Annotated in this window: 55 protein-coding genes and 1 pseudogene (1 of these 56 only partly in view); 26 read left to right on the forward strand and 30 right to left on the reverse strand. The window is 65.8% G+C overall.

The annotated features are described in order from the left end of the window. Both ACFHNC_RS20835 and ACFHNC_RS20840 read left to right on the forward strand, forming a co-directional pair. A partial coding sequence (locus tag ACFHNC_RS20835) for a calcium-binding protein (RefSeq protein ID WP_437171165.1) occupies positions 1-1,417 on the forward strand: 1,417 nt, incomplete at its 5' end. Between the two features lie 406 nt (positions 1,418-1,823). Beyond that, positions 1,824-2,117, forward strand: a pseudogene (locus ACFHNC_RS20840) (hypothetical protein); the annotation flags it as partial. 524 nt (positions 2,118-2,641) lie between these two features. Here ACFHNC_RS20840 and ACFHNC_RS20845 read toward each other — a convergent pair. The 5 genes from ACFHNC_RS20845 to ACFHNC_RS20865 all read right to left on the reverse strand — a co-directional run bounded on the left by ACFHNC_RS20845 (position 2,642) and on the right by ACFHNC_RS20865 (position 7,062). Further along, complete coding sequence (locus tag ACFHNC_RS20845) at positions 2,642-2,782, reverse strand: hypothetical protein (protein WP_437171166.1); 141 nt, start codon at positions 2,780-2,782, stop codon at positions 2,642-2,644. Positions 2,783-3,330: 548 nt separating this feature from the next. Further along, positions 3,331-4,830 (reverse strand): tripartite tricarboxylate transporter permease, encoded by a 1,500-nt coding sequence (locus tag ACFHNC_RS20850; RefSeq protein WP_437171167.1) that lies wholly within the window; start codon positions 4,828-4,830, stop codon positions 3,331-3,333. Between the two features lie 5 nt (positions 4,831-4,835). After that, positions 4,836-5,300, reverse strand: coding sequence for a tripartite tricarboxylate transporter TctB family protein (locus ACFHNC_RS20855; protein ID WP_437171168.1), 465 nt, complete (start codon positions 5,298-5,300; stop codon positions 4,836-4,838). Then, complete coding sequence (locus tag ACFHNC_RS20860) at positions 5,297-6,253, reverse strand: tripartite tricarboxylate transporter substrate binding protein (protein WP_437171169.1); 957 nt, start codon at positions 6,251-6,253, stop codon at positions 5,297-5,299. Before ACFHNC_RS20860 ends, ACFHNC_RS20855 begins: the two co-directional genes overlap by 4 nt. Positions 6,254-6,285: 32 nt before the next feature. Further along, positions 6,286-7,062, reverse strand: a complete 777-nt coding sequence (locus ACFHNC_RS20865; protein WP_437171170.1) for a class II aldolase/adducin family protein — start codon at positions 7,060-7,062, stop codon at positions 6,286-6,288. A 140-nt stretch (positions 7,063-7,202) separates the two neighbouring features. On the opposite strand from ACFHNC_RS20865, the gene ACFHNC_RS20870 reads away from it, so the two are divergent. Further along, positions 7,203-8,243, forward strand: a complete 1,041-nt coding sequence (locus ACFHNC_RS20870) for a LacI family DNA-binding transcriptional regulator (protein WP_437171171.1) — start codon at positions 7,203-7,205, stop codon at positions 8,241-8,243. Between the two features lie 694 nt (positions 8,244-8,937). Here the strand turns inward: ACFHNC_RS20870 and ACFHNC_RS20875 are convergent. The 7 genes from ACFHNC_RS20875 to ACFHNC_RS20905 form a co-directional block, all read right to left on the reverse strand. Continuing rightward, positions 8,938-11,598: a PriCT-2 domain-containing protein gene (locus ACFHNC_RS20875; protein ID WP_437171172.1), complete on the reverse strand. Its 2,661-nt coding sequence runs from the start codon at positions 11,596-11,598 to the stop codon at positions 8,938-8,940. 5 nt (positions 11,599-11,603) lie between these two features. Then, on the reverse strand, positions 11,604-11,858 hold the full coding sequence (locus ACFHNC_RS20880) for a helix-turn-helix domain-containing protein (RefSeq protein ID WP_437171173.1): 255 nt from the start codon (positions 11,856-11,858) through the stop codon (positions 11,604-11,606). 92 nt (positions 11,859-11,950) lie between these two features. Next, positions 11,951-12,676, reverse strand: a complete 726-nt coding sequence (locus ACFHNC_RS20885; RefSeq protein WP_437171174.1) for a hypothetical protein — start codon at positions 12,674-12,676, stop codon at positions 11,951-11,953. Positions 12,677-12,769: 93 nt separating this feature from the next. Then, positions 12,770-14,104, reverse strand: a complete 1,335-nt coding sequence (locus ACFHNC_RS20890) for a tyrosine-type recombinase/integrase (RefSeq protein ID WP_437171175.1) — start codon at positions 14,102-14,104, stop codon at positions 12,770-12,772. Positions 14,105-14,875: 771 nt separating this feature from the next. After that, positions 14,876-18,481, reverse strand: coding sequence for a beta strand repeat-containing protein (locus ACFHNC_RS20895; protein ID WP_437171176.1), 3,606 nt, complete (start codon positions 18,479-18,481; stop codon positions 14,876-14,878). A gap of 1,050 nt (positions 18,482-19,531) precedes the next feature. Beyond that, positions 19,532-20,272, reverse strand: a complete 741-nt coding sequence (locus tag ACFHNC_RS20900; RefSeq protein WP_437171177.1) for a LuxR C-terminal-related transcriptional regulator — start codon at positions 20,270-20,272, stop codon at positions 19,532-19,534. Between the two features lie 56 nt (positions 20,273-20,328). Continuing rightward, complete coding sequence (locus ACFHNC_RS20905; protein ID WP_437171225.1) at positions 20,329-20,559, reverse strand: hypothetical protein; 231 nt, start codon at positions 20,557-20,559, stop codon at positions 20,329-20,331. On the opposite strand from ACFHNC_RS20905, the gene ACFHNC_RS20910 reads away from it, so the two are divergent. Then, on the forward strand, positions 20,523-20,804 hold the full coding sequence (locus tag ACFHNC_RS20910) for an integrase core domain-containing protein (RefSeq protein ID WP_437171178.1): 282 nt from the start codon (positions 20,523-20,525) through the stop codon (positions 20,802-20,804). The genes ACFHNC_RS20905 and ACFHNC_RS20910 overlap by 37 nt on opposite strands. 152 nt (positions 20,805-20,956) lie before the next feature. Here ACFHNC_RS20910 and ACFHNC_RS20915 read toward each other — a convergent pair whose 3' ends face one another. From ACFHNC_RS20915 to ACFHNC_RS20940, 6 genes are all read right to left on the reverse strand, one after another. Next, the gene (locus ACFHNC_RS20915) at positions 20,957-21,439 is read right to left on the reverse strand and encodes a hypothetical protein (RefSeq protein ID WP_437171179.1); all 483 of its coding nucleotides are present in this window, start codon (positions 21,437-21,439) and stop codon (positions 20,957-20,959) included. Next, complete coding sequence (locus ACFHNC_RS20920) at positions 21,436-22,788, reverse strand: recombinase family protein (protein ID WP_437171180.1); 1,353 nt, start codon at positions 22,786-22,788, stop codon at positions 21,436-21,438. Before ACFHNC_RS20920 ends, ACFHNC_RS20915 begins: the two co-directional genes overlap by 4 nt. After that, entirely contained in the window at positions 22,785-23,282 is a 498-nt protein-coding gene (locus ACFHNC_RS20925; protein ID WP_437171181.1) for a DUF2924 domain-containing protein, read from the reverse strand. The genes ACFHNC_RS20920 and ACFHNC_RS20925 overlap by 4 nt, the downstream gene beginning before the upstream one ends. A gap of 232 nt (positions 23,283-23,514) precedes the next feature. Next, positions 23,515-24,273 (reverse strand): hypothetical protein, encoded by a 759-nt coding sequence (locus tag ACFHNC_RS20930; protein WP_437171182.1) that lies wholly within the window; start codon positions 24,271-24,273, stop codon positions 23,515-23,517. 4 nt (positions 24,274-24,277) lie between these two features. After that, positions 24,278-24,559 carry a helix-turn-helix domain-containing protein gene (locus ACFHNC_RS20935; protein ID WP_437171183.1) on the reverse strand — a complete coding sequence of 94 codons (282 nt, stop codon included), beginning with the start codon at positions 24,557-24,559 and terminating at the stop codon, positions 24,278-24,280. Then, positions 24,556-25,287 (reverse strand): ImmA/IrrE family metallo-endopeptidase, encoded by a 732-nt coding sequence (locus ACFHNC_RS20940; RefSeq protein ID WP_437171184.1) that lies wholly within the window; start codon positions 25,285-25,287, stop codon positions 24,556-24,558. Before ACFHNC_RS20940 ends, ACFHNC_RS20935 begins: the two co-directional genes overlap by 4 nt. Before the next feature lie 291 nt (positions 25,288-25,578). Between ACFHNC_RS20940 and ACFHNC_RS20945 the strand changes: the two genes are divergently transcribed. The 21 genes from ACFHNC_RS20945 to ACFHNC_RS21045 all read left to right on the forward strand — a co-directional run bounded on the left by ACFHNC_RS20945 (position 25,579) and on the right by ACFHNC_RS21045 (position 42,608). Continuing rightward, a complete protein-coding gene (locus ACFHNC_RS20945) occupies positions 25,579-26,166 on the forward strand; it encodes a hypothetical protein (RefSeq protein ID WP_437171185.1) in 588 nt (195 codons plus the stop codon). Between the two features lie 66 nt (positions 26,167-26,232). Continuing rightward, positions 26,233-26,607 carry a hypothetical protein gene (locus tag ACFHNC_RS20950; protein WP_437171186.1) on the forward strand — a complete coding sequence of 125 codons (375 nt, stop codon included), beginning with the start codon at positions 26,233-26,235 and terminating at the stop codon, positions 26,605-26,607. A gap of 5 nt (positions 26,608-26,612) precedes the next feature. Next, complete coding sequence (locus tag ACFHNC_RS20955; RefSeq protein WP_437171187.1) at positions 26,613-27,149, forward strand: hypothetical protein; 537 nt, start codon at positions 26,613-26,615, stop codon at positions 27,147-27,149. After that, positions 27,149-28,024: an ATP-binding protein gene (locus tag ACFHNC_RS20960; protein WP_437171188.1), complete on the forward strand. Its 876-nt coding sequence runs from the start codon at positions 27,149-27,151 to the stop codon at positions 28,022-28,024. The genes ACFHNC_RS20955 and ACFHNC_RS20960 overlap by 1 nt, the downstream gene beginning before the upstream one ends. Before the next feature lie 16 nt (positions 28,025-28,040). Then, positions 28,041-28,709 carry a hypothetical protein gene (locus ACFHNC_RS20965; RefSeq protein ID WP_437171189.1) on the forward strand — a complete coding sequence of 223 codons (669 nt, stop codon included), beginning with the start codon at positions 28,041-28,043 and terminating at the stop codon, positions 28,707-28,709. 17 nt (positions 28,710-28,726) lie between these two features. Further along, positions 28,727-30,424: a DEAD/DEAH box helicase gene (locus ACFHNC_RS20970; RefSeq protein WP_437171190.1), complete on the forward strand. Its 1,698-nt coding sequence runs from the start codon at positions 28,727-28,729 to the stop codon at positions 30,422-30,424. Positions 30,425-30,430: 6 nt separating this feature from the next. Further along, positions 30,431-30,823 carry a DUF6511 domain-containing protein gene (locus ACFHNC_RS20975; protein WP_437171191.1) on the forward strand — a complete coding sequence of 131 codons (393 nt, stop codon included), beginning with the start codon at positions 30,431-30,433 and terminating at the stop codon, positions 30,821-30,823. Continuing rightward, the gene (locus ACFHNC_RS20980) at positions 30,823-31,332 is read left to right on the forward strand and encodes a hypothetical protein (protein ID WP_437171192.1); all 510 of its coding nucleotides are present in this window, start codon (positions 30,823-30,825) and stop codon (positions 31,330-31,332) included. Before ACFHNC_RS20975 ends, ACFHNC_RS20980 begins: the two co-directional genes overlap by 1 nt. Positions 31,333-31,338: 6 nt before the next feature. Then, entirely contained in the window at positions 31,339-31,590 is a 252-nt protein-coding gene (locus ACFHNC_RS20985) for a hypothetical protein (RefSeq protein WP_437171193.1), read from the forward strand. Further along, on the forward strand, positions 31,587-33,866 hold the full coding sequence (locus ACFHNC_RS20990) for an AAA family ATPase (RefSeq protein WP_437171194.1): 2,280 nt from the start codon (positions 31,587-31,589) through the stop codon (positions 33,864-33,866). Before ACFHNC_RS20985 ends, ACFHNC_RS20990 begins: the two co-directional genes overlap by 4 nt. Before the next feature lie 418 nt (positions 33,867-34,284). Continuing rightward, on the forward strand, positions 34,285-34,830 hold the full coding sequence (locus ACFHNC_RS20995) for a hypothetical protein (protein WP_437171195.1): 546 nt from the start codon (positions 34,285-34,287) through the stop codon (positions 34,828-34,830). Beyond that, positions 34,827-35,057, forward strand: coding sequence for a hypothetical protein (locus ACFHNC_RS21000; protein WP_437171196.1), 231 nt, complete (start codon positions 34,827-34,829; stop codon positions 35,055-35,057). The genes ACFHNC_RS20995 and ACFHNC_RS21000 overlap by 4 nt, the downstream gene beginning before the upstream one ends. Further along, positions 35,047-35,592 carry a hypothetical protein gene (locus tag ACFHNC_RS21005; protein WP_437171197.1) on the forward strand — a complete coding sequence of 182 codons (546 nt, stop codon included), beginning with the start codon at positions 35,047-35,049 and terminating at the stop codon, positions 35,590-35,592. The genes ACFHNC_RS21000 and ACFHNC_RS21005 overlap by 11 nt, the downstream gene beginning before the upstream one ends. Before the next feature lie 299 nt (positions 35,593-35,891). Further along, a complete protein-coding gene (locus tag ACFHNC_RS21010; protein WP_437171198.1) occupies positions 35,892-36,227 on the forward strand; it encodes a hypothetical protein in 336 nt (111 codons plus the stop codon). A gap of 336 nt (positions 36,228-36,563) precedes the next feature. Beyond that, positions 36,564-38,033: a site-specific DNA-methyltransferase gene (locus ACFHNC_RS21015; protein ID WP_437171199.1), complete on the forward strand. Its 1,470-nt coding sequence runs from the start codon at positions 36,564-36,566 to the stop codon at positions 38,031-38,033. Then, a complete protein-coding gene (locus ACFHNC_RS21020; protein WP_437171200.1) occupies positions 38,023-39,285 on the forward strand; it encodes a site-specific DNA-methyltransferase in 1,263 nt (420 codons plus the stop codon). Before ACFHNC_RS21015 ends, ACFHNC_RS21020 begins: the two co-directional genes overlap by 11 nt. Before the next feature lie 86 nt (positions 39,286-39,371). Continuing rightward, positions 39,372-40,103, forward strand: a complete 732-nt coding sequence (locus ACFHNC_RS21025; RefSeq protein ID WP_437171201.1) for a hypothetical protein — start codon at positions 39,372-39,374, stop codon at positions 40,101-40,103. A 356-nt stretch (positions 40,104-40,459) separates the two neighbouring features. Continuing rightward, on the forward strand, positions 40,460-40,696 hold the full coding sequence (locus ACFHNC_RS21030; protein ID WP_437171202.1) for a hypothetical protein: 237 nt from the start codon (positions 40,460-40,462) through the stop codon (positions 40,694-40,696). 95 nt (positions 40,697-40,791) lie between these two features. After that, positions 40,792-41,649: a DUF3489 domain-containing protein gene (locus ACFHNC_RS21035; RefSeq protein ID WP_437171203.1), complete on the forward strand. Its 858-nt coding sequence runs from the start codon at positions 40,792-40,794 to the stop codon at positions 41,647-41,649. 87 nt (positions 41,650-41,736) lie between these two features. Continuing rightward, on the forward strand, positions 41,737-42,060 hold the full coding sequence (locus ACFHNC_RS21040) for a c-type cytochrome (RefSeq protein WP_437171204.1): 324 nt from the start codon (positions 41,737-41,739) through the stop codon (positions 42,058-42,060). A gap of 83 nt (positions 42,061-42,143) precedes the next feature. Then, complete coding sequence (locus ACFHNC_RS21045) at positions 42,144-42,608, forward strand: hypothetical protein (RefSeq protein ID WP_437171205.1); 465 nt, start codon at positions 42,144-42,146, stop codon at positions 42,606-42,608. Between the two features lie 341 nt (positions 42,609-42,949). On the opposite strand, the gene ACFHNC_RS21050 is transcribed toward ACFHNC_RS21045, so the two are convergent. From ACFHNC_RS21050 to ACFHNC_RS21060, 3 genes are read right to left on the reverse strand one after another with little or no spacing between them, the layout of a single operon-like run. Next, the gene (locus ACFHNC_RS21050; protein ID WP_437171206.1) at positions 42,950-43,927 is read right to left on the reverse strand and encodes a Bug family tripartite tricarboxylate transporter substrate binding protein; all 978 of its coding nucleotides are present in this window, start codon (positions 43,925-43,927) and stop codon (positions 42,950-42,952) included. Between the two features lie 16 nt (positions 43,928-43,943). After that, positions 43,944-44,228 (reverse strand): UxaA family hydrolase, encoded by a 285-nt coding sequence (locus tag ACFHNC_RS21055; protein WP_437171207.1) that lies wholly within the window; start codon positions 44,226-44,228, stop codon positions 43,944-43,946. After that, positions 44,228-45,388 carry a UxaA family hydrolase gene (locus ACFHNC_RS21060; protein ID WP_437171208.1) on the reverse strand — a complete coding sequence of 387 codons (1,161 nt, stop codon included), beginning with the start codon at positions 45,386-45,388 and terminating at the stop codon, positions 44,228-44,230. The genes ACFHNC_RS21055 and ACFHNC_RS21060 overlap by 1 nt, the downstream gene beginning before the upstream one ends. 206 nt (positions 45,389-45,594) lie before the next feature. Between ACFHNC_RS21060 and ACFHNC_RS21065 the strand changes: the two genes are divergently transcribed. After that, positions 45,595-46,491 carry a hypothetical protein gene (locus ACFHNC_RS21065; protein WP_437171209.1) on the forward strand — a complete coding sequence of 299 codons (897 nt, stop codon included), beginning with the start codon at positions 45,595-45,597 and terminating at the stop codon, positions 46,489-46,491. 52 nt (positions 46,492-46,543) lie between these two features. Here ACFHNC_RS21065 and ACFHNC_RS21070 read toward each other — a convergent pair whose 3' ends face one another. The 9 genes from ACFHNC_RS21070 to ACFHNC_RS21110 all read right to left on the reverse strand — a co-directional run. Next, positions 46,544-47,383, reverse strand: a complete 840-nt coding sequence (locus tag ACFHNC_RS21070) for a formylglycine-generating enzyme family protein (RefSeq protein WP_437171210.1) — start codon at positions 47,381-47,383, stop codon at positions 46,544-46,546. 100 nt (positions 47,384-47,483) lie between these two features. Beyond that, on the reverse strand, positions 47,484-48,965 hold the full coding sequence (locus tag ACFHNC_RS21075; protein WP_437171211.1) for a sulfatase-like hydrolase/transferase: 1,482 nt from the start codon (positions 48,963-48,965) through the stop codon (positions 47,484-47,486). An 8-nt stretch (positions 48,966-48,973) separates the two neighbouring features. Continuing rightward, positions 48,974-49,957, reverse strand: a complete 984-nt coding sequence (locus ACFHNC_RS21080; protein ID WP_437171212.1) for a Bug family tripartite tricarboxylate transporter substrate binding protein — start codon at positions 49,955-49,957, stop codon at positions 48,974-48,976. A 15-nt stretch (positions 49,958-49,972) separates the two neighbouring features. Further along, a complete protein-coding gene (locus ACFHNC_RS21085; protein WP_437171213.1) occupies positions 49,973-51,439 on the reverse strand; it encodes a sulfatase family protein in 1,467 nt (488 codons plus the stop codon). Then, positions 51,436-52,428 (reverse strand): Bug family tripartite tricarboxylate transporter substrate binding protein, encoded by a 993-nt coding sequence (locus ACFHNC_RS21090; RefSeq protein ID WP_437171214.1) that lies wholly within the window; start codon positions 52,426-52,428, stop codon positions 51,436-51,438. The genes ACFHNC_RS21085 and ACFHNC_RS21090 overlap by 4 nt, the downstream gene beginning before the upstream one ends. A 47-nt stretch (positions 52,429-52,475) precedes the next feature. After that, positions 52,476-53,930 (reverse strand): sulfatase-like hydrolase/transferase, encoded by a 1,455-nt coding sequence (locus ACFHNC_RS21095; protein WP_437171215.1) that lies wholly within the window; start codon positions 53,928-53,930, stop codon positions 52,476-52,478. Then, a complete protein-coding gene (locus ACFHNC_RS21100; RefSeq protein ID WP_437171216.1) occupies positions 53,927-55,435 on the reverse strand; it encodes a tripartite tricarboxylate transporter permease in 1,509 nt (502 codons plus the stop codon). Before ACFHNC_RS21100 ends, ACFHNC_RS21095 begins: the two co-directional genes overlap by 4 nt. A gap of 13 nt (positions 55,436-55,448) precedes the next feature. After that, positions 55,449-55,946 (reverse strand): tripartite tricarboxylate transporter TctB family protein, encoded by a 498-nt coding sequence (locus ACFHNC_RS21105; RefSeq protein ID WP_437171217.1) that lies wholly within the window; start codon positions 55,944-55,946, stop codon positions 55,449-55,451. Further along, positions 55,946-56,511 carry the 3' portion of a Bug family tripartite tricarboxylate transporter substrate binding protein gene (locus ACFHNC_RS21110; RefSeq protein ID WP_437171218.1) on the reverse strand. 412 nt of this gene lie beyond the right edge of the window, so 566 of the gene's 978 nt are visible here — the last part of the coding sequence; the start codon falls outside the window, past its right edge — the gene reads right to left on this strand; the stop codon is at positions 55,946-55,948. Before ACFHNC_RS21110 ends, ACFHNC_RS21105 begins: the two co-directional genes overlap by 1 nt.

Raw genomic sequence — 56,511 nt, forward strand, 5'->3', positions numbered from 1 at the left:
TCGGCTTTATCTCGAAGCGGGCGACGACACAGCCGAAGGCGGTGCAGGAGCGGACCTGATCCTCGGCGAGGGCGGCAACGACCTGCTTCGCGGCGGCCTGGGCGACGACATCCTCGATGGTGGCGCAGGTGACGACACCATCGATGGTGGCGACGGCGATGACCAGGCCTTCGGTGGCGCGGGCGACGACTACCTCATCGGCGGTGCGGGACAGGATGTCCTCAATGGTGGCGCAGGCAGCGACACGATCGATGGCGGCGCCGGAGCGGATCTTCTGATCGCAGGCGAGGAGGACGATTCAGGCACCAGGAATCTGCTTCGCGGCGGGGCGGGTGAGGACATCCTGGTCGGCTTCGCCGGCGCCGACACCCTGGACGGAGGCAGCGACAACGATACGCTGTACGCCGGTGGCGGCAATGACTTGCTGATCGGCGGGTCCGGCAACGATCTGATGAATGGTGAGGCCGGCAACGACACATTGATCGGCGGTGCCGGGGCGGACACGATGATTGGCGGGGACGGAATCGATACGGCCGATTATTCCGCCTCCACTGGAGTCGTCGTGGCGCTGGACGGTTCGGTGGCCGGCACCTCGGACGCGGCAGGGGATCTTTTCGCGTCCGTCGAAAATCTGGTCGGCTCCGCCACTGGCGCAGACCACTTGATTGGCGATGCTGGAAACAACCGCCTGGACGGCCTTGCTGGCAACGATACGCTGAATGGGGGGCTCGGTTCCGACACCATGGTGGGCGGCACTGGCAACGACCTGTATATTGTCGATCAGTCCGATGATGTCGTGATTGAGGCGGCCGGCCAAGGGATCGACACGGTACGCACTTCCATCAGCTACAGGCTGGGGGCGAATCTGGAGAATTTGATGGCCGCGGATGGTGCCACCGCCGGACTGACGTTGACCGGCAACGCGCTCGGCAACCTCATCACCGGAGGCAGGGGCCACGAGGTGATCAGGGGCGGCGGCGGAAATGACTGGCTCTCCGGCTCCGATGGCAATGACAACCTGGTCGGCGGTGCTGGCGACGACACCCTGGCCGGGGGGAGGGGGCACGATCGCCTTACAGGCAACCAGGGCAGGGATTCCTTCCTCTTCGATACCATGCCGAGCAGCAGCGCCAATCTCGACCGGGTCGTCGATTTTTCTGCGGCGGAGGACATGGTGCTCCTGAAGAATGCGATCTACCTCGGCCTCGGTGCGGCCGACGGCGCCTTGGCCGCGCACGCCTTCCATGCGGCGGGAGGCGCAACAACGGGCGCGGACGCCAGCCACCGGATCGTCTATGATAACAGCACCGGCCGGCTCTTCTACGATGCGGATGGGCTGGGCGGCACGCCCTCCGTCAACTTCGCCTTGATTGAGAACAAGGCAATCATCACAGCCGAAAATTTTGCTATAATTTAGTTACGAAGTGGGCGCGCAAGACGCCATTTCTGCAGCATGGCTTGTCACGAGAGATGGAACTCATCTCCCGCCAAATTCCTGAAAAATTAGTATGGTAGTCCCAGGCGGCTGCCACGCAGGCCACGGAACGCATGCGCATTGTAAAGCTGGTAAAAACGCACTTTGCAGAGGCTGTTTTCATGTCAGTCCCATAATGGGGCGATACATTTGAGTCTCTGTCCTAGATCATGTTGAGTCCGGGGAAGTGTTTTTGATTCCATGTCCGAATTCCCGATTCGCTGGAGCGTCTGATGTGGACCGCTGAAAACCGCGCCCGCTATGACCGCAATAAGGTGCGCTATCCCCGCGATCTGACGGAGGCCGAGTGGGAACTCGCCCGGTGTGAGATTCCGCACGCAAGCGGGGCGGGAACAAGCGCACGATGGATGAGCGCGAGGTGCTAAACCGATTGATGTATGTGCCGGGCACCGGCTGTCCGTGGCGGGCGATCCCGAAGGACTTCCGCCGGACAGAACGCTCAACTTCTTCTTCCGGCGTTGGCAGCACGACGGCCGAGAGGATGAATCGTGATCGCCTTGTTGAACCGCTGCCAACGGTTCAACAAGGACTGGGAGTGCATCAACCCGAAACGCCCTGGCATTCCTCCGCTGGGCGCCAGTTCGCTCGATGCTGCCAAGGCTCTGACAAAACTACAGCATGATCTTGAACGGACTTCGAGGCGCAGGATGATTTTGCTTTTCCGAAAGCTCGCTCGACCATGGAAGCGTATTGATTGGGATAAGCCCTGGCGGCACTCTGGGTATTTTTCACGCCGCACAATCATACTGATTTTGATTGGAGGGCCAGCGGCGGCCTGGATCGCAGTTGTTCTCGGAGCGATATGGATTCATCAGTAGATTTTTTGGCAGGCGCTGGTCAGGACACACTGCCCGAACCAGAAGGTGACAGTTGCGATGAGGGTGATCGCGCTATAGAAGGATGCCCGGCTCGACCTCGTCGCCCAGCGGGTGGATCTTGCGTTGTGCAGGGCGCCTCGGATCGAGGGCGACGCAGAATGGTCTTCTGGGGTTTGGCGGCGGTGGTTTGGAGGTCGGAGAACGCAACGAGCCTGGAAATCGCGCTCCAGAGGCCGAAAGTCTCCGAAGCTCGGGGTAGCGTGATTTTTTCCTAAAGCCTAACATTGCCTAATTTGAACGAATTCGTTCGGGCCCGGGTCAAGGCTTTTCAGCAGTACGACCCCATACCGGCCGGGTCAAAACCGCCGTCGAGGCCGAGCGCGATGGCGACGCTTTCCTTCACGTTCGGCATTTTCTCGCGCGACAGGCCGATCAGTTCCGCCACACCCGTCAAGCGTTCCTTCAGCACCGCCGCACCTGCGGTCTTCAGCGCTGCGTCAGCACCACCGCACTCGCCACGCCAACGTTGGCCGCCGCTCGCGCTGGGATATCGATGATGCTACCCAAATGCGAAAACGCTGCTGCCCTAACGAAGGTTGCCGATCTCCCGCAGCTTGTGGTCCGGTAGCAGCTCCGCCTTGACGCGAGCTGCCGACGGTCAGGGCGACAACCTCCACCGTGCCGGCCACTGCACGGCCGGGGATGTCGCTGGCGGCGCGCATCACGCGGACGCGGGGCGCGCCGTCGGCGTTGATCGAGCCGGCCGTCACGGGCTAGCCGGGTCACGAGTAACGGAGATGCTCACCCCGCTCGCCGGGCTTTCGTCGAGCGTCGAGCTACCTTCCTCAATTGTGCCGTCGCAGGGCACGCGGCCGCCGAGGCTTATCAGCACCAGGTTGCCGACGAAAAGACGGTCGACAGGGATCAGCGACCGCTTGTACCGAGTCGCACGTCCTCCGCCAGGGCGACCCGCGGAAATCCGCGGGAGGGAATGCGCCGACATCCGGCATGCGCGCCTCAGCGCGCGTCGCGCCGCCTCCGGCGTAGGAGGGTTGGAGCGACCAGGACCACCGCGGCAAGCGCGAGGAAGCTCGCGGAAATAGGCTCCGTGATGAAGATCGTCGGGCTGCCGTACCCGATGAGCAGCGCCTGGCGCACCGCGCGCTCGAACATTGGCCCGAGCACATAGGCCAGAAGCAGCGGCGCGGGTTCGAAGCCCGCCTTGTGCAGCACCCAGCCCAGCACACCGAAGGCCGCCATCATCAGGACGTCGATCGCGTTGTTGTTCAGGCTGAAGGCGCCGACCACGCAGAACATCAGGATCAGCGGCAGCAGCACCCGCTGCGGCACGCGCAGCATGGCGACGAACAATGGCAGCAGCGGCACGTTCAGGATCACCAGCATCGCATTGCCCACCAGCATGCTGGCCACCACACCCCAGAACAGGTCGGGACGCGTGGCGATCAGCCCGGGGCCGACCGGTATGCCATGGATCAGCAGCGCCCCCAGGATCACGCCGAGCACCACGTTGGAAGGAATGCCAAGCGAGAGCAGCGGCACGAAGGTGGATTGCGCGGCGGCGTTGTTCGCTGTCTCCGGCCCGGCGACGCCCTCGATCGCGCCATGTCCGAAGCGCTCCGGTGTGCGCGAGATACGCTTCTCCATCACGTAGGAGGCGAAGGAGGCAAGCATGGCACCGCCGCCCGGCAGCAGGCCCAGGAAGAAGCCCAGCACCGTGCCGCGCCCGATCGGGCCGGCGCTGGCGCGCCAATCGGCGCGCGACGGCAGCAGGTCGCGGATGCCGCGCGGCTGGGCACGGAAGCTGCCGCCACGAACCTCGCGCTCGACAAGAACAAGGACCTGGCCGACGCCGAACAGGCCCATCGCCAGCGTCACGATGGACACGCCATCCTCCAGGTACATCAAGCCGAAAGTGTAGCGCTCCGACCCGCCCATCATGTCGCGCCCGACGGTGCTGGCAAGGAAGCCGAGGCCGATCATCACCAGCGCACGCGGCAGCGACTGCTCGGTGGAGACCTGCGTGATCAGCACGATGCCCAGCAGCATCAGCGCCGCATACTCCGCCGGCCCGAAGCGGTTCGCGATGTCCGCCACGGCGGGGCCCACGGCGGCGATGCCGAAGGCCGTCGCGATGCCGGCGATGAAGGATCCGAAGGCGGAAATGCCCAGGGCCGGGCCCGCCCGCCCGAGCCGCGCCATCGCGTGGCCATCCATGCAGGTGACGATGGAGGCGGCCTCGCCCGGGATGCGGAACAGGATCGCGGTGATCGAGCCGCCATACATTGCGCCGTAGTAGATTCCCGCTAGCATGATGATCGAGCCGGTGGGATCGAGCCGGAAGGTTACCGGCAGCAACAGCGAGATCGTCGCCGTTGGGCCGAGGCCCGGCAGCACGCCGACCGCGGTGCCGACAAACACCCCGATCAGGCAGTAGATCAGGTTCGCGGGCTCGGTCGCGACCACCAGCCCCTGGAGCAAGCCGCTGAACATCTCCATGCCGGTCAGAACCAGGACGGGCCGGGCAGGGGAACCTCCAACATGCGGACGAACAGCAGTTCGGTCGCCGCCACCGCGCCCGCGGCGACGGCCAGGGAACCCGGCACCCCGACGCCGCCCACCAGGGTCAGCGCGAACAGCGCGAGGCCGCTGGCGGCGGCATAGCCGATCGGCTGGAACAGCAGGCCCCACGCCACGACGATCACCATCGTCGCGGCGAGCCGCAGCGGCGTCGGCCTGCCTTCCTCATCCGCGTCCCTCAAGGCCGGCGCGGAAATTGGCGCCGGTTGGCGGAGCTCCGCTACGACCGCGACGGCGGCGACGCCGATCAGGCAGCACGCCATAAGCGGGAATAGACCGGGCCCCGGCTCGCCATCGCTCCACAGCCCGTACTGCCCCGACCGGATGGCCGCGGCGGCGGTGACCACCACCGTCACCGTGAGAACGGCCCAGCCCGCCGCGCGGCTCAAGGCATCTGCCGCAGCGCGTCACCAATGGCGGCATAGTCGCGCAGCGCGTCGGCGCGGAAGGTCTCGCCGGGCGCGAAGCTCGGGATCATTTTGAGGCGTGCGATCAGGTCGCGCATGCGCTGGGCCTCAGTCGCCTCGCGCACCAGGGTCTCCCAGCGCTGGGCGATCGCCGGGGGCAGGTTCGGCGGTCCGCCGACGCCGTAGAAGATGGCCGGGCTGACCGGATAGCCGAGTTCGCGGAAGGTCGGCGCATCCGGGGCGACCGGCAGGCGCTGCGGCCCGGTTTCGGCGAGGATGCGAATCTCGCCCGCGTCGTACAGAACCGCGTAGTCACTCTGCGCAACCATGTCGATGTGGCGGCCGCGGAAGGCGGTGATCGCTTCCGGCCCGCTGTTGAAGGGCACATGCACGGCGCGCACGCCCTCCTGGCGGAACGCCATCTCGATCACGACGTGGGCGCCACCGCGCGCGGCGACGGCAGTGTAGCGTAGCCGGCCGGGATTGGCGCGCGCCCAGGCGATCATGTCCTGGTAGGTGCGCCAAGGACTGTCTGTGGCGACCGCAATCGGCTGCGGCGCGAGCAGGTAGCGCGCGATGAAGGTCAGGTCGCGCGTCGGGTCGTAGCCTGCATTGCTGACCGCGTGCGGGCGCACGAGCACCGGGCTCGCCGTCAGCGCGCCAAGCGTATAACCATCGGGCGTCGCCCGCGCGAGTTGCAGCGTCATCAGTCCGCCGCCCGCACCGGGCCGGTTCTCCACCAGAACGCGCTGGCCGAGCTTCTCACTCGCGAGGTCGGCGATCAGCCGCATCGTGACATCGGTCGCGCCGCCTGCGGCGAAGGGGACGAGGATGCTCACCGGCCGGGATGGGTAGGTTTGCGCGTAGGCAGGCGCGGCGAGGGCGGCCGTGGCGACGCCGAGCAGGGTGCGGCGCGGTAAGGATGGTCCGGTCATTGCGGTCTCTCCCTTGGCGGCATGGCCGCGGATCAGCTGCGAAACCCAGGGTCGAGGTGGTCGGCGAGGCGGAGGAAGGCCGGCCATTCATGGGCCGAGAGCGGGTAGGCGTGGTTCTTCCAGGTAGTCGTCATCAGATCCGTCACCTGCGCTGTCGGAGGCCGCAGCACCTGGCCCATGGAGCGGACATCGATCTGCACGCGGCACAGGAATTCCAGGTAGTACATGCGGCTGAACGCGGCGCCGACGGTTTCGCCAAGGGTGACGAGGCCGTGGTTGCGCAGCACCAGCACGTTCTTCGGGCCGAGCGCCGCGGTCAGGCGTTCGCCCTCGTCGCGGTCACGAAAGTCGCCCTCGTAGTCGTGATAGGCGACGTCACCATGGAAGCGCATGCCGGTGTGGTTGGCAGTGAGGAAGCCCTCCTCCAGCATGGACACCGCGAGCCCGGCACGGGTGTGCATGTGGATGCTGGATTGCACCTCGGGCCGCGCCCGATACAGCGCGCTGTGCAGCAAAACTGCGAAGCGGCTGATCGGCAGCTCCGGATGCGAGCCGTGCTCCACGACATTCCCGTCGAAATCCACGCGGGCGAGGCTCGATGCGGTGACCTCGTGGAACCAGAGGCCGTGCGGCGCTATGAGGAACTGGTCGGTCGTACCCGGCGCACGCGCGGTGACATGGGAATAGATCAGGTCGTCGAGCCCGTAATGCGCGCAAAGACGGTAGGCGGCGGCGAGATCGGTGCGCACGTCGCCTTCCTGCGCGGGCGTGGCCTCCGGCTGCCGCGCCACCCGGAATTCCTTGTTCATTTGACGCCTCCACCACATCGCGCTGCCTTGCAGTGCCGCAGCGCATACGTATGTGAGAGAGGCTAGAAGTTGGACTTTCACCGCGTCAAGCTTTATCGAGGCAATCGTGCTGCGCCCGATTGCGCCGGCAGGATGTATGCATGGCAGATCGAAAACGGATCCGCGCCGTCACTTCGGTAGACGTCGCCCGCGCCGCCGGCGTATCGCAGTCGGTGGTGTCCCGCGCTTTCTCCCAGGCACCCGGCGTTTCCCCGGCGACGCGGGAGCGCATCGAACAGGCCGCCGCCGAACTCGGTTACCGCCACAACCAATTGGCGCGGGGGCTCATCACGCGGCGCTCCAACCTGCTCGCGCTCGTGGCCGGGGTGCTGTCGAACCCGTTGCACCTGAGCCTAATCCAGACCCTGAGCCGTCTGGCGCAGGCGCGCGGCTACCGCGTGCTGCTGGCGACCGCGCCGGACGGGCACGATATGGATGCGGCAATCGGCGATGTGCTGGCCTACATGCCGGTCGGCATCGTCGCCATGGCCGGCACACCGAGCGCCGCGCAGGTCGGTGAATGCGCGCGGCTTAAGCTACCGCTGATCCTGGTGGGGCGCGATCCGGGGGCGAGCCTGGTCTCATCCGTCTGCTGCGATAATGAAGCCGCGGCGCGGCAGGTTGCGTTCTGCCTGCTCGCCGCCGGCCATCGACGGTTCGCCTTTTTATCGAGCCGCGTGGCCGATACCGCCTTCAGCATGGCGCGCGAGCGCGGCTTCTGTGCCACGGTCGTCTCGGCGGGTTGCCCGGCGCCGATCGTCGTCAATGGCGGCAGCAGCTATGCCGGCGGCTACGCCGCGGCGGACGCGCTGCTGAACGTTGGTAGCCTGCCAGATGCGGTGTTCTGCGCCGGTGACGCGATCGCCTTTGGATTCATGGATGCTGTTCGCCGCGATTTAGGACTTTCCATTCCGGATCGGATCTCGGTTGTCGGCTTCGACGACATGCCGATGGCCTCTTGGGCAAGCTATGAACTCACCAGCGTGCGGCAGCAGGTCGAGGCCATGGCGGACGCGGTCATTGACCTCCTGCTGTCAACGGACGTTCCTGATCTTGGCCGACCAACGAAGCGCCTCGTCCCCGGAGACCTCATCATCCGCCGCTCAGCGCGGCTTGCCCCTCCAGGCGCAGTGGGAGTTTGAACAGGCGAGAATAGAGGCCCTAGCAAATGGGTCCCTCTGTGGATCCGCAGAGCGCGAGGGGGGCGCTGAGCCCCGGAATCAGGTTTCGCCGGAGAGTGGTCCTAGGCACATTTCGGCAATTTGAATGGTTTACATCGGGAAATGACGCATGACTGATGTGCAGAGCACTCAGGCAGCCCCACTTGTGAGGAGCGTTGACACAGCTCAGTGCGTAATATCGCCCCCAAAAGCTCCGATTTTGGATGTTTGTCCTGTTGGCTTGTTCTTACCCCGCGCTTCTACTCTTTATACCCCCACTCGATTTTCTCCCATCTACCCAATCAGTTCATTCTTAATAAGCTAATGAGTTGATAAGACAAAGTAGCGAAATATTAAGATATGCCAGTAGGATAAGCGGTTCGGGGCTGCCCGTTAGATCGCCCCGGGGACCCCCTCTGACGAGACAAGCGCCTTTACGAGACAAAATCTGACCCCTCTCGCGGGAGGAAACAGTTTCTTGTGTCACCAAACTCCTTTCCCGACGCGGGCGGGTCGAAACGCAAAACCCCCGCGACCGGCGGCGGTCACGCCGGCCGAGCAGCGTCGCTCTACCCACTACTGGTCGGGAACAGAGACGAACCGCAAGGTGCGCTCGCGCAAATGCAGCCGCACCGGTTCATCGCAGTCGGTGACCGCGCCGCGCAGATCGAAGCGCTCAGAGCCCGTCACTGGCGATCCACGCCTCTAGCCTCTCGGGGCTGAGCTTCCCCTGGTCGAGCGGGCCGACGCCGCTGGTGTAAATGCGTGTCCGGTTGTCGGGTGGCCCTTCGTCCAGGCTGTCAGGATCGGCGGCGACCAGCGTGCCGAGGCGGAACTGCCCGCGCGCCTGGAAGTCGAGCCTGCGGAGGGCGTGGGAGAGGAGTTTCTCAAGCCGCCCCTTTTCGCCGCCCTCAGCGATTTGGATGCCGCGCATCACCAGCGTCTTGTGCAACGTGCGCAGGCAGATCACGTCGCGTGTCACCAGCGGGTGCGGCGCTTGGTCGAGGAGATCGAGAATGTCCCGGTCAAGCGGATCACGCATCTCCTCGATCACCTGTTGCTTCGTCTCGCTGTCGGGCGCGCGGCCGTTGGCGGCGAGGAAGGCAGGGTGCGGCTCGAACTTCGTCTCAAGCCAACCCTTGAACGCCGGTAGGCTGCGCTCGATGGCCTCGTGGACCTCCGCATAGAACTTCGGATCGTGGGTCAGGAGCCTGTCCACCTGGGCCTTCGTCTGGATGCCTTCGGGCTGCACCAAGAAGAACCGAGTGTCCTTGATGGTGAGCGCGAGCACGTCGGGATGGTTCGTCAGGCCGATGTAGCTCGCGGTGTTGATGACGTTGCGCGTGCCCTCGAACATGAACCTAGGCGACACCATGTCATTCGTTATCATCGGCTTCATACGCTCGATCACCGCCGCCTTCGCGTAGCTGGGCACCCACAACTCTTCGATCACCTTGAGCAGATGCCCGTCCATCCATGAGCCGTCTGTCTTGTCCATCAACACGTTCGGCTGATAGACGCCAACGTTTTCCTGGCCGATGAGCCGCGACGGAATGGTGAAGATCGCCGTCGTTTTGCCGGTGCCTTCCGCCGAGCAGAGGATGATGCAGAAGCTCACGCGCTGCCGCAGGATCACCGTCTTGTGGATGAACGTCAGCACGATGCCAGTGTCCCGCTCCGTGCCGCAGACGCGGCGATAGAGCTTGAGGATCGTGCGAATGTCCTTCTTCTCCTGCTCAGTCCAGGGACCGTGCTTGGAGGGCACGGCGCCGCGTGTGTGGAAGCGGTTGACGTAGCGGATGCCGTTGAGCGAGTAGAGGCGCGGCTTGCGGATACGCGACGGACCTTCACCGTCGCCACCGGCCTCATCGTCTAGCTCGTCGTCGCCTTCGACGCGGTCCTTCTCGGGCTTGTATCCGAGCGCGGCGGCGACGGGCACCTTGTAGCGGTTGATCGCGGTCTGCGATGGTGAGACGGAGGGAATGTCCGCACCCTGCGCAAGTTCTTCCGGCGACATGAAGCGCGAGCCGAACGTCACGTCGAAGTTCTGCAAGTCGTAGAGCAGACCGGTGTGCGCGTCGTAGAACCGCTTGATGTTCGTCACCCACACGAAGGACCGCAGCCACCTTGGCATGGTGGCGATATCGGGATCGCGATATGCGATTTCTTTCGTAGCCGTTCCTTCGCCTAGCGACATACCGGTGATGCGCTTGAAGGCGATGCGATACTGCGACCTTAGCTCGGCACGCGCCGTCGCCGTGTCCACCTGTAGCGAGCGCGCGTCCTCCGCACAGTCCTCCAACTCCGAGCGGTTCTGCCCACGTGCCATGCGCGCGAGCAGCTTCTCGAAGCGGTCCTCGCGCTGCGGCTTCGTCCAGTCTTTCGCCCATTTGATAACGGTGCGGATGGACGTGCGGCTCTCACCGACATTGCTGCCGCGCGCGCTTTCCCAGCGCTCACGCAAGCCTTCTGGATCGTAATGCGGCGTGGAGGCGCACCACTCATCCACCAGTGAGTAGCCGTCCTCGCTGCCGTCCGTATCGTCGTGGACAGCGAAGATGACCTGTAGCCACTTGTCGCGGTCCCACCAGCCGTTGCCGGCCTCGTCCTTTGCCTCTGCCGGCGGCAGCGCGGCGAGGTATCGCTTGATCTGCTCAAGCGACAGGTTAAGCGCGGGGCGCGTGTCAATGTCGAGAACCGGATCGTCGTCGCCCGGCACCGGGATCGTGTCAGTGCCTTCGTTGACACCTTCACCGTCCTTGATGCTCACGGCTTCGCGAAGAATCAGAGAAACAATTTCGTCCAGTGGGTTGAGGTCGTCGGGCGTGCCTTCATAACGCTGGCCGGTGATCGTGACGTAGCGCGTGGCGCGATAGAATATCTCGCCCTTGGCGCCGCCGCTCATCTTGTAGGGCTTGTGGATAGGCTTGTCGGCAAGCCGTGTCGTGAACCTACCAACGATCCGAACACCCTCACCGGAAGGCGTGATCTCGGTATAGCTGTTCGCACGCGTGACGATCCGCTCAGCCCAATCAGCGAGCGTTCCCGTATCCTTGTGGCGACAGTCGTCCAGATCAATCCAGACTTCTTCGCGCGAGGCTGACACCACGAAGCCGACGCCATCTGCGCGGTCTGCGCGCTTTGCGGCAATGGCGGTGGTGAAGTCCGACCAATGACGCGGGTTCTTGTTGCTCGCCTTGCGCTCAGGAAAGCGCGGCTGGAACGGCGGCTTGGTCAGCTTGCCGGTGTTGGTTTTGACCCAACGCCAGATCAGCCAGCCGGGCTTACCCTTGAGGTGGGCAAGCGCCTGCGGAAACGGCGTGCGTTCCTTTACCATTGCGCTCACCGGTCAAGCAATGTGCGGGTGGACTGCAGGCTCTCAACGAAGTGCTGCAGGCTTTCGACCGTGATCAGCGACTTCGCTCCGATCTTCACCAGCGTGAGGTGCCGCTCCGCAATCAGCTGATAGATCTTCGTGCGGCCAACCCCGATCAGGCGGCACGCGGCGTCTATCGGCACGAGAAGTACGTGGTACGGCATGTGTTCGCCGCCACTGGCCAGTCGCTGTCCTGCGTATTGCTTCGGGTGCATATCCATCCTCTTACGTTCGTACTCGCCTACGCAAGGACGGATGTACGCGGACAGCATGGCCCTCCTACAGGTGAAATAAGTATTGCCCCGACCGAGAGTTATTTACCGGGGCGAGTCCGGCAAGCTGCGGGTTCTCTACACCTGGGCCTGACCTTGGCCACGCTGAGCTTGAAAAGCCGGCTGACCTCGAGCTCTGCCGGCTCCCTGTAGACGTCTGACAGGTAGTTACTCAGCTGCTTCTTGAGCGCCTCGAAGCTCGGCACCACCCACACCCGCCTTGCCTCATGATCCTGGAGGCTATCCCGCACCGCCGAGATGCACTCGCTCAGGAACCGGTGCGTAGGACCGCCCGATGCCGAGGGCTCGCGACCGAAAGCGAGGCGGAAATATGCAAGCAGCGGAGGATAGACGAAGAGTTGAAAGTCGCTCATCGGCCGACCGAGCCCGAGGAACGGCTTGGCGTAAGCGTCAATCCACCGCTCCATCTCCTCAACATACTTCGGCGACATCAGAGGCGGTGGATGCCGAGTCTGCGCGCAGTCTGCGATCGTCTCGCGAAAGGCACTGAAGGCCTTTCCAACGCTCCTACCCTGCTCAAGACTGGCCTCAGGCGGCCGCGCGAGCTTCCGGGTCGCCTTGCGCAGCACCCGCGATAGGGTGTCATAGAGGGCACCTTGATGAGGCGCCAGCTCGCGGGGTACATCAAATTGCCTGTTCTTGGTCTTCTCGAAGATGCGGCGCGCTGCGTCACGGCTGATCAACCGCGCACCCGTAGCCGCACCTGCTTCTGGCGGGCCGGCGGCGCCCTCTTGTGCTGGAATCAAGTCTTGCTCCTCGTACGCGCTGCACACTGTGGCTGCATTGGATTGGACGGTATTATCGCTCGGAACTTTTGGAAGGACAGGTGAGGGGACTCATCACGTGACGAGGCGCGCCTCGTTGACCTTCGTCAGCACTCCGCTTATGCCCGCAGCGGCGGGAGAACTCGCCGCCGCGGAGGACAGCGGTGCGGGCGGGCTTGCGTCAGGCTTCTCCTCGGGACGACAGTACTTGGCCCAATCCTCCATGAGCTTGCGCCGTTTGGCGAACAGGTCCCCACGCGCGTAGGCCTGCTCGACACGGTCACCAAGCCGGTGCGCCAATGCCGCTTCCACGACCTCACGGGCATGCGACGTGGTCTCGCCGCACCAATCGCGGAACGTCGAGCGGAAGCCATGTGGCGTGAACGCCCCCTGCCCCATCCGCCGCAGCAGCATTGCCATCGCCATCTCCGACAGCGGTCGCCCCGCTCTTTGGCCCGGGAACACCAACGGATCCCGTTCCTCCGCAGACCGGGTCGCCCAGAGGTCGCTCAGCAACTCAATCGCCGCCAGGGAGAGCGCTACACGGTGTTCCCGCCCGGCCTTCATACGTGTCGCTGGCACTGTCCAGACCGCACCCTGGAGATCGAGTTCCGACCACTTCGCGCCCAGCACTTCGCCCGATCGGGACGCTGTCAGCACGCAAAGCTCGAGCGCTCGAGCCGCTGTTCCGTCTCTAGCACGCAGCGCAACCATGAACGCAGGGAGGTCCTCCCAGGGAAGCGCAGCATGGTGACGTACGGGCCTCACCTTGCTCCGGCTTGGAAACAGCTTGTCGAGGTGGCCTCGCCAGCGGCCCGGGTTCGCCCCCTCACGCCAGCCGTGGGCCGTAGCGAAGTCGAGCACGGCCTCAATTCGGCCCCGCAGTCGGGACGCGGTCTCCGGCTTTTGTAGCCAAAGTGGGCGGAGTGCCGCGACGACGTGGGAGGTCTCTACCGTCGCAACCGGCAGCATGCCGAGATGGGGACCGGCGTACTCCCGGAGCGTCATTGTCCACTGCGCGCGATGCTTGGTGTTCTTCCAGCCGGCTTCGTGGGCGGCGAGGTAGCGTTCCGCGGTCTGGCTAAAGGTGAGTGCCTTGCGCGCTGCCTCCGCAGCGGCGGCCCTCGCCGTCGCCTCGACCGCGCGGTGGTCAAGAGGGTCAGCGCCCGCCGCGATCAGGCGCCGTATGTCGGCAGCCTTGTCCCGGGCCGCGGCAAGGGAGACCGCGTCCGGCCCGCGCGCGGGACCGAGGCCCATATCGCGGCGACGGCCAGCGAAGGTGTAGCGCAGCATCCAGGTCGCGGTGCCAGCGGGCTTGACCACGAGCATCAGCCCTGCACCGTCGACGTGAATGCCCGGCTTGGAAGCCTTCACACCGGCCGCTGTTAGCCCCGCTGCGCGCTTGGGCATCGCTCACACTCCGCTCAAGTAGGGACTACGGATCCGATCCCCACTTCCATCCCCACATAATCGTTGCGAACGACCGCGGATGCAAGCAAGCAGTGGCGAGCCAGAACTCCAATAAATCAATGCACTGGATTGATTGAATGGCTCACGCAGAGGCCTTCGCGGTCACCAAAGGACAGCCACGGATGGGGGTTCGGCGGCCACCCCGTCCGCCAGTTCCCATACGAGCCGTACTCTCCGCCTGACCTAGCACCGCGCTGAGTGGCAGGTTTCCTGGGGTTTTCGGGGCAGACCTGTTGACTGGCCAGACGCGGAGAAGGCCGAAAATCGCTCTCCGCAGGCCAATTCTCTCCAGACCTCCTGACTTGGCCGTTTTAGTACGGAACTCAAAAACCTACGTAAAAGGCCGCTTTCAGCGCGGTCGGCACTTGCCGTGGTTCGAACCCCACTTGCCCGAAATCCGTAGCGAGGCAAGAAGGCGCCCCATCGGGCGTTCAGTCGATCAGGCAGTCAATCAGGCCGACGATGCGTCCCACCCGACGATTGGAGCCCGTCCCCGCTACCAGCAGGGCTTTCGCCAGGCTGGCCTGTCCGATCCAACGTTGACCCATCTTCGCCTCGCCACCCCCTTCACCAGGCTCTCCGAATCAGCCCATCGCTCGCTCAGTAAGGCGTTTCTCATAGGTCGCCAGGGGTGCCCACGAAGGGGGTCTACTACGCATAGCCAAAGAACAGGAAGGTGGGTTTTACCCCGCCTCCCCTCTGGTTCAGCACTTACGAGAAAATGAAGTCGTTACTGACGTTGACGCTCAGCAACTGCTGCAACGTCGTATCTCCGTCCGCGTCCGCTAGCGCGAAGCTGAAGTCAAGGGTGGCGTCGATGGTCCCACTGGTCTGCTGCACAAACCCAATGTCCACGATCTTCACCACATCGGTATCGGTCGGGTCGAAAGCCGTCAGGTTGCTGGTGGCACTGCTGCCGCCACTGGCCCCAATAGCCCCGTTCAGGTTGATGGCTAAGCCTGTCAATCCGTTGCCACTCTGCATAATCTGCATGCCCTGGATCTGGTAGGTCTCGCCAGCGACCGTGTAGTCGTTCTGCTCAATGATGAGCAGGGCATCGTTGTTATCGAGCGTGAACTGGGTGCTGTACGGGAAGGGAATATTGGCGGTCCCTTTGATCAGGTCGGAGTTCTCCACGTTGATCGCCCGCGTTGTCTCGTTCCCGCTGGCGTCCTTCATGTCGAGAATTACCACCAAGTCTTCACTGTTTCCGATTAGATCGAACTTGATGACAATACCGCTGGCCGACGCCGTTGGATCAAGCCTCTCGGTTCCGCCACCCGGAGCAGCCGGATTGACATCGTTGAGGATGTTTTCTTTGAAGAACCGCAGCGTCAGCAGTTCACCTTTTTGTATTGTATCGCCCGCGACGCCATTCGTTGCCTGCGTTGCACTGACCCAGACCTCGTTTCGGTTGGTGACCAAATCGCCGGCGTTGAACGTGGTGTCATTAGCTACGGGGTCTCCCTCGCCTATCGTATTGAACCCGAAGCCGATCTGCCGGGTGACTGCGTTTGCGGTGAATTGAACGAAGAACGGATTGGCATCGCCGTCCTGCGTCAGTTGCTGGGCAACAATCAGCGGCTGGCCCGTGTTACCCGTCGGTCGCTTCGCCACCAACTCACTGGTCTGCAGCACTTCGAAGCTGAACCCCTCGATCACGTCCGTGAGGGTGAACGTGTAGGTGTCCAAATCCTTGTCAAAGACGAGATTGCCGGCCGCCATAGCGTCCTGCACGCCAGCAGTGATCGGGTCTTTGTCGTAATGGAACGAAAAGTTGAAGGTTGCAGAGGTCAGACTCTCTGACATGAGCGTCGCCACGGCGTTGGTGATGCTCGGGTTCTGGGCGTTGTCAACCGTACCCGTCAGAGAGATCTGCACACCTGCAAGGGAACTGTCGACATCGACGAAGTCTGAGCCCCCAGTCAAATATTCCGCGGCCGCACGCTTGTCTGTCATGTCGTAGCCAAATGCGCCACTGGCTGTCTGGCCCACTGCGTTGCCTAGCTGCTCGGGCGTTTGAATGCCCTGAGTAACAGGGTCAGCGTCGAAGGGCGCCGTGATCACCGGATCGGTGTCGTTGAAGGTCAGCGACAGGCCCGCGTTCGTGCTTTCCGACGAGACAACGTCCTCGTCGCCGTCCGTCACCGTTACCGTCGACACCACGTTGATCAGACCATCGAGGTCGAGCGTGTTGTCCTCGCCCACGCCCTGCGGCGCGTTCGAATGCTCGAGCGCCACCAGCGAGGTCAGCGTCACCGTCGTGCCGGACAGCGTCACCGTGAACGCCGTCGCGTCAAGCGTGGCGTCGCCGTTGCTGTCGTACTGGCCCGAGATCTGCGTGGCCGAGTCGGCCACCAGCGTGATCGCGTGGTTGCCCGTCGTGGTCTGCAGCCCGGTCGCCGTCGCGCCCGCCAGGGCCAGCGCGTGGGTCACGTTCGTCGTGTAGCCGTCGACCGCGCTCGCCGTGTAGGCCGGCGGCGTGATCGTCGCCTGGGCCTCGCCGAGAGCCCCGCTCGCCTCGACCACCTCGGCCGCGCCAACCACCGTTGCCGCCGTGATCGAGAGCGTCGGATCGGTGTCGTTGAAGGTCAGCGACAGGCCTGAGCTCGTGCTTTCCGACGAGACAACGTCCTCGTCGCCGTCCGTCGCCGTTACCGTCGACACCACGTTGACCAGACCATCGAGGTCGAGCGTGTTGTCCTCGCCCACGCCCTGCGGCGCGTTCGAATGCTCGAGCGCCACCAGCGAGGTCAGCGTCACCGTCGTGCCGGACAGCGTCACCGTGAACGCCGTCGCGTCAAGCGTGGCGTCGCCGTTGCTGTCGTACTGGCCCGAGATCTGCGTGGCCGAGTCGGCCACCAGCGTGATCGCGTGGTTGCCCGTCGTGGTCTGCAGCCCGGTCGCCGTCGCGCCCGCCAGGGCCAGCGCGTGGGTCACGTTCGTCGTGTAGCCATCGACCGCGCTCGCCGTGTAGGCCGGCGGCGTGATCGTCGCCTGGGCCTGGCCGAGAGCCCCGCTCGCCTCGACCACCTCGGCCGCGCCAACCACCGGTGCCGCCGTGATCGCGAGCGTCGGACCGTCGTCGTCAAAGTTGATGAAGGAGCCGACCTGTTCCGTGTAGGCGCTGGGGGTCGTCGTCGAGAAATGGAACTCGGTGATGTCGAGCCCTTCGTTTGAATCGACACCCGTAACCTGCAGCCGATCCATTGGGCTGGCGGTCGTCAGATCGACGATGCTGACGTTATCGAGCCCTCGAATGGTGACGGTGTTCCCGCTCCCGCTGAGCCCCGAGACGACAACGTTGCCGCTCCCGGTAGCATAGGTACCGTCCGTGGTGATGGTGGAAGCAAATCCCGATGCACCGGAGAGCTTGATGCTGGTGATGTCGACGCCGGCGGCCGTGGTGCCGTCAAAGAAGTCAGTGCCTTGCTCGTTGCCCGAATTGTTGAAGGCGCTGATGCTGATGTCTACCCGTAAATTCGGATTGGAAGGCGTGATCTGGTTGATCGTGAATCCCGCCGCCGTGATCGTTTCGATATGGCTGGCGTACTGGATCTCCGAGGCACTGCCTGCGGGGTCGTTGCCGCCGGTTACGAAATCAACCTGGAGCGTTTCGTTTGGATTGATGCTTTGGTTGTCGACACCGAAGCCCTGTGTACTGACGTTGGCGGCGCCACCGTTCAAACCAATAACCAATAGCTGGTTGGAAGGGTCGTTTGTCGAATTGATGAGGTAGAACTCATTGTTTCCGGGCGCGGCGTTCGAGCCCAGGAAGCTGGCTGTGGTGGTTGCCGAGACCGAGGCGAAAACCATGTCCGAAAGGTCGATTCTGTCGTCCGGGTTGGTCTCATCCGGATGCAGCAGCGGCACATACTGGACCGTAACGAGGTCCGCATTGGTGTTGCTGGTGTTGACCAGGGCAAAGGAGAAGGCGAGCGGTCCGGTTTCAACGGGCTCGGCCAATGGGTCGGAGGTACCGATGACGCCGATCACGACGTTTGCATTGGCCGCATCCCGGAACAGCCAGACGTAATTGCCATCGACCGTCTGGATGTTGCTGTTCACGCCGACGGTCGTGGAGAACGGAGTTCCATTCGCGTTCTGAGAGAGAACGACCGTGCTGATGGTTTCCCCCGCGCTCGCCGAGGCCACTACGAAGTTGGTCTTGTATGCGACTTCCGGTGGGGTGATCCCGCCCGCACCATCAAGACCCAGGAGATAGGTTACGGTCGGGTTGACGACATTGCTGTCATCGTCCTGATTTCCAAGGGTCTCGTCGATGACGAGGTCCTGTGTCGTGATGTCGAGTGCCATGTCTGGTGCTTCCCTCGGATTGAAGTCAATCAATCGCGCGCCGGGTCACCGATGATCGCCCTTCCGCTGAACCGCTGGCGCCCGGCGATCGCCGCTTCGTCGCAAGGGCAGACTGAACCGAGCCATCGTTGACAACCATGGACCAGAGTATCCGTATCCAGGGATACAGTGGCCTGAACCTCTCGGTTGCCCGCAGCGCGGTATCCCTGCTGTTCGCCGGTTTATTCAACGCGGCGCGCGCCGACGCTCATCAGGCTTCGGCACCTGCCGGCGTGACTTCCCGCGCACAGCGCGGAGCAACTGAGCGGCGGAGGGACGATGCCGCAGGACGCGCCGCTCTCCCAGCAGGTAGAGCGCGCCGCCTTGAACGGTCAGGGTCAGCACACGCACCCGGCGCCCAGTGGCCAGCACGAATCCAGGGTCGCGAACATCGGTTAGGAACGACTCGTGCAGTAGCACGGCGTCCGCCTCCTAATGGCGAGCGGCCGCAGCGGTATCAGCGTCGCCGGTCATGAAAACGACAACAAGGTCGGAATCAGCCGCAAGGATCGCGGAGACCGCATCCCTTAGCAGGCGAGGCAGGCCGCAGACGAGAAGTCGCATGGGCATGCGCAGACGCTTAACACTGCTGCACGATGTCGCCGATGGACCGGATCGCGCCCGAAAGGGGTAATGGACCATGCCTGATCACGTTTGTGCAGGCTGTTCCCCTGGCAGGATGCTGAAATTCAGGCTGGCCGCTCGGCGCAGACTTGATTCGCTATCTTCGCTAAGCGGCAGTTGCGGCGATCGGAGGCGATCGGCCTAGCGCGCCGCACATTTGACGGGAGTGTCGGGAATTCCGTGTACGGCCGGTCGGTTGAACGACACGGTCAGGGCATGGCGCGTGTGAAGCGGTCCAGGGAGCTTCAGACGCTGCAACCCGCCAGCCTCGCGATAGCACCATTAAGCCGCCCGCAGCGCCGACAGACATCGAACGCGACTGTGCCTCAAGTTCAACGAAGGCTACCCGCCGTCCGCGCGCTCCATTCGCCCTCATGAAGTTTTCCGCTATGGAGCGGGCGCGATGGTGTCGGATGCGGCACTCCGACGCATGCGCGCCGCCGCTTCGCCGCGACCCTGTGCGTTCATCTTCTCCAGGATGTGGTGAACGTGATTTTTCACGGTCGGATGCCCGATCTCAAGCCGGCGCGCGATCTGCTTGTTGGAGAGGCCTTGGTCGACCAACAGGAGGATTTCGCGCTCACGCGGCGTTAGTCCCGATAAGGGTGCCGACGGCGTCGTCCTGTACGAGAGCTGAGCGATACGGGCGAACAGCAAGGCGGCGAGCTTCGGTGAACAGAACGCCTCGCCGCGCATCGCCCCATCGACGGCCGCGGTCAGCTCGGCAATGCCGCCTTCACGCCCAACATAGCCGCTCACGCCAGATTCTGCCCACCTAACGACATCAACCTGTTCGTTGGCGACAGCGAACACGATGATCCGCAACTCCGGCATGACCTTCAGGAGGATGCTTGGCAGATCGAGGCTTGCGTCGACGCTTGCATCCAGCAGCAGGACATCTGGGGCCAGGCTCTCGATCACGGTGGGCAAGTCCGCGGGATCAACCGTACCACTGACGTCGATCAGTCCCCCTTGCGCCAGTGCTAGGGCGACGCCCTCGCGCAGCAGTCGGGTGTGACTGCACACCGCCACCCGCGTGCGTGACTGGGGAACGTTGCGCAACAACGCTGCACGCACAGATGCGGAGCATTCATGCGCAGTCTGATGACCAACAGTCGCGTGGACCATTTTCCGTTCCGTGGAATGTCACTGCGTGTCCATTGCCGCGCAGTTAGGTTGTAAAGCTAGCTCGTTCGCATCGGCGGAGCAATGAGATATTGCTGCGCGTTTTGCTGTGGCAAAATTTCATAAACTTGATTGCGGCGTGATTGGAGGAGATACTGTTGTTCGCCAATAGGGCGTAAACTTAACCTGATCATGGCGCTGCGCGGCCGTCCGGCGATGATCGTGAGTAAAACCGGCACCGGGCTGGACTCCCATGCAATGCTGCGCAGGAAGCAGGAGCGTGGCGTCACCTGACATTGCACCACGTCGCGCCGGACAAGTTGCAGCAGAACGTGTTCGTCGAGCGTTGCAACGGCCGGTTCCGCAGGAGTGCCTGAACGAGCACCTGTTCAGCAGCCTGCATGCGGCGCGCCAGATTTTCGAAACGTGGAGGGGCAACTACAACACGGCACGCCTACACCCATGCCTGAAGGCGGGCACCCCGGCCGCCTTGCCAATCCGTCCCGGCTCGGGGCAGATAATCAACAGGCTCTAATCAGGAATGAGGGCACTCAGGGGGCAGGGTCACGCGCATACCGTGGCAGAGCAAACCCGCGGATGCCTCGGACGAACTTGATCGACAGGACCTTCCGTTTGCACCGACGCGCTTTGGCAGGCGTACGGAAGTGAGTATCAATACCTGCGCTGTTACCGAGAGGGGCAATGGAAGGGCTCAGGGATTCCGCTGCTATCCGCATTGATCTCCTTGTGCGTATAGCGCCTCATTGCTCGGCTGGGTGGTAGCGACCACGAGGGGCCGTCTTGCTGCCGGTCCCACTCCACTGGAAACGGCTCCATGAGCCCCGGCAGTGTCATCCCCTCTGGCTGCTGCCCGTCGAGAATCGCCCCGACGATATCGGGGGACAACAGCGTCAGGCGCAGCAGGCGTGAGACATAGGACGAGTTGATCTTCTCCGCCGCCGCCAGTTCGTCGATCGTGCCGTAGCGGCCCACCTCCATCATCCGCCGCCACCGGAACGCTCGGGCTACCGCCTTTACCAACGTGGTGTCCCCAGCCCACGCCGCCCGGTTCGTGGGGCCGGCAGGCGCGACCATCAGCTTCCGCCCGCCCCGCGGCTTCCGAACCGCCAGCGACACCCGCACGGTCAGCATCTGTGCGGCGCCGGTCACGCTGCCGCCCTCGCCGAATCGGCTGGCGGCGCAGCCAGGTCCCGCGCCAGGCTAGCCAACCCCTCCAGCGTCAGCCGCACGTCAGCGCCGCCCGGCCCGATGTCCACCCGGTCGACCAGGAGGCGGATGATCCGCGCTTGCTCCGCAGGGAAAAGCTCCTCCCACAGCGGGTCCAGCCGCTCCAGCGCCAGCCGCGCCTCGTCCTCGGTCATGTCGGGCGCCGAGGCCCGTGCCGCGCGCCAAGCCCCAAGCACCACCTCCGGCTGGCGCAGCAGCCCCCGAACCTGCGCGATGACCGCACCCTCGATCTCCGCGGCGGAAATGCGCGCGATGGCCGGCCCGTCCGCGGCACTGCCCTTCAGCACCGACTGGCTCACATAGTAGCGGTACTGCTGACCGCGCCGGCCCCGCGCGTGGGTGGGCGACATCGCGCGGCCGTCGCTGCCGAAGATCAGCCCGCGCAGCAGCGACGGCGTCTGGCAACGCGTGCGGTTGGCGCGCGTCCGCGGGCTGATCGTCAGCAGGGCGTGCGCGGCGTCCCACATCGCCTGCGGCACGATGGCGGCATGCTCCCCGGGGTGGGACTTCCCCTTGTGCATCGCCTCGCCGAGATAGGTCCGATTGCTCAGCACGCGATAGACATCGCTCTTGGTGAAGGCGCGGCCGCGCTTCGTTGTCGCGCCCTCGGCGCGCAAGGCCTGTACCAGCCTCGTGCCAGATTCCGTCTCGACGAAGCCCTCGAAGATCCGGCGCACCAGCGCGGCCTCGGCTTCGTTCACCAGCAACTTCCGATCCCGCGCGTCGTAGCCGAGCGGCACGAAACCACCCATCCAGATCCCGCGTGCCCGCGAGGCCGCAACCTTGTCGCGGATGCGCTCGCCAATTAATTCACGCTCATACTGTGCAAAGCTGAGCAGGATGTTCAGCGTCAGCCGCCCCATGCTGGTCGTCGTATTGAACGACTGCGTCACCGAGACGAAGGTCACGCTGTTCGCGTCAAACACCTCCACCAGCTTGGCGAAGTCCATCAACGCGCGCGACAGCCGATCGATCTTGTAGACCACCACCACGTCGATGAGGCCGCGCTCGATATCGCCCAGGAGCCGCCGCAGCGCCGGCCGTTCCAGCGTGCCGCCAGACACGCCGCCGTCGTCGTAGCGATCGCGCACCAGCACCCAGCCCTCCGACCGTTGGCTGGTGATGTAGGCCTCACACGCCTCGCGCTGGGCGTCGAGCGAGTTGAACTCCATGTCGAGCCCCTCCTCGCTCGACTTGCGCGTATACACGGCGGCGCGGATCTTCCTGACCGTGGCTGGCATCGCGGCCTCGGCAGTTTGCTTGCGCTTCATGCCGTGCCCCTCCGGTTCTTGAGGCCAAAGAACAGCCAGCCATTCCAGCGCGTGCCGGTGATGGCGCGCGCGATGGAGGACAGCGACTGGTAGGGGCGGCCCTGATACTCATAGCCGTCGTGCAGCACGGTGACGCTGTGCTCGACGCCCTGGTACTCGCGGATCAACCGCGTCCCCGCGATCGGCTTGTCGTCGCCGCGGATGCGCCGCAGGATGGGATTGCCGCCGTCGAGTTGTTCCCCCAACGCTTCGAGGCGCTGGATGGTCTCTGGCTTCAGGCCGCCATAGGCCAGTTCCTGGATGCGGTAGGCCAGGCGGCTCTCCAGGAAGCGTCGGTTGTAGGGCGGCGGTTCGGCCACGAAGAGTTCCCGCCATTGCTGCTTGAGGTCCGGCGTGCCGGTGGTCTTCAGGGCAGCGAGCCGCCCGAGCACGTCGGCCGGCGGGATGGTCGGCGCCGGCGGGGTGTCGGCTTTGGATTTGGTGGCGCGTGTCATGCGGGTCTCCGGTTGGTCCGGTTCGCATCCACGCGCTGGGGTGCCAGGAAGTGTAGGGCACTCTCTCCACGGTCAGCAGCCTCGCGTGCAGCTTCCTCGGCAGCGCGGCTGCGCAGCCGCAGCAGCCCCGTAGCGAGGATGCTGCACAACTCACGGAGGTGCGGCGGGAGGTGGGAATTGGCATGGCTCGGCAGGGGCATCGGGATCCAACACGCATTGTCCTGCCTATCCTCTACGGTTTGGTGCGCCGCATTTTCTCAGGCGCCTTCTCCCTCAACACGTCGTGGACGCTGCGCAACGCCGATGGCCTGCCGACGTCCGGTTTAATGCGCGACCAAAAGCGGCTGATCCGCCGCTCGATCGAGCTGTCGCATGGCACATTGTCAGGGCCCAGCGTCTTCGCGAACCAGTCGCGCATCTTCCGAACCAGCTCCGCCTGCGTCTCTGGCACGCCCTCATCATTGACGATGACAACCATCTCGCACAGGCCGCCCTCCCAATCGTACTTGAAGGGCGCGCCTCGGCCGCGACCACCACGGTTGGAGGGGCTGCTCACCGGCGCATCCAGGGACGGTAGCGTCGCCTGCGCCGCCTCAAAACGTTCGATCTCAGCATGCCGCACAACAAGGATCGCCCGATTTACCAGGATCTGCGCCCGTTCATCGGTGTCGCTGAGCGGCTCCAGCAATTCCCCAGCCGGTGACAGAAACCGCGCTACGGGCGTCTCGGTACCTTCAAGGACGGCGAAGGCATCGATGCGGTGCAGATCAATGGTGCCGACGTGCCAGCGCTTACCGCAGGGGACATGAAAGGGCTTGCCATCTGCATCGTGCTCGATGTCGCTCACTGAGAACGGCAGCGCCGCGACGGGGATGGAGAGCAAGAGCTCGCCCTCCAGCGCATAGGCAGCGATGTCTCCGACGCTCAGTGACCAGCGCTCGCACAACTCCGACAGCGCGTAGTAGGGCTTCCGCGAAATCACACGTGCCATGATGTTACCTTTCTCCGATCGAGCGCAGTCGCCGGTAGGCCCGCACGACCTTCTCCATGTCATTACGCATGTCAGGCGGCAGGCGCTGGGCTTTCACAAAGAGGTCGTCCATCTGCAGCCCGAGAATGGCGGCCGCGCGCTCGATGAGCTGATCCCGCGGCGGACTCTCCAACTCCCGCTCGATGCGCGACAGGTAGGGCGCGGAAATACCCAGCCGCTCCGACATGTCGACGAGACCGATACCGAGCGCGATACGCCGATCCCTGATGACGGGCCCGAAACTCACCGAGAGTCTCCCCCGAAAAGGCGGTAGCGACGCAGACGCACCTCGATGAATCGGTCCGAAACCCCGAAATCGCCTGCAAGCGCCGCGATGACGCCAGCGAGAGCCTCCGGCGGTGTCGTGGCGGGGAGCACCCGGCACCCAGGCCGACCGCGATGTGGCGCATGCGTCATCGGCAGCCGCTCGCTGCGTGCCCTTGCCACAAGCCGCAGATGCAATGGGTGTGGCGGCACCAACAGCGCGCCCATGAACTCGTTGGCGCGCCTCTCCGACCGCGCTGTGGCGCCGTCCAGGCAATTCGGCCCCGCCGTCACAGACCGGTATCGCCGGGTGGGTTCCGCAACAGCGGGCGGCACGTCGAACACGATGTGGCCGAGCTCGTGCGCAACCGTGCTCAGCTCGAGGTCAGGGCGATTGGCGATCATCACGCCGTTGACGGACACCAGGGCCAGGCCCGGTGCGGAGGGATCCGTTTCACAGATGCCGAGCACCTGCCGGCCCGAAGCATCATGCACGTGCTGCGAGAAATCCCAGTTCGATGCGATTTGGCGGCCATTCACCTCCAGCCGGCTGGCGGCAGCGACCAGGGCGCGGGCGCTCAGCGCCCATGGCGAGCCGCTTTCGACGACCGCCTGGCGCACGCTGGCTGCGACGGCCCAGAGGGCCTCGGAAAAAAGGGGCTGCGGCGCGCCCGTGGCGGCGTGGTGTGGATAGGTCAGGGCGAGGGTCATCGGCGGGCGGCTCCGTGAGTTATGCATCAGCGCAAGGACGAGTGTTCCTCATACGTTCTCGCCGCCGACGGAGTCCAGCGCGACGATAACGGCTTGGTCAATAATTCCGCAGACCGTTGTCCAACACGTCGAAGGAGAAATCTGAAGCCTCTGAAACCATTGTATTCACGCCATTCCAACAATTCCGCGGAATTATTGCCCAGGAATTGTTGCCTTTGTTGTTCTCTTGGGTGAGCCCAACCGTGGTTCGGTCCCGTCGTCGCAGCACCCCACCCGACGACGGAGACCATCATGGATACGCAAGGCTCACCAAGCCCCTGCCAGGCCGCTGCCTGGGACCCAAACCGGCTCGCCGCCGGCCTCGCCATCGCCCGACGCTATGCCCAGCGCGGCGCGCGCCGGCTCAACCTGCCGCACACCGATCGCGACGACCTGAGCCAGAACATCCTCGTGGTGCTGCTGGAGCGCAGCGCGCGGTTCGATCCCGACCGGGCGAACTGGGACGCATTCGCGACGGTGCTCGCCCAGCACGCGGTCACTGACTGCGTCCGCGCCAGGCGAGGCGGTGCACGCCCCGTTTTTGTCGACATCGACCTGGACAGCTTTCCGACTGGCGCCTCCGCCACGCAGTTCGAACAAATCGATCCTGATGTCGCGCTCGACCTGGCGCGCGTTGGCGCGGACATGCCCCCGCACTCCTGCGATTTGCTCGACCTGATCTGCGCGACCGCCGACGTGGCCGAGGCGCAACGGCATGCGCGGCAGTCCAGCGCGACCTTCTACCGGGCGTTGGGCGAATTGCGCTGCTGGCTGCACGCCGGCGGGCTGCGACCGCCGGCCCCGACATCGGTGCGCGCATCGAGCATCGGCACCCCCTGAGAAAAATCTGCATCCCAATCCGTAGAGAGAAGATGCCGAACCATGTGCAGAAAGGAACCTACCTCAATGCGTCTCGTGCGCCCCATCCCCGACGCCGCGATGCCGTACACGCCGCGGCCCGACGTCGTGACGACAGAGAACGCGCTGTGTGATCGGCTGGCTGACGCCCTGCCCGGCACGGTCATCATCTACCACGTCGGCATGCTGGCGCGTGATCGTGACCGGTTGGCCACAATGCTGACGCCAGAGCGTAGAGATGAGCTGAACGCAGTTGCCTCGCGTGCCTGGCGCTTTGCGGCGGCGGGTTGGGCAGACCTGGTGCAGCGCCGCTACGGCGATGGGTGCTTCGCCTACCTGCTGGTGGTTCGCCGTCGCCCACTCAGCGCCCGCAGCACCCGCGCACTGACAGCACCGTCGCTGCTGATGGCGGAGGCGGCGTGATAGACATGCTTTTCAGCAACCGTCCTACCCTCGACGCCGCACGCCGCATGCCGGTGGCAGAGCTTCTCGGGCTGCCGCCCGAGCATCTTGCTCTCCTACAGGAGGATGCCCGCAGCGCGCTGGATGCAGCCAACCGCATGCGGGACTGGATCGAGGGCACCATTGCCCTGCGATATGAACAGCGCGCCGTCGGCGCCCGCACTGCGGCGGGCAAGGACACCGGCACCGTCCGCTTCCAGGATGGCGTGGTGGAGGTCGTCGTCGATCTCCCCAAGCGGGTGGAGTGGGATCAGCCGCGCCTCGCGGCGCTGTCGGACCAGATCCGCGCTGGTGGGGAGGATCCGGGCCAGTACGTCGAGGTCAGTTTCAAGGTCTCGGAGCGGGCCTACACCGGCTGGCCGGAGCGCATCCGTGTCGCTTTCGAGCCGGCCCGCACGGTGCGCACCGGCAAGCCGAGCTATCGCCTCGCTATCCTGTCCGAGACCGCGCTGCGCGACAGCCCGCACGGTCCCGGCATCCTGCCAGCACGGGGAGGCCGCTGATGACGCTCCGCATCATCACCGCCGACGAGCGGCAGGCCGAAGCGCGCGGCATCAAGGCCGTGATCTTCGGCAAGAGCGGCATCGGCAAGACCTACCTCCTGCTGACGCTCGACGACGGCACCACGCTGTTCATCGATCTGGAGGCGGGCGATCTTGCCGTGCAGCACTGGCGCGGCACCTCGATCCGCCCCCGCACCTGGGAGGAATGCCGCGACATCGCGCTGTTCCTGGCCGGCCCCAACCCCGCGCTGCGCGACGACCAGCCCTATTCGGCCGCGCAGTATGCTCGCGTGGTGCAGGCCTATGGCGACCCGGCGCGCATGGATGGCTTCGTCACCATCTTCGTGGACAGCATCACGGTCGCTGCGCGGCTTTGCTTTCAGTGGTGCCGCGGCCAGCCCGAGGCGCATTCCGAGAAGACCGGCAAGCCCGACCTTCGTGGCGCCTATGGGCTGCATGGCCGCGAGATGATCGCCTGGCTCACGCATCTGCAGCATGCGCGTGGCCGCAACGTGATCTTCGTGGGGATCCTCGACGAGAAGCTGGACGACTTCAATCGCAGCGTCTTCGTGCCGCAGATCGATGGCAGCAAGACCGGCCTCGAGCTGCCCGGCATCGTCGATCAGGTCATGACGCTGGCCGAGATCAAGACGGACGTCCCCCCCGGACAGCCCGCGGTCGCGTCGTTCCGCGGCCTGGTCTGCCAGACGCTGAACCCCTGGGGCTATCCCGCCAAAGACCGCAGCGGTCGGCTGGAGATGCTGGAGCCGCCGCATCTCGGGCAGCTCTTCCAAAAAATCCGCACGCCTTCTTCGCCGATCGATGCGCATGGCGCGTCGTCGATCGCGCTGCCCGCCACCACCGCCAACACCTGACCGGAGAAGAAGAACCATGGCTTCCTGGAACGACTACAACGACGCACAGTCGAACCCGAACCTGATCCCCAAGGGCACCGTCGTGCGGGTGCGCCTGACGATCCGCCCCGGCGGCTTCGACGATCCGAGCCAGGGGTGGACCGGCGGCTTTGCCACGCGCGGCAGCACCGGCGCCGTCTACCTCAATGGCGAGTTCACCGTGCTGGAGGGGCCCTACGCCAAGCGCAAGATCTTCACGCTGATCGGCCTCTACAGCCCGAAGGGGCCGGAATGGGCGGGGATGGGCCGCAGCTTCCTGCGCGGGATGCTGAACTCCGCGCGCGGCATCTCCGACAAGGATGTCTCGCCCCAGGCACAGGCCGCGCGCCGCATCGTAGGCTTTGCGGATTTGGAAGGGCTGGAATTCCTGGCGAAGATCGAGCACGGCACGGATGCCGGCGGCGAGACCAAGAACGAAATCCGCATGGCCGTGACGCCTGGCCACCGGGATTACCCGAAGACGATGGTGCGCACCGCCGCGCCGGTTGGGAACGCGCCGCCTGCCTATGCGCCGCCGGCACAAAGCTACGCCCCGCCGGCACACACGCCGCCGCCCGCGGCGCCGGCCATGCAGCAGGGCGCCTTTCCCATCCCGGCGCAGCAGACTGCCCCCAGCGCCGATACCCGTCCTACCTGGGCGCGCTGAGAGAGGGACGCACCAGCATGATGCTCCGCCCCCGCCAGAAGCTCTTCGTCGAGCGCAGCCTTCGTGCGCTCGACATCCACGGCAACACCATCGGTGTTGCGAGCACAGGTTGTGGAAAGACGATCATGCTCTCCGCGGTAGCTGGCAAGCGTATCGATGGCGGCTCTGGAAAGGCCGCCGTTCTGGCGCACCGGGATGAGCTGACGTCTCAGAACCTCGCAAAATTTCGCCGCGTGAATCCCGGCATGACCACCTCGGTGGTGGATGCCAGCCAGAAATCCTGGGGCGGCCAGGTCACCTTCGCCATGGTGCCGACGCTGACGCGCACGGCCAACCTGGAAGCGATGCCGGCGCTGGACCTGTTGGTGATCGACGAGGCGCATCACGCCGTCGCCGACAGCTACCGCCGGGTCATCGACCGGGCGATGCACCGCAATCCGATGTGCCGGATCTACGGCGTTACCGCCACGCCCAACCGTGGCGACCGGAAGGGCCTGCGCGATATCTTCTCCAACGTCGCCGACCAGATCCGGCTCGGCGAGCTGGTCCGGTCTGGCCACCTGGTGCCGCCCCGCACCTTCATTATCGATGTCGGAGTTCAGGACGAGCTGCGTGCCGTTCGCCAATCTGGCGATGATTTCGACATGACGGCCGTCGATCGGATCATGAACCGCGCGCCCGTCACCGAGGCGGTCATTGAGCACTGGAAGGAGCATGCCAGCGATCGACAGACGGTGGTGTTCTGTTCGACCGTGCCGCATGCCGAGGACGTCGCCAGTGCCTATCGGCAGGCCGGCATCTCGGCCGCCACAGTGACCGGTGAGATGCCGGAACACGACCGCCAGCGTGTCCTCGCTGCCTATGCCGCTGGGAGACACCAGGTCGTGGTCAATGTCGCCGTCCTGACCGAGGGGTGGGATCACCAGCCAACCTCCTGCGTCGTGTTGCTCCGGCCCAGCTCGTTCAAGAGCACGATGATCCAGATGGTTGGCCGCGGGCTGCGTACGGTCGATCCGGCCGAGCATCCCGGCATCGTCAAGCGCGACTGCATCGTGCTCGATTTCGGTACTTCGTCGCTGCTGCACGGCTCGCTCGAACAGGATGTCGACCTGGAGGGATATGAGCCTGACGGCGAGGCACCGATCAAGACCTGCCCCAGCTGCGAGGCCGAGATCCCGCTTGCCTGCACAGCCTGCCCGCTCTGCGGCGCCAGCCTGATCGTGCCGGTGGTGCCGGGCGCGGTCAGTGAGCACCCCAATGGCTCGCTCTCGCAGTTCATCATGACGGAGATCGATCTCCTCCAGCGGTCGGCCTTCCAGTGGTGCGACCTGTTCGGTGACGACGCGGCGCTCCTGGCCAACGGGTTCAACGGCTGGGCCGGCATCTTCTTTCTGAACGGGGCCTGGCACGCAGTTGGCGGCACGAAGGAGGAGCGGCCCCGCCTGCTGTCCATCGGTGAGAGGCTGGTGGCATTGGCCGCGGCGGATGACTGGCTGAACGCCTACGAGACAGACGAGAGCGCCCATAAGAGCCGGCGCTGGCTGCGCGAGCCGGCGACGGAACGCCAGCTGATCCACCTGCCACCGGCAGCCCGCGGTGATCTCGGTATGACCCGGTACCAGGCCTCGGCGCTGCTGACCTTCAAGTTCAACAAGCAGGTGATCCGCAGCTTGGTGCGCAATGCCCAGCCCGCGACGCTGGGCCAGGCGGCATGACCCGCCATGCGCAATCCCGTCCCGCCCTGCGCCATCTGCCGCCGCTCCACGCGCGGCTTTGGCTGGTTCGATCCGACACGGCGGCGACCGGCACGCCCCACCACCGCCTTCTGCAGCATGGCTTGCCAGGCGCTGTGGACCACCCTTGCCGCAAGGAGCGCCCCCGCCGTGGTTGACCTCACTGAACAGGAACAGGCTGCCATCCGCGCCACCATGCGTCCGCTTGGGGAATGCCTGGGGGAGATCGGCTGGCAGACGCGGCTGATCGATCTGACCGAGCCGCAGGTGCTGACGCTGATAGAGGTCGCCGTTGGCGGCTTCCAGGAGGCCATGCAGGCCACAGCCCAGCAGGCGAATGCTCCGCATCGGCCGCTCACCGCCGCGGATGCACCCTTCTGATGCTGGACCTCAACAGCCGGGGCCAGACCTCGGGGCACGTCAACGCCGCCATCGAAGCGGCGCTGGTCGTCGCCAATCGGGCCACGCCGCCGCGCACCTATCTGGGCGGCTCCCGCCTCGGCCACGCCTGCGAGCGGGCGCTGCAATTCGAGTTCGTGAAGGCGCCGAAGGATGACGGCGCCGACTTCAACGGGCGGCTGCTGCGCATCTTCGGGATCGGGCACGCGCTGGAGGATGTGGCCGTCGCCTGGCTGCGCGCCGCCGGCTTCGATCTCTACACCCGCCGTGGCGGTGGTGAGGACGGCGAGCAGTTCGGCTTCTCGGTCGCTGGTGGCCGGATCCGCGGCCACGTGGATGGCGTGCTGGCTGGCGGCCCCGCGATCCCCGGCATGGCGTTCCCGGCGCTATGGGAATGCAAGACCATGAACGCAAAGTCCTGGCGCGAGACATCCAGCAAGGGGGTGGCGGCCAGCAAGCCGATCTACGCAGCGCAGATCGCGGTATACTAGGCCTACATGGACGCGTCTGTGCCCGGGGTGGCGGACAATCCGGCGCTGTTCACGGCCATCAATAAGGACACGGCGGAGCTGCACCACGAGCTGGTGCCGTTCAACGCTGAGCTTGCACAGCGCATGTCGGACCGCGGGGTCCGCATCCTGGCAGCCACCGATGCGGGCGATCTGCTCCCGCGGATCGCCGCCCAGGCCGACCATTTCGAGTGCCGCTTCTGCCCCTGGGCCAAGCGCTGCTGGGCGCTGCCGGCATGAGCCTCTGGGACGACTTCAACGACGCACCCAGCATGCCCTGGGAGGAGCCTGGCGAGGCAGCGATCAATCACGGCGCCCTCGCCACCTTCCTCGATGTGGCGTTCGGATACTGCGATGGGCTGATCCCCGTCCGCGGCTTCGTCGATCAGGGCCAGGGCATCAACAGCCGGCCCCACAACATCTGGCTCCCAGCCGACCGGCACGCAGCGGAGTCCCTCGGCACCTATGCCACCTGGGCGGCGCGGGAGGGCACCGCAGTCTACGTCCTTCCCGGCACAGTGGCGGAGCACGGCCAGGCGCGTGCAGAGCATGTCCTGCAGATGCAGGCCGTGCTGGTCGACCTCGACACCGGCGATGTCGAGGCGAAGCTCGATCACCTGATCCAGCACATCGGTTCACCCACACTGCTGGTCGAGAGCGGTGGCCGCACCGCGGAGGGTGCCGCCAAACTGCATGTCTGGTGGCGGCTCACCGAGCCGGCCGGAGGCCAGGACCTCGCCCGCCTTTGCGCGCTGCGGGGCGAAATCGCCGACAAGGTAGGGGGCGATCCGCATTTCCGCTCCGCCCACCAGCCGATCCGCGTGCCGGGCACGATTTATCGCAAGGGAGGTGCCGAGCGCATCGTTGCAATCCGCCACCACGATTCGCGCCGTGAGGTGGACCTGGCCGAGTTCGCCGATGCCGTCGCCGCCATGCCCTTCCTGCCGGGCCAGGAACGCGACCCGGCAGCAGCAAAAACGGACCGGCCGAGCCTGGACGCCGTGCTCACCACCCCGGTACGCGACGGGGGTCAGGACGGCTGGACCCGCTTCCAGGGCGCCAGCGCCGCCATCGGCCACTTCATCCGCCAGGTGCATGAGGGCCGCCTGACGCCCGACCAGGGCTGGGAGGCGATCTGCGGTTATAACGCCGCCTGCCTGCGCCCGACCTGGCCACTGGAACGCCTGAAGGCGGAGGCCGATGCCCTCTGGGCTCTGCATGTCGAGCGCAACGGGCCGGCCCTGATCCGCGCAGGTGACGCACCACCAGCTCCTGTCCCTGCGCACACGCTCGGCGCGCTGCTGGACGACACATCGCCAATGCCGGATGACCTGATCGGGCCGCGCCTGCTGACCCCGGGTGGGATGCTGGTGCTCGGCGGTGCGCCGAAGGTCGGCAAATCCGACTTCCTGATCAGCCTGCTGGTGCACGCCGCCGCCGGCGCCCCATTCCTGCGCTTCACGGCACCGCGCCCGCTGCGGGTGTTCTATCTCCAGGCCGAGATCCAGTACCACTACCTGCGGGAACGCCTGCAGCAGTTGCGGCTCGATCCCGGCATCGTGGCACGCGCCCGCGACACCCTCGTCGTCACCCCCAAGCTGCGCATGTTGCTCGACGACCAGGGCGTGCCCCTCGTCGCCGCGGCCATCCGTGCCGCTTTCCCCAACGCGCCGCCCGACATCATCTGCATCGACCCCATCCGCAACCTCTTCGATGGCGGGCCCGCAGGCGAAGGTGAGAACGACAACAGCGCGATGATGTTCTTCCTGCAGGGCCGGGTCGAAGCGCTGCGCGACCAGGTCGCCCCCGAGGCGGGCATCATTCTCGCCCACCACACGAAGAAGCTCAGCAAGCAGCAGGTGAAGGATGATCCCTTCCTGGCCCTGTCCGGCGCCAGCGCACTGCGCAGCTTCTACACCTCCGGGATGATCCTCTTCCGCCCCGACGAGGAGCAGACCGGACGCGAACTGCATGTCGAGCTTCGCAACGGCCCCGGCCTGGAACCCATGCTGGTCGATAAGCGTGGCGGGGCGTGGGTCGAACTCGACCGGACCGGCGAGCGCCTCGTCAGGAAAGACATCGGGCGCAAGCTCGATGCCGAGCGCACGCGCCGCCACGACGTCATCCTGCACTTGATTGCAGAGGAGGCCGAGGCAGGGCGGCTCTGCACCGCCAACGCCTTCGCCTCGAAGTTCGAAAACAGCCGCGGGCTCGGCGGTAAGGACACCATTAGCGACCGCATCACCGTATTGGCGACAAAGGGCTACATCAAGTTTCGTCGTGACGCGCGCGATCTTGGCCAGCCCTATACGAGGTCCAAGAAGGGCTACCTTGTCGTGAAGGACATGGTGGTCGCCACCGATGAAGAGGTGGTCGACGCCGAGACCGGCGAGATCACACAGGCCACCCTTCCCGTCCTGCCCAGCCACTTTCTCTGCCCGCGAAGCGAGGCCCTGCTGGAGGTCGAGAACCCGGAAGTGTGGGTGCTGCACGACCCCGAAGAGGGCGGCGAATGACCCGCTCATATCGTCTCCGCACTGACCCAAACTGCTCCCCAAACTGCACAGTTTGGGACCAGATCTGCTCGCCCGCCGAAACTGCCAAACTGCTTTTCATGAACCAAATCAACGAGTTCCAGACAAAAGCAGTTTGGCGTAACGAATCTGCCCAAACTGCCCCCGAAACTGCTTTTCGTTCAGTAAAATCAGTATGTTGGAGCAGTTTGGCAGTTTGGGTTTTTTCCTCCCCCCTACGGGGGGTGTGCGTGCGCGTCCCAAAGACGCGCGCACACCACACCCGGGGACGCCTGGTTCGGGTGCGTGGTCCACCCCTCCACCCGGGTCATCCCACCCCAAGCCGGGCAGCGACGACGAGCTCCGCCAAGAACCGCGCCGTCGCCGCCCTCACCAGGATCATCCCCTCTCGGAGACCACCATGGATTTCGCGACTCTCACCATGCCCGCCCCTGACGCAAGCACCGTCCCGCCCGATCCCAATCTCTACCGGCCGCGCAAGCCGGGCATCCTGGCCCTCGATCTCGGCACAACCACCGGCTGGGCCCTACGCTTCGGCGATGGCGGGACGACCTCCGGCACCATGACCTTCAAGCCCGGCCGCTTCGAAGGCGGCGGGATGCGTTTCCTGCGCTTCACCGACTGGCTCGTGGAGATCGCCATGCACGTGCACGGCCTCCGACGTGTGGTGTTCGAGGAGGTGCGCCGCCACGCCGGAACAGACGCGAGCCACGTTTACGGTGGCTTCCTCGGCACGCTCACCGCCTGGTGCGAGGAACACGAGGTCCCATACGAGGGCGTCCCCGTCGGAACAATCAAGCGCTACGCCACCGGCAAGGGCAATGCCGACAAGGCTGCGATGATCGCCGCCATACGAGCTCGCGGCTTTCTGCCGGCCGACGATAATGAGGCGGATGCCATTGCGCTGCTGCTCTGGGCGACCGACCCGACTGGAGGCCGCGCATGAGCATGTACGGCGCGCCGCGGCCGCCTAGGTCCTGCCTCGACCGCGGCACGCGCAGCCCGACCAACGACAGCGAGGTCAACGCCATGCGCGCCGCCGCTTGGCATCGGCACGGCGTGGCCGCGCTGCCTGTCGCCGACATCACGGACGACTGGCTCCGCCAGGCGATCACCAACGAAGCCAACCGGCGCTGGGGGCGTCGCAACGGGGAGAACCACCATGGCCGGTAAGCGCAAGGCGAAACGCGCGACCGAGGATCTGGCGAAGCCGTCGAAGTGGCGGCTTCAGCATGGCGATTTCTCGGAGCCAGTCCGGGAGGCGGATCCCGAGACCGGCACGCCCGTGGCACATCGCCGCGCGGTGGACACGCTGGGGCAGATGCTCCTCAACGGCACCATCACGCCGCAGATGCACGAGGCGGGCTGCATATTCCGCACGCTGTTCCGTTCCGCGGCACTGGATGGCATCGCCACCACCCAGTTCGTGCGCATCAGCGGCGTCACGGCGGACACCATGTCGGGCCGGCAAGTCGATGCCCGCCGCCGCGTGGCCAAGGCTCTGGACGCGTTGGGCGGCCACAACAGCCCGGCCGGCTCCTGCGTCTGGTTCGTCGTGGGCCTGGAGATGTCAGTCCGCGAATGGGCGGCACGTCGAGGATGGAGCGGCAGGCCGGTACCGCAGCCGATCGCGGGCGGCATGCTGGTCGCTGGCCTCGGCATCCTGGCGATGCATTTCGGGCTGACCCCGCGGCAGCAGGCGGCGTGAAGCAGCGCGCCGCTACTCGGAGCCGAGGACGTAGGCGACGGCCTCGTTGATCATCGTAAGCGGCAAGGCAGGGTGGTGCGCCAGTATGACGTCGCGGACCGCCCTGCTGTCGCTTTCACCCGTCCAGGCGAGCGTCCCAGGCGAGCGCCGCGTAGCCCGCGCTGCCGCCAGCGTCGCCCGACTGAGCCACGGATGTTCGGGGCGGGGCTGCTCACCGTCGGGCATGGCCGACGATAGCCCTCCTATGAGAACAAGACAAGAACATGCTATGAAGCGTGGGAACCGGAAGGAGACGAGCCATGGCCGCTCGAAGGCAGGCACGGGTGCGCCCCGTTGACGGCGCCATTGTCCGACTGATGGCGCTCGCCGCGAAGGGCGTGCCTCCGCACCGCATTGCGCGTGAGGTCGAGGTGATCGTCGCCGAATGGCTGCGCGCGCCCGACGCCGACCCCATTGAGGCTAAGGGCTGGCTCGACGAACTGCGTGAGCAGATCGTCGTGGGCGTTGCCGACGCCGAGGAGCAGGTGTCCTACGTTGATGCCGGTGAAGCCGCGGCGGTGAAGCAGGCGAGCCTTACCCTGGCTGCGTTGCAGGCGTCGCGCGACGCGGTCGAGCGGGCATTGGCGTCGCTCTGAACCGCGCGGCTACGCTGTTACAATTCCCCCCATGGCGGCTCGCAAATCGAGTTGGGTATAGTGGGGACACGTCGAGAAGGTGCGTCGAGCACCGCGGCTCCCGAGCCACTCGCCAGCTGATCAGCCACTGTGGCTTTCGAGCCGCAGGGTCCTTCCTGGCCCCGCTGTATGCGGGGGGCGGAAGCGCGCAACATCGCTAGCGCCAGGCCAGAAATATGGGTTGCGGTTTGCGGCCCTTTCCTTGCGCGATCCGACAGATAGCCCGCAAACCATGCCGCGCTGAGTTTGCAGCCGCGGCCGCACGGTTTGCACCCACTCCCAAACCTGGATGGCCCGATGACGCTCCCCTGGATGGCGGCGAAGATCCTGCTGCGTCCGGTGGCGGAGCTGCGCCCGCATGCCGGAAACGCGCGCATCCACAGCGCCGCGCAGCTGGAGCAGATCAAGGCCAGCATGCTGGCCTTCGGCTTCACCAATCCGCTGCTGGTGGATGAGGACGGCGTGCTGATCGCCGGCCATGGTCGCCTCGAGGCCGCAACGGCGCTCGGCATGGCCAAGGTGCCGGTGATCGTGCGGCGGCACCTGTCCGCCGCGCAGAAGGAGGCGCTGCGGCTCGCCGACAACCGCATCGCGGAAAACGCGACCTGGGACCAGGCGCTGCTGCGTGACGCGCTCGCCGCGGTGCAGGCGGCGCCGGACATCGACCTCGGCGCGCTCGGCTTTTCGGCGGATGAGCTCGCGGACATCCTCGCGGCGGCTGGAGATACCGTGTCCGACGGCGACGCGCCCGAGGCTCTGTCTGCGGATCCCGCCGAGGGGGGCGGCGCGACTGGCGCGGCGGGCGCCGGGGAGGAGCCGGCGGACGATCCCGCCGATGCCGATCCGGAGCCGCCGCGCCAGGCCGTCACCCGCCCCGGCGATCTCTGGCTGCTGGGCGAGCATCGCCTGCTCTGCGGTGACAGCACCGACGCCGCCACCGTGGCGCGGGTGATGGGTGAAGACCGCGCGGCCCTGCTGTTCACCTCCCCGCCCTACGGCAACCAACGGGACTACACCACCGGCGGCGGCACCGATTGGGATGCCCTGATGCAGGGCGTGTTCCAGCATCTCAACGTGGCCATGCGGCCCGATGGCCAGGTGCTGGTGAACCTCGGGCTGATCCATCGCGACAATGAATGGCAGCCCTATTGGGCCGGCTGGCTCGACTGGATGCGCGCCCGCAGCTGGCGCCGGTTTGGCCTCTACACCTGGGACCAGGGGCCCGGCCTTCCCGGCGACTGGAACGGGCGCCTCGCGCCGGCCTTCGAGTTCGTCTTCCACTTCAACCGCCAGGCACGGCAGGCCAACAAGATCGTGCCCTGCAAATGGGCCGGCACACCAAACAAGGGCAGCGGCCTGCGCGCTGCCGATGGGACCATCTCGGAATACCAGCACGCGGGCCTGCCGGTGCAGGACTTCCGGATCCCCGACAACGTGCTGCGCCTGACCCGCCACAAGGGCCGCGGCATCGAGACCGAGCACCCCGCCGTGTTCCCGGTGGTGCTGCCGGAGTTCCTCATGCGGACCTACGCCGACGAAAGCGAGGTAGTGTTCGAGCCTTTCGGCGGCAGTGGCACGACGATCCTGGCCGGCCAGCGCACCGGCCGCCGCGTGCGCGCGATCGAGCTGGCTCCGGCCTATGTCGACCTGGCGATTGCCCGCTGGCGGATGCTGCATCCGGACCTGCCAGTGACGCTGGCCGACGATGGGCGCGACTATGATGCCGTGGCCGCGGCGCGACTGGAGCTCACCGCGAATGCAGCCTGACCTCGTGATCTCCGCTCTGCCGCTGGCAGCGCTGGTCCCCTATGCCGAGAACGCGCGCACGCACTCGCCGTCGCAAGTGGCGCAGATCGCCGCCTCCATTGCCGAGTTCGGCTTCGTGAACCCGGTGCTGGTCGACGCCGAGGGCGTGCTCATTGCCGGCCACGGCCGCGTCATGGCCGCGAAGCAGCTGGGCCTGGCCGCGGTACCGGTGCTGCGGCTCGGGCATCTGTCCCCGGCGCAGGCACGGGCGCTGCGCCTGGCCGACAACCAGATCGCGCTGAACTCCGGCTGGGACGAGGCGCTGCTTGTCGCTGAGATCGCGCGCATTCGCGATGAGGCTTTGGTCGACCTGGACGTGCTCGGCTTCTCCGGTATGGAGATCGACCGACTGCTGGCGGCCGCCGACGCCGGCCTCGGCGATGATGCCGACGAAGCCCCGCCGCCGCCGGTGGTGCCCGTTACCCGGACCGGCGATCTTTGGCGTTGTGGCGAGCATCGGCTGCTGTACGGCGACGCTACGAAGCTTGTCGACGTGCAGCGCGCCCTCGGCGCCGGCCACCTGGCCGACATGGGCTTCGTCGATCCGCCCTATAATGTCGCCTATGAGGGCGGCACCGCGGCCAAGATGACCATCGCGAATGACGCACTCGGCGGCGGCTTTCCCGAGTTCCTGCGGCCGGCGATGGCCAACCTGCTCTCGGTCACGAAGGGCGCCTGCTACGTCTGCATGTCCTCCTCGGAATGGCCGACGCTGCATCGGGTCTGGCAGGAGGCGGGCGGCAAATGGTCCAGCACCATCATCTGGGCGAAGAACACCTTCGCCCTCGGCCGAGCCGACTACCACCAGCAGTTCGAGGCGATGCTCTACGGCTGGAAGGCCGGCGCACAGCACTACTGGTGCGGCGCGCGTGACCAGGGGAATGTCTGGCACTTCGACAAGCCTGCCTGCAACGACTTGCATCCGACCATGAAGCCGGTGGCGCTGGTGGAGCGCGCCATCCGCAACAGCAGCAAGCCGCGCGACACGGTGCTGGACTGCTTCGGCGGCTCGGGCACCACCATGATCGCAGCGGAGCGCACGGGGCGGCGCGCTGTGCTGCTGGAGATCGACCCCACCTATGCCGATGTGATCGTGCGGCGCTGGCAGGACACAACTGGCGAAGCTGCCGTGTTGGAGGGCGATGATCGCATCTTTGCCGACATCGCCGTGGCCCGCGGAATTTTCGATCATGGTGTAACCACGGGGTCTTGAAAATACGGAAGCCACAGGCTTTGATGTGGTGTTGCATACGAAACGACCACTCAACGGGGACTTTGCGTGATGCGCGAGCCGCAGCGATGAGCGATTCTCGATGTCACTATATCCCTCCTAAGTGGCTCGATGCGGTTGCAGGAAAGACTCTCTTCTACCCATGCGCCGGCGGCGACATAGCGGAACCGCTACAAGTCTTCGCGCCAGTCATCTCGGATTTTTGGTTCTCCGACATTGGGTACCCTGCGGGTTTGAAGATGGCGCCGGCACTGCGGTCGTTTGGCGGTTTCACCTACACCCTGACGGGCAAGCTGATTAACGGAGACCCCTTAGCAACGATTGAGCGCCGAGACGGATACCGCTTCCTCCCCCCAAGCCGGAGAATCGAAACCTATTCGAGGCCGGATGGGTCATCATTTCGTGTCATCCGACGTCGAGGGTTTGGGGAGATTGCGCTCGGCACTGAGTTTCCCGATATGTCCGTCGGCGTCTTTTTCCATCGTGGCGATAGCCCTGGCGAAGGCGGATCCAATGTTCGTTTTTTCGAAAATAAGTGGCGGCGCCACGAACCGCTGCGCAACCTGTTCTCAACCCTCATCCGCAAATTGACCGAGCCAGCCCTGATCGTGTCGGACGGATCGTTAACACCGCCGCTGCATCCGATTGGCCAGTTCCATCGGAGCCGGATGAGCAGCGCAGAAGCTTTTGAAAGCTGCCGTGACCGCGAATGGCTGGCGGATGGGCTTCGCTGGACTTGTGTTGGCTTCGTCGGACGGAGAAATGGCCCGACCTTAGTATGGGCAGTTCAGCGGGCCTAAAAGCCCGTTTGAGAATGGCGGACGGGTCGGCTCCGCGGCGCTTTTCCGGCCCCCTTGCGTTGCCGAACTTGCCGATGCACCAAGCATCGGCTGCGCCCCGCGCCTTTCGGGATCGAAAGACCACCTGCGGATCCTCAAGCGGCGGCATTATCAATCGGTCTCTAAGCCTCCTTACGGCAGCTCATTTGACGGACGTCGCCACCGCCTCGTGGGGTGGCGTTGTCGATCACGAAGTGATCCGGAAAGCTCAATAATAGCAATAAGATAAGGCTGCATCTTGCTTGGCTTGAGCGCGGCACAGCGCGAATGGTCCGTCACACGCAGGGGATGCCCTGCAGCAAGAGACGGAGACCATCATGACCGACCGCGAAGCCCGCGCCGCCCGCAACCAGGAACGCAGCCTGGCCGCCTTCCTCGCGAAGAAGGCCGAATTCGACGCCCTCCTCGCCGAACTCCAGCAGGCCAGCGAGGACCATTTCGGCGCAGACCCCGAGACGGTGCTCTGGGGCGAAGCGGCCTGGCTTTCCGACGCCACCGCTAAGCTGAAGGACATCGCCGACCAGCATTTCCGCCGCGGCGAATACGCCCTCTGACGCGGGCAACTCCCGCACCGCCCCGACCGGCAGCGCCGGCGGGGCTTCCGGCAGTAGGGGCCGATGACCGGCACCCGGAACCGGAGACCACCACGATGACCAAGATTTCCGACAGCCAGCGCGTGATCCTGAGCGCCGCCGCGCAGCACGAGATGGGCCTCGCCCGCGCGCCGAAGACCCTGCCCGCCGCGGCCCGCAACGCGGTGTTCCGCAGCCTGATCAAGAACAACCTGCTGACCGAGATTAACGCCCCGCGGGAGCATGTCGGGCTGGGCTGGCGCCAGGATGAGGACGGCACCTGGATCGTGGCGCGCATCACCGACGAAGGGCTGCGCGCCATCGGCATCGACCCGAATGAGGGAGACGCGGTGGCCGGCGCGCCCGACTGCTCCGGCATCGAGGGCAGCGTGCCCGACACGGCGCCCACGGTGGCGCCGGCGGCGGAGCCCGCCGCACAGGACGCCACGGTCGCCGAAGCCGCCCAGGCCGCACCCCTGACGGAGGAAATCGCGATGCTCGACCAGGCCCTCGCGGCACGCGCTGCCGCGCCGCGGACCAGCCTGCGCGACGCCGCTGCGGCGATCCTCGCTGCCTGGGACGACGAGGCCAACCGCGCCACGGACATGATCGCCGCGCTCGATGCCCCGATGGAGGCGCTGCGCACCCTGCTCGCTGGCAAGCCGGCCCGCGCCCCGCGCGAGGCCGGAGCGCCCCGCAAGCCGCGGGAGGGCACGAAGCAGGAGCAGGTGCTCGCCATGCTGCGCCGGCCCGAGGGCGCCACGGTCGCGCAGATCGCCGAGGCGACAGGCTGGGCACAGCACACGGTCCGCGGCTTCTTCGCCGGGCTGAAGAAGAAGGGCCACGCGGTCGAGGTGATGTCGCGCGAGCGGATGGTCGACCCCAACAAGACCGGCGCCAAGGGCTCCTTCACGGTCTACCGGGTAACGGGCTGACGGATCGCCGGGGTGGCCCCAGCGCGACGTGCATGGCGCCACACCGATTGCCGCGATAGCCTCGCCCAAGGCATGAGGAATCCGACATTGGCCCTGGTTCTCCGCGTTCTTTATGTGTTGGGGCTGTTCTGTGGCGCCGGTGCTGCGCAGGCACAGACCGGCGATCCTCAGCGTGGCCAGGCTTTCGCGGCGGCGAATTGTGCGCGATGCCACGCCATCGGCCGCACTGGCGCCAGCCCGCTTGCTGCGGCACTGGCCTTTCGGGACATCCATCTGCGCTATCCCGTCTCGCAGCTCGCCGAAGCGCTGGCAGAAGGGATCGTGACCGGCCATTCCGCCATGCCGGAATTCCAACTCGACCGGGCGCAGATCGCCGATCTGCTGGCCTATCTCGGGACGCTAGAACGCTGACCTGACACGGCACGGCGGAGGCTGCCGGCCGCCTTGCCATTGGGCGTACTGACCGCCCCCTCCTGCGGCGGGAGGTCGCCGCCATGCCGGAACTGACCGCCTCGACCCGCGAGGCCGCCCGCCGGATCGGGCTGAGCGACACCGCTATGCACAAGGCCGAACGGGCGGGTCGGATTGCCCGTGAGCCGGACGGCCAGTGTGACATCGACAAGACCCGCCGCCGCCTGACCGAAACCGCCGACCCGGTGCGATCTCCGCTGGTCAGCGGCGCTGGCGCCGAGGGCACGCCCTTCGTCCGGCTGAAGGTCGCGCAGCTGGCGCTGAAGGTGGAGGCGCAGCGGCTCTCGCTGGACGGCCGAGGGCCAGGATCCGCACACCATCGGATTCCACATCTCGGCACTTTACTCGCCGGTGGGCTGGCTGCCCTGGAGCAGATCGCCCGGGATTGGGAGGCGGCGCAGGCAAGCCGCGGGATCGGGAACCCTGGGAGGATCTGGCGAAGCTCCTGGTGCGTTACCGGCCACGCCAAAGCTGACGGCAGCATGTGAATTGCCCGGCTCTGCGTCGACAGCGGCGGCCGGGACACCGTCGCCGTCTATGGCCACCTGGGCCGGGTACGGGATTCGCGCATCGCACCGGCCAAGGAGATCGACGGCAGGGTCAGCCCGGCGATCAGCGCCCACTCTGCATCGGTCCCGTCGCTCGGGTAGCGCAGCCTGCTATGATCGTACCGAGGCCGTTTCTCCGTCGTTCACATCCAAGACGCCGCCGCGAACCGCTCAAAACCAAGCGAACAGCAGATGACACAACGGATTTAAGACCTTGTCGACAGGCACGTAGAGCCCGCCGCAGACTGCCTGGGGGAGAGTGCTGAGCGCTTACGCCATACTCAGTCCGTGCTGATGCCAGCAGCCCGGATCAACGGTACCCACCGTGCCAGCTCCGAATCCAGCTTGGCCTGCGCGGCATCGCCGGTTAGAGGCGTGGCGTCGACACCCATCGCAGTGATGCGTTCCAGCACGACCGGGGCGGTCAAAGTCTCCGACACTGCGGCGCGCAGCTTCCTGAGCACCGGGGCCGGCGTGCCTGCGCGGGCGGTGATGATATGCCAAATCTCAAAGGAGAAATTCGGGTAACCGCTTTCCTTGATGGTGGGAATGTCCGGCGCGCCCGAAAGCCGCTGCGCGCTGGCGGCGACAATGCCGCGCAGCCGCCCGGCTCTGATATGCGGAAGGCAATCCGAAGCGCCGGCGAACATGAAGTCCAGGTTGCCGGCGACGAGGTCCGTATTGGCCGGCGCACCGCCTCTGTAGGGCACATGTTGCGCCTCGAGCCCGGCCTGCTTCAGAAACAGCGCGGTGGTGATATGCGCTGGGGAACCGACACCCGCGGTGCCATAGGAAAGCTCCCCTGGCTTGGCGCGGCAGGCGGCGACGAAGCTTTCCAGGCTGGTGATGCCAAGCTGCCGCCTGGGGTTCACCACCAGGATATTCGCGGCGGTGGAGGTGATGCCGAGCGCCACAAAATCTCGCGCCGTGTCATAGCCCGGGTTCTTCTGCACGGCCATGTTGACCACATGCGTCGCGACATGGCCGATGACCAGGGTGTAGCCGTCAGGCGCAGCCTGCGCCGCCGCGGCCATGCCGATGGCACCACCCGCGCCGGCGCGGTTCTCTACCACCACGGTCTGACCGAGCTTTTCGCCGAGCGTTGCGGCTACGATGCGGGCCGTCGTGTCGGTGCCGCCGCCGGGCGCGAAAGGCACGATCAGCCGGATCGGCCGGTCCGGCCACTCGGCGCGCGCCAATCCCGGCAGTGCCAGGGTTCCGGTCGCGGCGAGCAGGGTGCGGCGATGCAACATCCTCATGGTGATCCTCCCGTTTTCAGGTTTTTCTTGCCCTGCGGCTGCGCAGGTTGTGGACATGGACATGCGTTCCAGCCGCGATGTCAGCGGTGGCCTCGCCGATCAGCGCGCCGTATTTGCGGATGACCGCGCCGCGGGCGATGGCGTGGCGGGCAATCTTGTGGCCAAGCGGAATCGGCGCTGGCAGCATCAGCATCTCCACCTGCTCGCCGCTACGTATGGCCGCCTCGCCGGCCGGTACGTCGCCCAGTGCGGTTGCCACATCGTCCTCGGGTTTCAGGACCAGGAATTGCCAGCGTCGCATCAGAAATCCGCCCCCAGCCGGGCAAAAGCGTATTCGCCCTCATCCAGCACCTCGCCCCAGGTCGCCGAACCCGACGCATGCTCCAGCAATTGCGCGAACAGCGCATTCGCCGCTTCCTCGGGATCGCGCGTGCCTTCCAGCACGCCCGAGCCATCGAAATCGATCTGCGTCGCCAGGTGCCGCGCCGTCGCCGGATTGGCGGTGACCTTCACCGTGGGCGCGAGCGCGTCGCAATAGGAATTGCCGGCGCCGGTGGTGAACATCGTCATCTGCGCTCCCGCCGCGACAAAGCCGGTGATCGACGGCGGCGAAAAGGACGGGCCCTGCATAACCCACAGCCCGGGCCCAGGCAGCGCTGCCGCATGCGGCACCACGCCGCGCACCCGCCGGGACCCGCCCTTGGCAATGGCGCCGAGCGACTTTTCCTCGATGCTGGAGAGCCCGCCGCGGATGTTCTCCTGGCCCGGGTTGTTCCCGGTCAGATCCTCGCCAGACGCGGCAGCCCAGGCTTCGCGTTCCAGGACTGCGGCGACGATCTGGCGGCCGACCTCCGGCGTCTCCGCCCGCGCTGCCAGCACATCCTCCGCGCCCAGCCATTCCATGGTTTCGCCGAACACCACGGCACCGCCGGCGTCTACAAGCCGATCAGCGACGCGGCCGACCAAGGGGTTGGCTGCGATGCCGCTGGTCGCATCGGTATGGCCGCATTCGATGCCGAGCCGCAGCATCGAGGCCGGCAGCGCCTGGCGCCGAATGCGGGACGCATCGCGAACCAGCTTCGCTGCCATTCGCACGCCCCTCTCGGACATCACGAGATTGTCCTCGTGGCAATCATCCAGCGCCACGGTCTCGACCGGCTTGCCGGAGCCGGCAATGGCCTCGGCGATCGCATCCAGCCGCAGCCGGTCGGCCCCCACGAGCAGCACCGCGGCGGCGTTGGCGTTGCGGCCCAGCCCGACCAGCATGCGACGCGTCAACGCCCGGTCGTCGCCGAACTGGCCACGCCCGACGGCGAGCGACATCAAGGTGGTGCCCGGCACTTGGCGCGCGATGCGGCGGGCGGACGCGCCGGTGAGGCCGAGGATCGAGAGCACGAGGACCGTGTTGCGCGCCCCGGCACTACCGTCTGGGCGCGGGAACCCCGCGAATTCAGCCGCCACGCGCATCCTCCGGAGCCCATTGTTGCAAAAACGCTGAACCCACAACGGATGGAAGTCAATGATCGCGTACTGCGCGTTTGGCTGCCAAGGTTGCGCCACAGGGACAAGGAGGCGGCAGCATGGCGCGATGGTCGGCAAGGCGGATCGGGCCCATCATCCAACCGAATATGGACACCCGGATGGGCTCCAATGTGCAGGGCCCATCGATGATCCGCGTCCCGGATTGGTTGCCGGGCCGGCTCGGCCGCTACTATCTTTATTTTGCCGACCACAAGGGCAGCTACATCCGGCTCGCCCATGCCGACGCACCGGAGGGGCCCTGGCGGATACATGAGGCGGGCAGCCTGAACCTGACCGACAGCCTCTTCCCGACCGAACCTCCTGCACCGCCTGAGGACCGCGGCGCGGCGGATATCCTGCCCGGCGTGGCGCCGCCCGGCACGCCCGGAGTGCTACGGCTGGATGAGGACCAAGCCTTTCCGCATATCGCGTCCCCGGACGTGCATGTTGATGAGGCCAGCCGCCGGATCCTGATGTATTTTCACGGGCTGTCCGGCTGGGGCACCCAGCGGACGCGGCTCGCAACGTCCGAGGACGGTATCCGCTTCACAGCCAGGCCAGAACTGTTCGGCCCCTCCTATTTCCGCGTGTTTCAGCATGGCGGAGCGCATTTTGCACTGGCCATGCCGGGCATCCTGTTCCGATCCGCCGACGGCATCTCGGGGTTCGAACGCGGGCCGTTGCTGTTTCCGGACGGGCTGCAGCGACACACCGCCCTGCTGCTGCGCGGCAATCTGCTGCATGTCTTCTGGACCCGGGTCGGCGACAGACCGGAATGCATCCTTGCCTCCCGCATCCGGCTCGACGGTGACTGGCGTGACTGGCGGGTGGATGGCGAAGCGGATGAGGTATTGCGGCCGGAGACCGATTGGGAAGGCGGCGACCTGCCGCTTGAGCGGTCCTGGCGAGGCGCCATCGACGGCCCCGTGCGACAGCTTCGTGATCCGGCCATCCTGGAGGATGAGGGACGGATCTTTCTGGTCTACGCGGTGCGGGGCGAGGCAGGCCTCGCGCTCGCTGAACTGACGGAAGGCAACGAGTAGCCCCTAACCCTGGGGCGGCCGGTGAAGGGCGGCTATTCCTGTCGAACCCCCGTCAGTCTCGATCATAGGCGACACGAAATCCGACATGGCCCGCCGAGGTATCCTGACTGCACCCGGACCGCGCGGCAATACGGTAGCGGTGGCAATAGCTGCGGTGGCACAGATAGGAGCCGCCCTTCATCACCCGATCCCGCTCGGCCGCCGCGGCCTTGTTGCGCTGCCTGGCCGCGTTGGTCAGGGATCGCACGCGAAACGGGTCGGCGCACCATTCCCAGACATTGCCACATGGGTTGAACAGGCCGAAGCCGTTGGGGCGGAAGGCATCGACCGGGGCGGTGCCCTTGAATCCGTCGCACAGCGTGTTGCTCGTCGGAAAGCGACCCTGCCAGATGTTGCACAATGCATTACCATCATCCGGCTCCTCCGATCCCCAGGCATACCGGGCAAGATCGTCACCACCCTTCGCCGCATATTCCCATTCCGCCTCGCTTGGCAGGCGGCCTGCGGCCCAGGCGGCGAAGGCGGTTGCGTCGTTCCAGGCGATATGGGTGGCCGGGTGGTCCAGCCGGTTGGCGATGGAGGAGCCTCGCCCCTCCGGCGCCGCCCAGTACGCCCCCTCTACCTTTCGCCACCAGGGCGTCCCTTCCGGGCTTGGCGCCTGCATGCCGGGCGCCAGGAAGCTGTAGAAGACATAGGACCAGCCAAACCGCTCCGCGTCTGTCCGATAGCCGGTGGCGGCGGCGAAGGCGGCGAAGCGGCGGTTGCTGACGGCATGCACGTCGATCCGGAATGGGCGCAGGGTCACGCGCCGCGCTGGCCCTTCGCCATCCTCACGGAAGATGGGTGCGTCGGTGCCGATGGTTACCGTGCCGCCTGGGATGGCCACCGTCATGGTCAGGTCGCCACCGGCCGCCCCTTGCAGCGCCAGGGCCGATCCAGATCGGCGACCCGACGTTGGCAGGCAGCAGGTTTTCGTGGGGACCTCCACGCGCCTATCCTCCGGGTGTTCCGACCACGACATCCGCCCCGGCCTGCGGTGGCGGCGGGAAGTGGAAGCCGCGCTGGCCGGACAGGCCCCGGTTGGTCTGGCCCTCGAACGGCTTGGCCGGCGTGCCGACCAGCTTGCCGTCGCGGATCCAGCCGGTATCGACGCCCCAGGCCTCCGCCACCAACGCCGCCTCCAGTTTCGTCTGCACCTCCGCCAGCGCCGCTTCGCCGCCGAGGTTCCGCATCTCCTGCGGGTCGTCCCGCAGGTCGAACAACTGGATCACGTTGCCATTGGGGTACCAGATCAGCTTGTGCCGCCCGTCGGTCGCCATGCGCGTGGCGGAGGCATCGTCACGGCAGGCTGCCGTGAGCACATCCCGCCTTGAGCCGCCGATCATCGAAAGCCCCTCCATCGGCGCGGCGGGGGCGACGCCGGCGAAGTCCAGAAGCGTCGGCATCACATCCGCCAACTGGACCAGCCGCCGATCCACGCTGCCCGGCCTGGTGCGGGCATCACCTGCCGGGCCGAGCAGAATGGTCGGCACCCGGGCGCTGTCCTCATAGAAGATGCGCTTGGCCCAGAGGCCATGTGTTCCCAGCATGTCGCCATGGTCGGCGGTGAACAGCACCACGGTGTCGTCCAGCAGCCCCTCCTCCCGCAGCGTGCCGAGCACCAGGCGGAACTGATGGTCGATATGGGTGCACAGCGCCATGAAAGCGCGCTGGATGCCGCGCAGATGGTGCGGCTTCACATGCGCCCAGTAATCGGTGATGGAGCGCAGCGCGTAGGGCAGCGCGGCCTCGTCCTTCGCCCAATCGGCAATGGGCGGCACCGGCGGTTCGGCATCGCGATAGATGTCGAGATAAGCCTGCAACGGCGCCAGCGGCGGATGCGGCGCAGTATAGGACAAATGCCAGAAGCCGGGCCGGGTCGGGTCGCGCCGCTTGATCTCGCGGCACATCTTCCAGCTGGTCCAGCTGGTCACGTGGCAAGGCTCGGGCAGGTGGAAGGGCCGCCAGAGATAGTCGTTATTGTTCATGCCATGGTTGAAGCCCTGGCCCGGAAAGCCCTGATCGGCCAGGTACAGGTCGTAATCGTCATAGCCGCCGAGATGCGGCCGCCCTTCCTCCGCCAGATGCACGTCGTCGAAGCCGATGCGGTCGCGCGGCGGGTAGACATGCAGCTTGCCCACCGCGCAGGTCTGGTAGCCGGCGGCGCCAAGCGTGGCGGCCAGGGTCGGGCTGTCCGGCATGCGTGCTACCGGGTCGAAACTGCGATCGCCGTGGATGCGCGCCGTGTTGCCCGTCATCATCGTGCGCCGTGCGGGAATGCAGATCGGGCATTCAGAATAGGTGTTCGGGAAGCACACGCCGTTGCGTGCCAGCTGATCCAGCGTCGGCGTCAGCACGGTGGGATGGCCGGCATGGCCCATGAGGGAGGCTGGCCACTGGTCCACCGTGACCAGCATGATGTTCGGGCGCTTCATCTCGCGGCTCACTCCACCCGCGCCCCACTTGCCCGCACCAGGGGGCCCAGCTTGGCGCGCTCAGCCGCGATGAAGGCGATGAAATCTTCCGACGAGCCGCCCTTCAGCGGCAGGCCGAGCTGGCGCGCACGCGCCTGCACGCCCGGATCGGCGACGGCGGCATTATAGGCGGCATTGAGGCGCCGAACCGCCTCGGCCGGTGTGCCACGGGGCGCCACCACGCCGTGCCAGGATAGGAAATTGTAGTTGGCGACCCCGGCCTCCGCCACTGTCGGCAGGTCCGGCGTGAAGGGCGAGCGGCCGGGGCCGGTGACGGCCAGGGCGCGCACCTGGCCCTGGTTTACGGCGGGTAGCAGGGTGCCGTCGATCAGCAGGTTCACATGGCCGGCGATGAGGTCCGTCTGCGCCGGTGCGCTGCCGCGATAGGGCACATGGGTCATCTGAACATTCGCCAGCGACATCAGCATCTGCGTCGCCAGATGCCCGGCCGTGCCGTTGCCGGGCGTCGCGAAGGTCACCGCATTCGGTTGTGCCCGCGCCGCTTCCAGCAGGCTTGCGATGGTCCGATGTGGCGACTCCCGCGGCACGCCGACCAGCAGCGAAACCTCCGTCAGCCGCAGGATCGGCGCGAAACTGTCAGGATCGAAGGGCAGCTGCGCGAAAAGATGCGGCGCGATCGCCAGGATGCCGATATCGGCGAAAAGCACGGTGTAGCCATCCGCCGTGGCGCGGGAGGCGACACCGGCGCCGACCGTGCCGCCACCACCGCCCCGATTTTCGATCAGCAGCGGCTGGCCGATTTGCTGTTGCACGATCGGCGCCAGCAGGCGTGCCAGGATGTCGTTGTTGCCGCCTGGCGGGTAGGGCACCACCACGGTCACCGGCCGTTCCGGCCAGGCGGCCTGGGCCGGCGCGGCCAACTGGCCGGTTGTCAGCAGGGGGATGGCGACCAGCCAAGCGCCGACCAGCTTCAGAAGCCTGCGAGCAATCATGAGTGGGGACTCCCTTCAGTAATTGGAACTGCGCGGCGGACCCGCGCTTGTGGTGCCCGCCATGGCATCCAGATGGAACTGCAGCCGCGCCGCCCTGAGCGGAACATCGTGCCACAGATTGTCGAACTCTCCAGGGTCGTTCCCGTGATCGAAGATCTCGCCGATGGGATGGCCGTGGTAAATCACCGACTTGTAGCGCCCGTCAAAGACCATGGTACCGTGGCTATGGTCCCGGTCAACGCCGATGGCGTCGTTGAACTCGCAGACCACATGCGTCTTGTGGCGCGCCGGATCGGCGCGCCCCTCCAGGATCGGTAGCAACGATCTTCCCTGCACCGTCCAGGGGATCTCGATGCCGGCGGCCTCCAGCAACGTCGGCGTGACGTCCACCAGCTCGACCAGCGCCTCACTGACGCATCCGGACTGCACGCGGCCGGGCCAGGACCAGATCATCGGCACCCTGACCAGCCCATCGAAGAAGCGACAACCTTTCAGAACAAGTCCGTGGTCGCCGAGCATCTCGCCATGATCAGAATGGAACAGGATGAGCGTATCCTGTTCCTGTCCGGTATCGCGCAGCGCCGTCAGAATACGGTCGAGTTGCGCGTCCAGATGCTCGATCATGGCGTAGTAGTTGGCCTTGACCTGCAAGGCGTCATATTTCTCGGGCACATTGCTCGCGACCTTGTCGTGGTCGCGCTCGGCAGGCGGTGGCGGCTGCGCGGCATGGCGGATGCGTGGATCCTGCGGGCGGATCTGCTGCTGGTCCACCTTTTGGAAATCGACCCAACGCTCGCCATCGCTGTCCCGCCAGAGGGGTAGCGGCAGGCTGGCGGAATCCATCTTCGCCAGTGCCTCGGGCGGCGCGTCAAAGGGGGCATGCGGATCAAAGAAGTTCAGCGACAGGCACCAGGGGCCATCGCGTCGATCCGTGATGAAGCGGATCGCCATCTCGGCGCACCAAGTGGATTGGTGCAGCGCGGCCGGCACGCCGGGGCCGCAGAAGGCACCCTTGTCGCGATACAACGCCTGCGGATCGACGCCTTTCTCATGCCGTAACCAATGCTCGTAGGAATCGCCGCGCGCCGCATCCGGAGTGGGATGATGGTTCCAATGAAAAACGCGGTAACCGTCATCCGTGCGCTGTTCGTGATACTTCGCGGCCGACAGATGCAGCTTGCCGATCAGTCCGCAGTCATAGCCGGCATCGGCCAGGCGCTTCGTCACCAGAGTCTCATGTGAAGGCCAGAAGGCGTTGCCGTTGCGTTGCACCTGATGCGTGGCGGGATAGCGCCCGGTCATCATGCTGGCCCGGGACGGCGTGCAGATCGGAGACTGCGCATAGCAGCGCGTGAAGGCGGCCCCGGATGCACACAGCCTGTCCATCGCAGGTGTCCGGATATGCGCATTGCCCAGGGCGCCGATCGTGTCCCAGCGCTGCTGGTCGGTGCAGACCCAGAGGATGTTCGGCCGCTTCGTCACTGGATGGTGATCCCCGCCGCGGGCACCGCGACGCGCCAACGCGCCCGTTCGGCTTCCAGATGCTTCTGGAAATCCGCCGCGCTGCCACCGGCGGCATCGACGCCCAGCGTGGCCAGGCGCTCCCGCACCTCCGCGATCTGCAGCACCGCCTGGAATTCGACGTTCAGCCGGTTGGCGATCGCATCCGGTGTCGCAGCGGGCATCACCACGCCGAACCAGCCGCTGCTTTCCGTGTCGCGCACGCCCGATTCCTCCAGCGTTGGCAGATCCGGAAAAGCCCGCGCGCGGCTGCCGGTGACCGAAGCCACGGGCACCGCCCGACCGCTCGCCAGATTGCCGGCCATGTCGAGCGGGCTGGAGATCATCAGATCGATCCTCCCCGCGGCGAGATCCGCAGCGGCCGGCCCGCCCCCGCGATAGGGCACATGCAGGATGTCGAGCCCCGTACGCAGCTTCACCAATTCCATTGCCAGATGCGGCAGGCTGCCATTGCCGGGGCTGCCATAGGTCAGCTTGCCGGGATTGACCCTGGCCATCCGCGCGATATCCACCCAGCCCTCGGCCAGGCCGACGCGGGCGAACAGCACGGAGGGGCTGGTGACCAGCAGGATTACCGGGCGGAAGGCCGTCTCGGGATCATAGGGCAGGTTGGGATAGGCGAATTGCGTGATGACGAAGGGCGGCGGCGCCAGCAGGATGGTGTAGCCATCGGGCGCCGCGCGCGCCACCTCCGCCGTGCCGATGGTTGAGGCTGCGCCGGCCTTGTTGTCGACCACCACGGTCCTGCCGAGCCGCTGCGCCAGATGCTGCGCTGTCAGCCGCGCCGTCGTGTCGGAGGCGCCGCCGGGCGCGAACGGCACGACGAAGCGGATCGTGCGGTCCGGCCAGGCGCCCTGCGCCCGCGCGAGACCTGGCGCGGCCAACGCGAGGCCCGAAGCACCGAGCCCCAATGCACCGAGCAGGGTACGGCGGTGGATTAGGCTATCCATCAGGTCTCTCCCATTCTGGCCCGGCTTGGCGCCGGTGCCGTTCTGCTTCAGGCGGAAATGCGCGGCTTCTCCCCCGGCGCGGGCGTATAGGGAAAATTCCCGGATTTCAGCACGGCTTCCTCACCGCCATTCGCCGCGATGGCGCGCGCCTGATCCGCGAAGGCGCGTGCGGTGACCTCGGTAGGGTCGCAGATCGCGCGCAGCCGGCGTCCGGCCTCGGTCAGCACCGCTGCATGCGCCGGGCTGCCGGACAGATCCCGCGTTTCCAGCGGATCGGTGTTCAGATCGTAGAGTTCGGGTTGGTAACCCTCGTAATGCGTGTACTTCCACTGGCCGAAACGGACCATGAAAATACCGGTCAGGGAGCCCACAGCATGGTACTCACTGAATGCCGTACGGTCCGGTTGCTCAGGGCCACGTGCCAGATCGGCCAGGGAATGACCGGGCAGCCCCGGTTCCGTGGATGAAATGCCGACGGTCTCGACGATGGTCTGATAACTGTCCAGAAGGCTCACCGGCGTCGCAACGCGGCGCCCTTGCGGAATGCCCGGACCGCGCAGCACCATGGGGACACCGGCGGACTCCTCGTACATGTTCGACTTGCCCCAAAGCGTGCGCGCCCCAAGGTTGTCGCCATGATCGCTCGTGTAGACAACCAGCGTATCCCGATCGAGGCCTGTCGTAGCCAGTGCATCGAGCACCTGGCCGATATTGTCGTCGAGGAAGCTCACCATGCCGTAGTAGGCGGCCATTGCCGTGCGGACATGCGCCTCGTCGCGGAAATGGTCCTCGTAGTTCTGCACCTCCCGCAGCTTACGGACCACGGGATGGTCCGGAAACTCACCGGCGCCGCGCAACTGTGGCAAAGTGAATTGCGCAGGGTCGTACATCCGGAAGAACTCCGGCGGCGCGATCAGCGGGAAATGCGGGCAGACAAAGGACACGAACAGGCACCACGGCTTGTCCGGCGGCTGTGCCGCTGTCTCTCGCAGCCACTGCACCGCGGCATCACGGATGGTGCGATCATACCCCGTGTAGCTGCTTTCGCCCTCCCCCGCATCACCTGCCAATTGTGCGGTGGAGGGACGTCGCGGCGGCGGCCGGCGCAACATCCCCTGCAGATCGCCCCGGCCGTTCAGCACATGCAGCGGCACGATCTCCTGGCCGAAGCCATTCAGGTTCTGCGTTGACTGATAATGCAGCTTGCCGATCGAATCGCACCGATGTCCTTCGGCCAGCAGGCGATGGCCCCAACCCTCCGGCTCGCCGGTGTAAGGAAAGGCGTTGTCCCAATTGCCGGTGTCGTGAACGTACTGCCCGGTGGCGAAGGCGGCGCGGGCCGGGACGCAGATCGGGCATGGGGTATAGGCGGCGTCGAACACCGTGCCCTGCTCCGCCAGCCGATCAATGTTTGGCGTGCGCACCAACGTGTTGCCGTAGCAGCCAGCGACCCGCTTGCTGTGCTCATCAGACATGATGAACAGGACATTCTTGCCGCTCATTCGGCAACCTCCGTTTGCGCCCGCCGGCGCCGTTGCGAGAGCCAGGCCTGGGCGAAGGGCCATATCAGGGTGAGGGCCGAGATGCCGACGAAGCTCAGCGCGATCGGCCGGTCGAGTATGCCCCAGAAGCCCGCGGCGCTGAGCTGCATGCCGGAGCGAAGCTCCTCCTCTAGAATTTTTGCCAGAACGAACCCGATGACGAAGGGCCCGATCGGTACCTTGCACAACCGCAGGCCGTAGCCAAAAATCCCAAAGCCGATCACCACCCAGACATCAAACATGCGGTTGTGCAAAGCGTAGGCGCCGACCACGCAGAACACGAAGATCGCGGGCAGCAAGAGCGCCCGGTTTACCACCATCAGCCGTGCGATCCAGCGCACGCTGAACGTCATCAGCACGAACATGACCATATTGGCGACCAGGTAGGCGGCGATCAGCGCCCAGACAAAGGGCCCATTGGTCACGAACAGAAGTGGTCCAGGCTGGATGTTGTGCAGGATCAGGGCGCCGAGCAGGATCGCATCGATCGGGCTGCCAGGAATGCCCATGGTGATCAGCGGAATCAGCGCGCCACCGACATTGGCGTTGTTCGCTGCCTCCGACGCCACGATGCCTTCCTCGCTGCCGGTGCCGAATTTTTCGGGCGTCTTGGAGAAACTGCGCGCCGTGGCATAGGCAACCATCGAACTGATCGAGGCGCCAACGCCGGGCAGGATGCCGATCCAGGTGCCGATGATGGAGGACCGCAGCAGATTGACGCCATGCCGGCTCCAGGTTGCCAGGCTCAGCATCATTCGCTGCCCGCCGATGCGGATCGGCTCCGCGCGACGTTCGATCTCCAACGCATCCTCGATGATCTGTGCCATGACAAAGACGCCGAGCAGCACTGGCAGCAGCGAGAATCCGCCATCCAATTCGTTCCAGCCCAGCGTCAGCCGCAACTGGCCATCCGATGGCGTGAGGCCGGGCAGCGCCACGGCGATGCCGAGCGCACCGGCCAATAGTCCCTTCACCAGCGAGCCCTGGCTGATCGCCGCGATCAGCACCAGGGCCATCAGCACCATGGCGAAGTATTCCCAAGGGCCGAAGGTGGTGGCCCAGCGCGACAGCGGCTGTGACAGCAGCACCAGGAAGACGCCGGCAACCAGCCCGCCAGCCAACGATGCGCCGATGGACAGCGCCAGCGCCTTTTCGGCCTCGCCTCGCCGCGCCATTGGATGCCCGTCGAAGGTCGTCATCACCGAAGACGGCGTGCCAGGCATGCGCAGCAGCGTGGCGCTGATCAACCCACCGGAGACGGAGCCGACATACATCGCCACCATCAGGACCAGCGCGTGGGTGCTGTCCATGAAGAACGTCAGTGGAATGGACAGCGCGATCAGCATGCCACCCGTCAGGCCTGGAATCGCGCCGACGAAGATGCCAAGCGCGGTGCCAAGCAGCACCCAGAAGAACGGCATCGGCGTGAAGATGTACCCGAGGGCGCCGAGCAGGTCTCCGATCATGGCTTCAGGGCTTTCACCGCGGCAGGTCGATGTAGAAGAAACCCGTGAAAAGCCAGGTCCCGCCAAATCCGAGCACCAACGCGATCAGCAAACCTATCAGCATGATGCGCCGCTCGAACAGGCCTAGCAGCGCACTGGCCAGCGCCACGAAGGCAACACTCGCCAGCTCGAAACCAACCAGCCTGGCCTGCATCACGCCGACATAGCCAATGGTCAGCAGCACAATGCCGACGGCGACGTCTGGTCGCGCCCGGTATTCCGCCGGTACACGCGGCTTGCGCTGCGCCAGGCCGATACCGGCGCGCAGCGCGACCAGGGCCGCCAGTACCAGCAGGATCACGGCGATGCCCTGCGGGACGGCGGCCGAGCCCAGCGGATCAAAGAATGGCGGTGGCAGCTTCTCCGCCTCGAACCACAGCAGCGCCGCCAACCCGGTCACGAAAACCGCCAGCCAGCAATCCGCCACCGGCGCGCGACTGCCGCCGATGGCGCCCGTCAGCCCGCCCGACATCAGCGTCGGATCTGCCGTGCGCGTTCCACAAGCGGTAGCGTTTCGGCCAAGGTGCGGTCCAGGTCGGCCCGTACACGATCCGGCTCGACGAAGATCGGCTCCAATCCGAAATCGCTGATCTGTTTCGCCACACGCTCATCCCGCATCGCATCGCGGAAGGCATCGCGCAGTCGCGCGATCCGATCCGCCGGCGTGCCCTTCGGCGCCAGCCAGATGCGGGCCGATTCCGACGTGACATCGATACCCAGTTCCTTCGCCGTCGGCACGTCGGGCAATTTGGCACTGCGCTGTTCGGACAGCATCAGGATGGAGGCGAGGCCACTCTGGCCGAACTGGATCAGCTCCGAGGCGGAGAACATGGCAATGTCGGTGTGCTTGCCGACCAGTGACTGGTAACGCCGGGCACCACCGCCGGCCTGCACGTACCGGAACTCCACTCCGGCCTCGCGCGCCAGTCGCATCGGCACGAAATGCACCGGTAGCCCGATATTGGCGGCGACCGTCACCTCACCGGGGTGGGCTTTGGCGTAGGTCAGCAGCTCATGGAATGATTTGAAACGGCCAT

The sequence above is a fragment of the Falsiroseomonas sp. E2-1-a4 genome, from assembly GCF_051433165.1.
Taxonomy (GTDB): Bacteria; Pseudomonadota; Alphaproteobacteria; order Acetobacterales; family Acetobacteraceae; genus Falsiroseomonas.

Excerpts from the sequence above, each read along its gene's own strand:
- ACFHNC_RS20965 (WP_437171189.1), top strand. The coding sequence starts at position 28,041 with ATGGCTTCCTGGAACGACTACAACGACGCACAGTCGAACCCGAACCTG.
- ACFHNC_RS20860 (WP_437171169.1), bottom strand. The coding sequence starts at position 6,253 with ATGACCGGACCATCCTTACCGCGCCGCACCCTGCTCGGCGTCGCCACG.
- ACFHNC_RS20990 (WP_437171194.1), top strand. The coding sequence starts at position 31,587 with ATGAGCCTCTGGGACGACTTCAACGACGCACCCAGCATGCCCTGGGAG.
- ACFHNC_RS20960 (WP_437171188.1), top strand. The coding sequence starts at position 27,149 with ATGACGCTCCGCATCATCACCGCCGACGAGCGGCAGGCCGAAGCGCGC.
- ACFHNC_RS21010 (WP_437171198.1), top strand. The coding sequence starts at position 35,892 with ATGGCCGCTCGAAGGCAGGCACGGGTGCGCCCCGTTGACGGCGCCATT.
- ACFHNC_RS21075 (WP_437171211.1), bottom strand. The coding sequence starts at position 48,965 with ATGAAGCGCCCGAACATCATGCTGGTCACGGTGGACCAGTGGCCAGCC.
- ACFHNC_RS20930 (WP_437171182.1), bottom strand. The coding sequence starts at position 24,273 with ATGGCACGTGTGATTTCGCGGAAGCCCTACTACGCGCTGTCGGAGTTG.
- ACFHNC_RS20970 (WP_437171190.1), top strand. The coding sequence starts at position 28,727 with ATGATGCTCCGCCCCCGCCAGAAGCTCTTCGTCGAGCGCAGCCTTCGT.
- ACFHNC_RS21100 (WP_437171216.1), bottom strand. The coding sequence starts at position 55,435 with ATGATCGGAGACCTGCTCGGCGCCCTCGGGTACATCTTCACGCCGATG.
- ACFHNC_RS21105 (WP_437171217.1), bottom strand. The coding sequence starts at position 55,946 with ATGTCGGGCGGGCTGACGGGCGCCATCGGCGGCAGTCGCGCGCCGGTG.
- ACFHNC_RS21035 (WP_437171203.1), top strand. The coding sequence starts at position 40,792 with ATGACCAAGATTTCCGACAGCCAGCGCGTGATCCTGAGCGCCGCCGCG.
- ACFHNC_RS21070 (WP_437171210.1), bottom strand. The coding sequence starts at position 47,383 with ATGACGGTGGCCATCCCAGGCGGCACGGTAACCATCGGCACCGACGCA.
- ACFHNC_RS20995 (WP_437171195.1), top strand. The coding sequence starts at position 34,285 with ATGGATTTCGCGACTCTCACCATGCCCGCCCCTGACGCAAGCACCGTC.
- ACFHNC_RS20900 (WP_437171177.1), bottom strand. The coding sequence starts at position 20,272 with ATGGTCCACGCGACTGTTGGTCATCAGACTGCGCATGAATGCTCCGCA.
- ACFHNC_RS21050 (WP_437171206.1), bottom strand. The coding sequence starts at position 43,927 with ATGAGGATGTTGCATCGCCGCACCCTGCTCGCCGCGACCGGAACCCTG.
- ACFHNC_RS20890 (WP_437171175.1), bottom strand. The coding sequence starts at position 14,104 with ATGCCCAAGCGCGCAGCGGGGCTAACAGCGGCCGGTGTGAAGGCTTCC.
- ACFHNC_RS20945 (WP_437171185.1), top strand. The coding sequence starts at position 25,579 with ATGGATACGCAAGGCTCACCAAGCCCCTGCCAGGCCGCTGCCTGGGAC.
- ACFHNC_RS21005 (WP_437171197.1), top strand. The coding sequence starts at position 35,047 with ATGGCCGGTAAGCGCAAGGCGAAACGCGCGACCGAGGATCTGGCGAAG.
- ACFHNC_RS20920 (WP_437171180.1), bottom strand. The coding sequence starts at position 22,788 with ATGAAGCGCAAGCAAACTGCCGAGGCCGCGATGCCAGCCACGGTCAGG.
- ACFHNC_RS21080 (WP_437171212.1), bottom strand. The coding sequence starts at position 49,957 with ATGATTGCTCGCAGGCTTCTGAAGCTGGTCGGCGCTTGGCTGGTCGCC.
- ACFHNC_RS20980 (WP_437171192.1), top strand. The coding sequence starts at position 30,823 with ATGCTGGACCTCAACAGCCGGGGCCAGACCTCGGGGCACGTCAACGCC.
- ACFHNC_RS21090 (WP_437171214.1), bottom strand. The coding sequence starts at position 52,428 with ATGGATAGCCTAATCCACCGCCGTACCCTGCTCGGTGCATTGGGGCTC.
- ACFHNC_RS21065 (WP_437171209.1), top strand. The coding sequence starts at position 45,595 with ATGATCCGCGTCCCGGATTGGTTGCCGGGCCGGCTCGGCCGCTACTAT.
- ACFHNC_RS21045 (WP_437171205.1), top strand. The coding sequence starts at position 42,144 with ATGCCGGAACTGACCGCCTCGACCCGCGAGGCCGCCCGCCGGATCGGG.
- ACFHNC_RS21055 (WP_437171207.1), bottom strand. The coding sequence starts at position 44,228 with ATGCGACGCTGGCAATTCCTGGTCCTGAAACCCGAGGACGATGTGGCA.
- ACFHNC_RS20895 (WP_437171176.1), bottom strand. The coding sequence starts at position 18,481 with ATGGCACTCGACATCACGACACAGGACCTCGTCATCGACGAGACCCTT.
- ACFHNC_RS21030 (WP_437171202.1), top strand. The coding sequence starts at position 40,460 with ATGACCGACCGCGAAGCCCGCGCCGCCCGCAACCAGGAACGCAGCCTG.
- ACFHNC_RS20865 (WP_437171170.1), bottom strand. The coding sequence starts at position 7,062 with ATGAACAAGGAATTCCGGGTGGCGCGGCAGCCGGAGGCCACGCCCGCG.
- ACFHNC_RS20925 (WP_437171181.1), bottom strand. The coding sequence starts at position 23,282 with ATGACACGCGCCACCAAATCCAAAGCCGACACCCCGCCGGCGCCGACC.
- ACFHNC_RS20940 (WP_437171184.1), bottom strand. The coding sequence starts at position 25,287 with ATGACCCTCGCCCTGACCTATCCACACCACGCCGCCACGGGCGCGCCG.
- ACFHNC_RS20870 (WP_437171171.1), top strand. The coding sequence starts at position 7,203 with ATGGCAGATCGAAAACGGATCCGCGCCGTCACTTCGGTAGACGTCGCC.
- ACFHNC_RS21025 (WP_437171201.1), top strand. The coding sequence starts at position 39,372 with ATGAGCGATTCTCGATGTCACTATATCCCTCCTAAGTGGCTCGATGCG.
- ACFHNC_RS20875 (WP_437171172.1), bottom strand. The coding sequence starts at position 11,598 with ATGGTAAAGGAACGCACGCCGTTTCCGCAGGCGCTTGCCCACCTCAAG.
- ACFHNC_RS20975 (WP_437171191.1), top strand. The coding sequence starts at position 30,431 with ATGCGCAATCCCGTCCCGCCCTGCGCCATCTGCCGCCGCTCCACGCGC.
- ACFHNC_RS20955 (WP_437171187.1), top strand. The coding sequence starts at position 26,613 with ATGCTTTTCAGCAACCGTCCTACCCTCGACGCCGCACGCCGCATGCCG.
- ACFHNC_RS20880 (WP_437171173.1), bottom strand. The coding sequence starts at position 11,858 with ATGGATATGCACCCGAAGCAATACGCAGGACAGCGACTGGCCAGTGGC.
- ACFHNC_RS20985 (WP_437171193.1), top strand. The coding sequence starts at position 31,339 with ATGGACGCGTCTGTGCCCGGGGTGGCGGACAATCCGGCGCTGTTCACG.
- ACFHNC_RS21015 (WP_437171199.1), top strand. The coding sequence starts at position 36,564 with ATGACGCTCCCCTGGATGGCGGCGAAGATCCTGCTGCGTCCGGTGGCG.
- ACFHNC_RS20950 (WP_437171186.1), top strand. The coding sequence starts at position 26,233 with ATGCGTCTCGTGCGCCCCATCCCCGACGCCGCGATGCCGTACACGCCG.
- ACFHNC_RS20850 (WP_437171167.1), bottom strand. The coding sequence starts at position 4,830 with ATGGAGATGTTCAGCGGCTTGCTCCAGGGGCTGGTGGTCGCGACCGAG.
- ACFHNC_RS21095 (WP_437171215.1), bottom strand. The coding sequence starts at position 53,930 with ATGAGCGGCAAGAATGTCCTGTTCATCATGTCTGATGAGCACAGCAAG.
- ACFHNC_RS21000 (WP_437171196.1), top strand. The coding sequence starts at position 34,827 with ATGAGCATGTACGGCGCGCCGCGGCCGCCTAGGTCCTGCCTCGACCGC.
- ACFHNC_RS20910 (WP_437171178.1), top strand. The coding sequence starts at position 20,523 with ATGCAATGCTGCGCAGGAAGCAGGAGCGTGGCGTCACCTGACATTGCA.
- ACFHNC_RS21020 (WP_437171200.1), top strand. The coding sequence starts at position 38,023 with ATGCAGCCTGACCTCGTGATCTCCGCTCTGCCGCTGGCAGCGCTGGTC.